The organism is Corynebacterium sp. CCUG 70398, assembly GCF_024454055.1.
GTDB classification, from domain to species: domain Bacteria; phylum Actinomycetota; class Actinomycetes; order Mycobacteriales; family Mycobacteriaceae; genus Corynebacterium; species Corynebacterium genitalium.
Map to the genome: position 1 here is coordinate 57672 of NZ_JAGPYZ010000006.1, position 57671 is coordinate 115342.

42 protein-coding genes and 1 tRNA gene (2 of these 43 cut by a window edge) are annotated in these 57671 nt (G+C 63.6%); 17 read left to right on the forward strand and 26 right to left on the reverse strand.

Annotated elements, in window-relative coordinates:
• A protein-coding gene (locus KBX07_RS07935; RefSeq protein WP_050748780.1) for a hypothetical protein crosses the window boundary here: on the reverse strand, nucleotides 1-477 show its start. It extends 840 nt beyond the left edge of the window; the window shows 477 of its 1317 coding nt (coding positions 1-477); it begins with the start codon at nucleotides 475-477; its stop codon lies off the left edge, out of view.
• A gap of 154 nt (nucleotides 478-631) precedes the next feature.
• Between KBX07_RS07935 and KBX07_RS07940 the strand changes: the two genes are divergently transcribed.
• Together KBX07_RS07940 and KBX07_RS07945 are read left to right on the forward strand one after the other, a co-directional pair.
• On the forward strand, nucleotides 632-1273 hold the full coding sequence (locus KBX07_RS07940) for a DUF1707 domain-containing protein (RefSeq protein ID WP_198002214.1): 642 nt from the start codon (nucleotides 632-634) through the stop codon (nucleotides 1271-1273).
• 32 nt (nucleotides 1274-1305) lie between these two features.
• Entirely contained in the window at nucleotides 1306-2574 is a 1269-nt protein-coding gene (locus KBX07_RS07945; RefSeq protein WP_255998793.1) for a pyridoxal phosphate-dependent aminotransferase, read from the forward strand.
• 60 nt (nucleotides 2575-2634) lie between these two features.
• Here KBX07_RS07945 and KBX07_RS07950 read toward each other — a convergent pair whose 3' ends face one another.
• The 4 genes from KBX07_RS07950 to dcd form a co-directional block, all read right to left on the reverse strand.
• Nucleotides 2635-6075 carry a hypothetical protein gene (locus KBX07_RS07950; RefSeq protein ID WP_005288172.1) on the reverse strand — a complete coding sequence of 1147 codons (3441 nt, stop codon included), beginning with the start codon at nucleotides 6073-6075 and terminating at the stop codon, nucleotides 2635-2637.
• 114 nt (nucleotides 6076-6189) lie between these two features.
• Nucleotides 6190-7527, reverse strand: coding sequence for a UDP-glucose/GDP-mannose dehydrogenase family protein (locus tag KBX07_RS07955; protein ID WP_040424122.1), 1338 nt, complete (start codon nucleotides 7525-7527; stop codon nucleotides 6190-6192).
• 89 nt (nucleotides 7528-7616) lie between these two features.
• The gene (locus KBX07_RS07960) at nucleotides 7617-8285 is read right to left on the reverse strand and encodes a hypothetical protein (protein WP_256023690.1); all 669 of its coding nucleotides are present in this window, start codon (nucleotides 8283-8285) and stop codon (nucleotides 7617-7619) included.
• A gap of 1004 nt (nucleotides 8286-9289) precedes the next feature.
• Nucleotides 9290-9853, reverse strand: coding sequence for a dCTP deaminase (gene dcd / locus KBX07_RS07965; protein WP_005288157.1), 564 nt, complete (start codon nucleotides 9851-9853; stop codon nucleotides 9290-9292).
• Nucleotides 9854-9952: 99 nt separating this feature from the next.
• Here dcd and KBX07_RS07970 point away from each other — a divergent pair.
• Together KBX07_RS07970 and KBX07_RS07975 are read left to right on the forward strand one after the other, a co-directional pair.
• Nucleotides 9953-10026: transfer RNA gene (locus tag KBX07_RS07970), tRNA-Gly, on the forward strand.
• A 210-nt stretch (nucleotides 10027-10236) separates the two neighbouring features.
• Entirely contained in the window at nucleotides 10237-10959 is a 723-nt protein-coding gene (locus tag KBX07_RS07975) for an alpha/beta fold hydrolase (protein WP_256023691.1), read from the forward strand.
• Nucleotides 10960-10984: 25 nt separating this feature from the next.
• Here the strand turns inward: KBX07_RS07975 and KBX07_RS07980 are convergent, their stop codons facing one another.
• Together KBX07_RS07980 and KBX07_RS07985 are read right to left on the reverse strand one after the other, a co-directional pair.
• Complete coding sequence (locus KBX07_RS07980; RefSeq protein ID WP_256023747.1) at nucleotides 10985-12604, reverse strand: VanW family protein; 1620 nt, start codon at nucleotides 12602-12604, stop codon at nucleotides 10985-10987.
• Between the two features lie 111 nt (nucleotides 12605-12715).
• Nucleotides 12716-13882 (reverse strand): glycoside hydrolase family 3 N-terminal domain-containing protein, encoded by a 1167-nt coding sequence (locus tag KBX07_RS07985; RefSeq protein WP_256019447.1) that lies wholly within the window; start codon nucleotides 13880-13882, stop codon nucleotides 12716-12718.
• A 273-nt stretch (nucleotides 13883-14155) separates the two neighbouring features.
• Between KBX07_RS07985 and KBX07_RS07990 the strand changes: the two genes are divergently transcribed.
• Entirely contained in the window at nucleotides 14156-14359 is a 204-nt protein-coding gene (locus KBX07_RS07990) for a DUF2613 domain-containing protein (RefSeq protein ID WP_005288147.1), read from the forward strand.
• Between the two features lie 8 nt (nucleotides 14360-14367).
• Nucleotides 14368-17460, forward strand: coding sequence for an alpha-(1->3)-arabinofuranosyltransferase family protein (locus tag KBX07_RS07995; protein ID WP_256023693.1), 3093 nt, complete (start codon nucleotides 14368-14370; stop codon nucleotides 17458-17460).
• A gap of 180 nt (nucleotides 17461-17640) precedes the next feature.
• Here the strand turns inward: KBX07_RS07995 and KBX07_RS08000 are convergent, their stop codons facing one another.
• The gene (locus KBX07_RS08000) at nucleotides 17641-18771 is read right to left on the reverse strand and encodes an acyltransferase (protein WP_256023694.1); all 1131 of its coding nucleotides are present in this window, start codon (nucleotides 18769-18771) and stop codon (nucleotides 17641-17643) included.
• Between KBX07_RS08000 and KBX07_RS08005 the strand changes: the two genes are divergently transcribed.
• Together KBX07_RS08005 and KBX07_RS08010 are read left to right on the forward strand one after the other, a co-directional pair.
• Complete coding sequence (locus KBX07_RS08005) at nucleotides 18770-19345, forward strand: DUF3068 domain-containing protein (RefSeq protein ID WP_256023695.1); 576 nt, start codon at nucleotides 18770-18772, stop codon at nucleotides 19343-19345. The two genes, KBX07_RS08000 and KBX07_RS08005, sit on opposite strands and share 2 nt — an antisense overlap.
• Nucleotides 19329-20903, forward strand: a complete 1575-nt coding sequence (locus KBX07_RS08010) for a hypothetical protein (protein WP_256023696.1) — start codon at nucleotides 19329-19331, stop codon at nucleotides 20901-20903. Before KBX07_RS08005 ends, KBX07_RS08010 begins: the two co-directional genes overlap by 17 nt.
• Before the next feature lie 153 nt (nucleotides 20904-21056).
• On the opposite strand, the gene KBX07_RS08015 is transcribed toward KBX07_RS08010, so the two are convergent.
• Nucleotides 21057-22142 (reverse strand): glycosyltransferase family 4 protein, encoded by a 1086-nt coding sequence (locus KBX07_RS08015; RefSeq protein ID WP_256023698.1) that lies wholly within the window; start codon nucleotides 22140-22142, stop codon nucleotides 21057-21059.
• Between the two features lie 34 nt (nucleotides 22143-22176).
• Between KBX07_RS08015 and KBX07_RS08020 the strand changes: the two genes are divergently transcribed.
• Nucleotides 22177-22947, forward strand: coding sequence for a class I SAM-dependent methyltransferase (locus tag KBX07_RS08020; protein WP_256023700.1), 771 nt, complete (start codon nucleotides 22177-22179; stop codon nucleotides 22945-22947).
• A gap of 306 nt (nucleotides 22948-23253) precedes the next feature.
• Here the strand turns inward: KBX07_RS08020 and KBX07_RS08025 are convergent, their stop codons facing one another.
• A complete protein-coding gene (locus KBX07_RS08025; RefSeq protein WP_256023701.1) occupies nucleotides 23254-25068 on the reverse strand; it encodes a phosphoenolpyruvate carboxykinase (GTP) in 1815 nt (604 codons plus the stop codon).
• A 189-nt stretch (nucleotides 25069-25257) separates the two neighbouring features.
• Between KBX07_RS08025 and trmB the strand changes: the two genes are divergently transcribed.
• From trmB to KBX07_RS08060, 7 genes are all read left to right on the forward strand, one after another.
• The gene (trmB, locus tag KBX07_RS08030; RefSeq protein WP_256003841.1) at nucleotides 25258-26034 is read left to right on the forward strand and encodes a tRNA (guanosine(46)-N7)-methyltransferase TrmB; all 777 of its coding nucleotides are present in this window, start codon (nucleotides 25258-25260) and stop codon (nucleotides 26032-26034) included.
• Nucleotides 26027-26698: an NYN domain-containing protein gene (locus tag KBX07_RS08035; RefSeq protein WP_005288123.1), complete on the forward strand. Its 672-nt coding sequence runs from the start codon at nucleotides 26027-26029 to the stop codon at nucleotides 26696-26698. Before trmB ends, KBX07_RS08035 begins: the two co-directional genes overlap by 8 nt.
• A gap of 8 nt (nucleotides 26699-26706) precedes the next feature.
• A complete protein-coding gene (locus KBX07_RS08040; RefSeq protein ID WP_256023703.1) occupies nucleotides 26707-28983 on the forward strand; it encodes an MMPL family transporter in 2277 nt (758 codons plus the stop codon).
• The gene (locus KBX07_RS08045; RefSeq protein WP_005288117.1) at nucleotides 28976-29998 is read left to right on the forward strand and encodes a YbhN family protein; all 1023 of its coding nucleotides are present in this window, start codon (nucleotides 28976-28978) and stop codon (nucleotides 29996-29998) included. Before KBX07_RS08040 ends, KBX07_RS08045 begins: the two co-directional genes overlap by 8 nt.
• A gap of 100 nt (nucleotides 29999-30098) precedes the next feature.
• Nucleotides 30099-31625, forward strand: a complete 1527-nt coding sequence (locus KBX07_RS08050; RefSeq protein WP_370687278.1) for an FAD-binding protein — start codon at nucleotides 30099-30101, stop codon at nucleotides 31623-31625.
• A gap of 9 nt (nucleotides 31626-31634) precedes the next feature.
• A complete protein-coding gene (locus KBX07_RS08055; RefSeq protein WP_005288113.1) occupies nucleotides 31635-32957 on the forward strand; it encodes a cyclopropane-fatty-acyl-phospholipid synthase family protein in 1323 nt (440 codons plus the stop codon).
• A 137-nt stretch (nucleotides 32958-33094) separates the two neighbouring features.
• Nucleotides 33095-33487, forward strand: coding sequence for a DUF3054 domain-containing protein (locus tag KBX07_RS08060; RefSeq protein ID WP_005288110.1), 393 nt, complete (start codon nucleotides 33095-33097; stop codon nucleotides 33485-33487).
• Nucleotides 33488-33909: 422 nt separating this feature from the next.
• Here the strand turns inward: KBX07_RS08060 and KBX07_RS08065 are convergent, their stop codons facing one another.
• The 12 genes from KBX07_RS08065 to KBX07_RS08120 all read right to left on the reverse strand — a co-directional run bounded on the left by KBX07_RS08065 (nucleotide 33910) and on the right by KBX07_RS08120 (nucleotide 52781).
• Complete coding sequence (locus tag KBX07_RS08065) at nucleotides 33910-35451, reverse strand: acyl-CoA carboxylase subunit beta (RefSeq protein WP_005288108.1); 1542 nt, start codon at nucleotides 35449-35451, stop codon at nucleotides 33910-33912.
• Complete coding sequence (pks13, locus tag KBX07_RS08070) at nucleotides 35438-40213, reverse strand: polyketide synthase Pks13 (protein WP_256023750.1); 4776 nt, start codon at nucleotides 40211-40213, stop codon at nucleotides 35438-35440. The genes KBX07_RS08065 and pks13 overlap by 14 nt, the downstream gene beginning before the upstream one ends.
• A 26-nt stretch (nucleotides 40214-40239) precedes the next feature.
• Nucleotides 40240-42060 (reverse strand): FadD32-like long-chain-fatty-acid--AMP ligase, encoded by a 1821-nt coding sequence (locus tag KBX07_RS08075; RefSeq protein WP_256023705.1) that lies wholly within the window; start codon nucleotides 42058-42060, stop codon nucleotides 40240-40242.
• 8 nt (nucleotides 42061-42068) lie between these two features.
• A complete protein-coding gene (locus KBX07_RS08080; RefSeq protein ID WP_005288096.1) occupies nucleotides 42069-42986 on the reverse strand; it encodes a cutinase family protein in 918 nt (305 codons plus the stop codon).
• The gene (locus tag KBX07_RS08085; protein WP_255995093.1) at nucleotides 42986-43456 is read right to left on the reverse strand and encodes a DUF732 domain-containing protein; all 471 of its coding nucleotides are present in this window, start codon (nucleotides 43454-43456) and stop codon (nucleotides 42986-42988) included. Before KBX07_RS08085 ends, KBX07_RS08080 begins: the two co-directional genes overlap by 1 nt.
• Nucleotides 43457-43459: 3 nt before the next feature.
• Nucleotides 43460-45394, reverse strand: a complete 1935-nt coding sequence (locus KBX07_RS08090) for an alpha/beta hydrolase-fold protein (protein ID WP_255995092.1) — start codon at nucleotides 45392-45394, stop codon at nucleotides 43460-43462.
• 223 nt (nucleotides 45395-45617) lie between these two features.
• Nucleotides 45618-46625 (reverse strand): alpha/beta hydrolase family protein, encoded by a 1008-nt coding sequence (locus KBX07_RS08095; protein ID WP_255998673.1) that lies wholly within the window; start codon nucleotides 46623-46625, stop codon nucleotides 45618-45620.
• A 71-nt stretch (nucleotides 46626-46696) separates the two neighbouring features.
• Nucleotides 46697-48511, reverse strand: coding sequence for a hypothetical protein (locus KBX07_RS08100; protein ID WP_256023706.1), 1815 nt, complete (start codon nucleotides 48509-48511; stop codon nucleotides 46697-46699).
• Nucleotides 48512-48538: 27 nt separating this feature from the next.
• Nucleotides 48539-49522 carry a decaprenyl-phosphate phosphoribosyltransferase gene (locus KBX07_RS08105; protein WP_005288080.1) on the reverse strand — a complete coding sequence of 328 codons (984 nt, stop codon included), beginning with the start codon at nucleotides 49520-49522 and terminating at the stop codon, nucleotides 48539-48541.
• Entirely contained in the window at nucleotides 49515-50039 is a 525-nt protein-coding gene (locus KBX07_RS08110) for a phosphatase PAP2 family protein (RefSeq protein WP_255995087.1), read from the reverse strand. Before KBX07_RS08110 ends, KBX07_RS08105 begins: the two co-directional genes overlap by 8 nt.
• The gene (locus tag KBX07_RS08115) at nucleotides 50029-51990 is read right to left on the reverse strand and encodes a glycosyltransferase (RefSeq protein ID WP_256023708.1); all 1962 of its coding nucleotides are present in this window, start codon (nucleotides 51988-51990) and stop codon (nucleotides 50029-50031) included. Before KBX07_RS08115 ends, KBX07_RS08110 begins: the two co-directional genes overlap by 11 nt.
• A 557-nt stretch (nucleotides 51991-52547) precedes the next feature.
• Entirely contained in the window at nucleotides 52548-52781 is a 234-nt protein-coding gene (locus tag KBX07_RS08120; RefSeq protein WP_256023709.1) for a three-helix bundle dimerization domain-containing protein, read from the reverse strand.
• A gap of 401 nt (nucleotides 52782-53182) precedes the next feature.
• Between KBX07_RS08120 and KBX07_RS08125 the strand changes: the two genes are divergently transcribed.
• Entirely contained in the window at nucleotides 53183-54337 is a 1155-nt protein-coding gene (locus tag KBX07_RS08125; RefSeq protein WP_256023711.1) for a glycosyltransferase family 87 protein, read from the forward strand.
• On the opposite strand, the gene KBX07_RS08130 is transcribed toward KBX07_RS08125, so the two are convergent.
• The 4 genes from KBX07_RS08130 to KBX07_RS08145 form a co-directional block, all read right to left on the reverse strand.
• Nucleotides 54273-55880 carry a sodium:proton antiporter gene (locus KBX07_RS08130; protein ID WP_256023712.1) on the reverse strand — a complete coding sequence of 536 codons (1608 nt, stop codon included), beginning with the start codon at nucleotides 55878-55880 and terminating at the stop codon, nucleotides 54273-54275. The genes KBX07_RS08125 and KBX07_RS08130 overlap by 65 nt on opposite strands.
• Before the next feature lie 53 nt (nucleotides 55881-55933).
• Nucleotides 55934-57154, reverse strand: coding sequence for an ATP-binding protein (locus KBX07_RS08135; RefSeq protein ID WP_256023714.1), 1221 nt, complete (start codon nucleotides 57152-57154; stop codon nucleotides 55934-55936).
• A gap of 101 nt (nucleotides 57155-57255) precedes the next feature.
• Nucleotides 57256-57417 carry a hypothetical protein gene (locus tag KBX07_RS08140; RefSeq protein WP_255995082.1) on the reverse strand — a complete coding sequence of 54 codons (162 nt, stop codon included), beginning with the start codon at nucleotides 57415-57417 and terminating at the stop codon, nucleotides 57256-57258.
• Between the two features lie 118 nt (nucleotides 57418-57535).
• Nucleotides 57536-57671, reverse strand: partial view of a TetR/AcrR family transcriptional regulator gene (locus KBX07_RS08145; RefSeq protein ID WP_255995081.1) — the 3' portion only. Its footprint extends 437 nt past the window's final position; the window shows 136 of its 573 coding nt (coding positions 438-573); its start codon lies beyond the right edge, outside the window; it ends in the stop codon at nucleotides 57536-57538.

The following is a 57671-nucleotide window of genomic DNA, read 5'->3' on the forward strand; positions in this document are numbered from 1 at the left end:
GTCATTCTCCGGGTGCTGGAAACCCGGCCCCGGAGCATAGGCCTGACCGTAGGAGTTCTGTCCGTAACCGTCCTGACCCGGTGTCTGCCCGTAGGCGCCGTAGCCGGAGCCAGACTGGTCGTAGCCCGAGCCGGACTGACCGTAGCCGTTCTGGCCAGACTGACCGTAGGTGGAGTCACCGTAGCCGGAGTTCGAGGTGGAACCGAACTGGTCGGAGCCGGACTGACCGTAAGCGCTGGAGCCACCCTGGCCATAGGAGCCCTCTCCGTAGGCGCTAGAGCCGCCCTGGCCATAGCTGCTCTGGCCATAGGAGCTGGAGCCGGACTGGCCGTAGCCTCCCTGCCCGTAGGAGGTGGAACCGGTCGAGTCAGCGGGGTTCTGGTTGTTGGAATTGCTGCTGTTGTTTCCGTAGCCGCCGCCGAAAGGATTGTTGTCCTGACCGCCGAACGGGTTATTTGGATCATTGGGGTTGGTCATAAGGGCTATCATATTGTGTTGGCGAAAATATGCGAGTTCAAGCGAAGCATTGTTCAGCCATTATTCAGATTGCATCAAGGGGGTAGACAGCGCTTAACGTGCCCCGTTGCATGAACACGCCGCCGCGAGATGAACCAGGTTTAAGATGGATGGCGTGAGTAATCAGCCGTACCCTAAGCCCCCGGCCCGCGACCTTCGCCTGTCTGACGCGGAGCGTGCGGACGCGTTGGCCCAGCTGACCTACGCGTACGGCGAGGGCCGCTTGGATCCGGAGGAGTACGACAAGCGGTGCGATGCCGCTACCCAGGCCGCCACCCACCGTGACCTGGAACCGCTGTTCCGGGACCTCCCCACGCAGCAGCAGTCTCAGGAGATAGAGGCATACCAGCAGTACCAGCCGGCGCACGGCCAGGAACTCGACGTCTATACCCGCCACGAGATTGCGACTGCCCGCAAGAGTGGCCAGAACATCCGCCTCGGCATGTTCGGCCTGGGCACGCTGCTGTCGCTCAGCGGCGGCATCGTGCTGGCGGAAACTGTCGCACCGTTATGGGCGATGATGCCAGTCTTCATTGTTCCGACGCTGTTCATCCTCCTCTACATCATGAAGGTCGGCCCGGATAGCTGGTACACCCCAAGTCCGGCACAGCTTGAGCGCAAGCGACTCAGGGATATGAGGACGGCCCGCCGGCTGGAGGAGGAACGTCGTAAAGCTTTGCGTGCAGCGCAGCGCGACCAGCTCACTGGCGACGTGATGGGCTACGCGCAAGACACGATTAACCGCTTCAAGCGGTGAAAACCGCGGCGAATTCTCAATAGAATGGCCCCATGAGCGACGACACCAATGAGAACCCCCAGCGCAAGCCTTTGAAGAAACACCGCCATTTTGATCAGGCGGACAAGCTCAAGAACGTGGCCTATGACCTGCGTGGACCGGTCGCGGCGACGGCGGAGGAAATGGAGCGCGACGGCCACAACATCCTCAAGCTGAACACGGGCAACCCCGGCATCTTCGGTTTCGATGCTCCCGATGTGATCATGCGCGACATCATCGCCAACTTGCCGCACTCGCAGGCGTACTCGACGTCGAAGGGCATTATTCCGGCGCGGCGAGCCGTCGTCACGCGCTACGAGGAGATCGACGGTTTCCCAGAATTCGATATTGACGACGTGTACTTGGGCAACGGGGTCAGCGAGCTGATCAACATGGTCACGCAGGCATTGCTTAACGACGGAGACGAGGTCCTCATCCCGTCTCCCGACTACCCGCTGTGGACAGCGGCGACGTCGTTAAGCGGCGGCACTCCCGTGCACTACATCTGCGACGAGGAAGACGACTGGAACCCCTCGCTCGAGGACATTCGCTCCAAGGTGAACGACCGCACCAAGGCGATCGTGGTGATCAACCCGAACAACCCCACGGGTGCTGTGTACTCGCGCGAGATCCTCGAGGGCATCGCGGATATCGCCCGCGAGCACGAGCTCATGGTGCTTGCCGACGAGATCTACGACCGCGTCCTGTACGACGGCGCCAAGCACATTTCCATGGCGGAGGTCGCCCCTGACCTGGTCACCTGCACCTTCAATGGCCTGTCGAAGGCGTACCGGGTGTGCGGTTACCGCGCCGGCTGGATGATGATTACCGGCCCGAAGCGCCGCGCCACCGGATTCGTCGAGGGCCTGGATCTGCTCGCCGGCACGCGCCTGTGCTCCAACGTGCCAGGCCAGCACGCGATCCAGGTCGCGCTCGGCGGCCGGCAGTCCATTTTCAGTCTCACCGGTGAAGGCGGCCGACTCAAGGAACAGCGCGACATCACCATCAAGAAGCTGCGGGAAATCCCCGGCGTCTCTGTCGTCGAACCGAAGGGTGCGCTCTACGCCTTCCCGAAGATCGACACCGAGATGTACCACATCTACGACGACGAACGCTTCATGCTCGACCTGCTCAAGAGCGAAAAGATCCTCATGGTCGGCGGCTCCGGCTTCAACTACCCCAAACCGGACCACTTCCGCGTGGTCACGCTGCCGTGGGCGTCCCAGCTGGAGAACGCCATAGAACGGCTGGGCAACTTCCTCAGCGACTACCACCAGCACTAAGGAGCGTGGGGGCTAGGGGGCACCGATAAGCGACAACGTTTATTGCCCGCCCCCTGACCTTTATTGGCGCGTGAGACTCTTCTTGATCTGCTCCGGGTACAAGGTGATCGTCGGCATACCCAGCAAACCAAGGCCCGCAGCCAGCAGACCGAACGGCAGCAACCACAGTAGAGCATCGCGCGAGTTCCCCGACGGTTTCGGCTCAGTCGGCTTGTTCGGCGTGCCCGTATTGCTCGGCTCTTCCGGCTCCTCCGTTTTCGGGTAGGAAGCCTGGATAGTGAACTTGTGCTCAGAACCGTCTTTACGCTTGTAGGCGAGTTCAGCCCGGGAGATCCTACCGCCGAAGTTCGGATTCGGGAAGAAAGTGATCTCACCCGTAGCGCTGTCAATAATCCAGCGACCCTGGCCCGGAACTTTCATTTCACGCATGTCCGGGGTGATCTCCGGCTGGAGGTCGACACCGCCAACACCGGTGAACTTCAGGGAGCCTGTTTCCATCTCCGGCACGTCCACCTGCACAGAGAACGGGTTGTCCGTCGGTGCAGTGACCTTGATAACGGAATCGCTGATCTCGAGGCTGTTGCCGTCCAAGGTCGTAGTGATCGGAGCCGGCGTCAGCGTGGTAGTGACGGGATCCGGAGTCGCCGTTGCCGGTTCAGGCGTGACCGTGACGGTGGGAGAAACACGCGGCGTCACAGTCACGGTGACCGGGTTCGGGGTCACCGTCACCGGCGGCACTGCCACAGTGACGGGCGTGCCGCTGACCGTCGTGACCACGTCCGGCACCGTCGCGGTGATGGCCTCCGGAGTGGCAGTGACCGCCGTCGGTTCACCCGTGACGTTCACCGTTGTGGTGATCGGGGCAGGCGTCACCGTGACCGGGCTGGGCGAAATGGTCTCCGTCATCGGCGCGGGGAACTGCGTAATCGTTGCCTGCGGCGGGGTCGTCGTGACCGTGACCTGGTACGTCGACTTCGACGTCACGGTCGTGGTGACGGTCTTTTCAACCGTTGTCGGAACACCGCCCACGGTGGTGGGGACCGCAGTAGTCACAGTGGTCGGAACTTCGGTGGTGACCGTCTCCGTCACCGGCGGCAACGTCGTCGTGTTCGTCGCCGTAGTCTGGCCCGTCACCGACACCTGGTAGGTGGTGGATTCCTTCGCGCCGGTCTTCGTCATTGCTTCCACAGTGACGGTACCGGGGGTTCCGCGGTAGTTGTCGGCAGGCTCGAACGTGACCACGCCGGTGGTCGGGACGATAGTGTAGGTGCCCTCGTTCCTCGTCAGAACGTTGTCCGCAGCATCCGCAAGCGAGTACGCGATAGTCCAGTCGCTCGGGAAGGACGGGAACATCTCCTTGCCCGACTTCGACTTCTGCGGCTGGTTTGCATCGCCAGTGCTTGTCGACGGCGACGTCTTCACAGCCTTGTACTCACCCAGCACCGTGCCCGGCTCCGAGCGCACACCCTCAGCGTTGGCCACGGTGTAATCGACCGGGTCCGGGGTGCCGTAGAAACCGTCGACAGGCGTGAACGTGAAAACGCCCTCACGGTCAACGGACCAGGCACCCTGGTTGGGGATAGTCTTCGTTTTGCCGCTGCTGTCCGCGTCAGCACCGTCGATCTGAACGGAGCCCGGGACCATACCCCTGCCGTACTTCGGAGCCGCAGTGAGCTTCTCCCCCACCTCGCCGGTGGCGGACACAGGCCGCAGGATCATGTTCGTCGTCGACACAATCGGCCGGTAGTGACCGTCCGCAGGGCGGGGCTGGCCATTCGCAGTCTTCAGATTCGTGATGCGCACGCCGACAGCCGGAGCAGCGCCCGTGAAGGACGGTTCCGGAGTGAATGTGACCTCACCGGTGTTCTTGTTGATGCTGTACCGGCCGACATTCGCAATCTGCAGCGAAGTATCTTGCGTGACCAGCTCACCATCAGGGGTGACCAGGCCGTACGTGAACTCGCCGTACCACGACCTCGGGTAACCCGGGAACATCTTCTGGGCGGTCAGGCCCCAGTCGCCCTTACCGTTGTCCGTGGACTTCTGAGCTTTGCCCTGCTCCTCGATCGTCGTCGCCAGCGTTCCGTCCTGCACGTCGTACCGCACGGAAAGGGTAGCCCTGCCCGCGGGAACACCGTGCTCGTTCTTCGCGGTGTACTGGATCGGCGTGGGGTTGCCCACGAAACCGAGCTCAGGGGTGAAGGTCACCGAGCCGTTGCGGTTGACCTTCCACGTGCCCTCGCCGTCGACCGTCAGCTCGCGCCCGGCGTCCTGACCAGTGGCATTGATCAAGGCCACTGAGGATTTATCGATCGCCGCCTGCCCGCTGGACTGCGCGAAATCAGGATTCAGCGTGACGTCGCGTCCGGCCAGTTCATTCGCTTCCGCGTTGTTCAGGCCGACCGTCGGCTTGACGACGTTCGGCGTGTAAAGGGTGGTGACCTCCGCATACGAAGCATTATTCGGGTTGATTGTGTGCGCCGGCCGAGTCTGCCCGTACGCCATGACGCGGCGGTTCTTCCCGATCGTATTCGTGGTCATGTTGCTGACGACGACGCGCACCGGTGCCGCCGACTTCTGCGTGATGTTCGCATCCTTGACCTCGGCATCCGAGAAGAAGATCGGGCTCGGCGTGAAGGAGACCTCACCAGTGTCCGGATTGATCGAGTACTTACCTTCGCTGGTGTTCAGCTCGGTGGTGACGTGGCCGAGGTAATTGGTGGCAGCGTCAGTCTTGTAGTCGAGAGCGCCGTCGACCTTGCCTGCGACTGCGTCCTGCCTATCCACCTGGAAGGCGTACTTCGGTGTGAACCCGGACCAGCCCATGCCGTCCTTCACACCGTTGAAGCCAGCAGATGCCTGGGCAGTCTGCGTGGCACCGAAGGCGCCCGTGGATGTCAGATCCGTCGTGCCTTTGCCCGGCAGGTCAACGGTGGCGTAGTGGTACTCCTTTTTGAGCTTCGATTTAAAGGGATCGATCTGGATCGGCAGCGGCGGGGCGTAACCGATGTACCCCGGAGCGGGAGTCCAGTTGACGGAGAACACTTCATTGAATTCGGAGGTGTATGACCACTCGCCCAGCGGAGTTGCAAGCCTGTTGGAACCCTTGAACGGCACCGGGCGATCGAGACCAGAGAAGACGTTCTTGTAGTCCGTCTTATCTTGCTTGCTCCAGATGGTCAGCGGTACTGAGCTACCCCAGTTGCCGTACTTGCCTGTCTTAGCCTTTTCCTTCGAAATTGCATCGAGGCTTAAAAACATTCCGCTGAACTGATTTTCATTCTTTACCGCACCCCACGGCACGTTTTGCGGAGCTTGGTCGTTGTAATGCTGGCCGTTTACGGTCTGGGGTTCCGCCGAAGCAGCAGGAAGCGCGCCCCAATCGGGGGCAACTACCCGGACAGTGGACAATCCAATAATGGCGACCGTGGCGGCACTGACGGCGCGCTTGGTAACGGAAATGCGCAGGCCAGAGGGCTGCACAGAGCTAAGGGGGGTCATTGGGAGGATTCGCCTAACGTTTCTGTACTGATTAACCAACGAAAGACTACCTGCAACACAGAATGTTGTAAACAATCCTGAATAAAAATGCTTCCCCCCTCGAACGGACCTCCGTTAGAGGGTGCGGCCGAGCGCCCAGAGCTGCCAGCCTACGGCCTGCCAGGCGTCGACGGGGAGGACGTTGCGCCCGTCGATAAGCCGCTTTTCCGCAACGAGCTCACCGGCGTGAGCTGGGTCGAGCTCCTTGAAGTCCTGCCATTCGGTGGCGAGGATGACCAGCTCAGCGCCGGTGAGGGCATCATCAAGCGACGCGGCGTAATCGAGCGTCGGGAAGACCTTGCGCGCGTTGTCCATGGCCTGCGGGTCGTAGACGCGCACGGCGGCACCGGAGAGATTGAGCTGGCCGGCGACGGCAAGGGCCGGCGAGTCGCGGACATCGTCGGAGTTCGGCTTGAACGCCGCGCCGAGGACCGTGATCCGCTTGCCGATCAGTGAGCCGAGAATCTCCCGCGACAGATCGATCACGCGCTCGCGGCGGCGCATATTGATCGCGTCGACCTCGCGCAGGAACGTCAGTGCCTGATCGGCGCCGACCTCCCCGGCGCGAGCCATGAAGGCGCGAATGTCCTTCGGCAGGCAGCCGCCGCCGAAGCCCAGGCCGGCACCGAGGAACTTACGGCCAATGCGGTCGTCGTGACCAATGGCGTCGGCAAGCTGCGTGACATCCGCGCCGACATTCTCGCAGACCTCTGACACGGCGTTGATGAAGCTGATCTTCGTGGCCAGGAACGCGTTCGCTGAGACTTTCACCAGCTCAGCGGTCTGCAGATCCGTGACGATGAACGGGGTGTCGTTGTTCAGCGGCTCCGCGTACACCTCGCGGGCGACAGCTTCTGCCGTCGATGTTCCTTCGTTTTGGGTGTTCACACCCAAAACGATGCGGTCCGGGGTGATCGTGTCCTGCACGGCGTAGCCCTCACGGAGGAACTCCGGGTTCCACGCGATCTCCACGCTGGCGCCCTTGCCCGCCTGCTCGGCGAGCCTGTCCGCACGCTCCTGCAGTGCCGCCGCCGTGCCGACGGGAACGGTCGACTTGCCCAGGATCACGTGGTCACCCTCAAGGTGCGGCACGAGACTATCGACGGCAGCCTCCACATAGGTCGTATCCGCCGCATAGGACCCGCGCTGCTGCGGAGTGCCCACTCCGATGAAGTGGACGTTGGCGAACTGAGCGGCTTCTTCGTAGTCCGTGGTAAAGCTCAGACGCCCATTGGAAATGTTGCGCTCCAGCACCTCCGGAAGCCCCGGCTCGAAGAACGGCACCCTGCCATTCTTCAGAGCGTCGATCTTCGCCTGGTCAACATCAATCCCCAGCACCTCGTGCCCCAGCTCCGCCATGCAGGCGGCGTGAGTTGCTCCGAGGTAACCAGTGCCAATAACAGTCATGCGCATGGGGGCCATTATGCCCACTCAGCACGCATGTAAAAGGCTTTCACGGTTAAGCCTTGTCTAATAAGTAATGAACAAAGCGACCCAGAGGCTTAGTTGACGCTTTCGTCCTCGTTCTCGTACGAGCGCGGCTCCTGACGCTGTGCCGGCTCAATGCCGTCGTTCCAGGATGCGTTCTCGTTGTAGCCCTCCGCCTTATCGACGGTACGGACAGCCGGGTTCGTACCGTCCTCGTTCACCGTGTCCGGGTGGGTGAAGTCCTTCTCTTCGCCGTTGTCGCGGGTCTCGCTGTTGTTGTCGCGGCGGCGCTCCTGGCACTGCTGGCACGCGCAGTCGCCGTGGTCCGGAACACCACCCTCATTGCGGTGCGCGCCCTCATTGCGGTGCGCGCCCTGCTCACCGGCGTGGCCATGGCAGTGGCACTCACCGGGAGGGCAGTCGCAGGTCTTGTGGTGGCCGCAAGTGCAGCCTTCACCGTGGTTACCGCAGGTGCAGCCCTGGCCATCCGCGTGAACGTCCTTCACGCCCAGGTCAACCGGCTCGGACTTGACCACGCGGCCGTCGTCAAGCGTGCGCTCGTCGCGCAGGTGCGTGTCCACGCTGCCGTCGCGCCGCACACCGTGCTCCTCAGTGGAGGTGTCACGTGCAGAGTCGTGCAGGTCCTCGTTGCGGCGATCAGTGTCGGCGTAGCTACGGTCCGGTGCGTTATCTGTGTTGTCAATGTCACCGGTGCGGTTCTCGGAATCGAATGGGCTGGTCATGATGTCACTCCTAAATGTTGGTTCATCCGGTTTCCCCTAGCGAAAATGTTTTTCGTTGGTGAAAACCTCTTGAAAACCACGGTAGTGACAGATTGACCTCCGCGCTGTGACGGAGGCCCGCTGTGACCAAATTGTGAGGTTATGCGAACCCCTAGGCGCCAAACATCAAACAAGCGGCCCCAGAAGAGACCGCTTGTTTGAAATCCTATACGGGTGATTCCCGCGCTGTACTGTGGATTATAACGGTTGATCGGGCGGCACTGCAGGGGGGGGGAGGTTGAAGAAACGCATAGCGGATGACGTAATAAGCCGGATCCCGGCACCCAGGTTCGCAACCTATTTGGCAGAGACCGACTCTGGGCAAGGACCAAACCCCTACACAGCCTTGGATCTCTACTTATGGAACATCGAAGCGGCGGCTGCAGTTACCAGCACGACATCGATTGTGGAAGTAGCCCTACGCGACTGCATCGACCAGCAGCTGAGGATATGGAACCAGGAAAAAATCGGCACCAAGGATTGGATTACAAAGCCAGCGGTTCCGTTATCGCACATCGTCAGGAGCACTCCACCACGCTCATGGCGCCCTACTACCAAGCGGCCCCTGTATAAATACTGGTGGGAAACCAAAGCACGTGAAAGGCGCACTAAAGATAACCCCAACCACGATGACCTAGTCGCGGCTCTATCATTCGGCACCTGGTTGCAGCTCATCCCGAAACCGCCCTCCTTAAACGGCCAGCGTTCGGGCCCTCGCGTCGACCTTTGGGAGGACGCTCTCAGCCAAGGCTTCAAAGCGTCGGCTTACCAGGCCTACACATGGGCTGAAACCTTGAGGCAAGCACGAAACCGGGCCTCGCACCTTGAACCGCTCCTCAATCTGCAGCAGCTGCGTCACTGGCACCGAGTTTCAAGCCGGCTTCTCAATAGCCTTTGGCCCGAGGCACACGTGCTAGTTAGCGGCCCAGCCCGTATACCTCGGGTAATCCAGCGCTATCCCTTGGTTACCGGAAGTTGAGGTACGCCTTCGACGGCGTCGGCCCCCGCTGGCCTTGGTACTTCGACCCGAGCTTCGACGAACCGTAAGGGGTTTCGGCTGCGGACGACATCTTGAACAGCGCGAGCTGCCCCACCTTCATGCCCGGCCACAATGTGATCGGCAGGTTGGCCACATTCGACAGTTCCAAGGTGATGTGGCCGGAAAAACCCGGATCAATGAAGCCTGCGGTGGAGTGGGTAAGCAGGCCCAGCCGGCCCAGGGAGCTCTTGCCTTCGAGGCGGCCGGCGAGGTCGTCGGGAAGCGAGAAGGTCTCCAGCGTCGCCGCGAGCACGAACTCGCCCGGGTGCAGCACGAACGGCTCGCCCTCTTCCACCTCGACCATGGTGGTCAGATCCGGCATCTCCTGTTTCGGGTCGATGTGCGTGTACCTCGAGTTGTTGAACACGCGGAACAGGTTGTCCATGCGCACGTCGATACTGCTGGGCTGGATGTTCGCCTCATCGAAGGGGTCGATACCCAGGCGGCCGTCGCTGATGGCTGTCGTGATGTCGCGATCTGAAAGAAGCACGGCTTCATTCTAGATGCGGGCGTTTTTCGTGGGGCACGGTGGCGGTGCTACGATTGAGCCTGCTTCACATCAGGCACCATTTAACCTGGTAGAAAGCATGCCGGCGTAGTTTAGTGGTAGAACATCAGCTTCCCAAGCTGAGAGTGCGAGTTCGATTCTCGTCGCCGGCTCCACTCTCGGCCCAGGCACACGCCTGGGCCTTTCGTCGTTTTGGCGCCCGCCGCCGCACCGCGGCCGGAATACTACTGGCAAACATTAGCGCTTTTGCATGTTTCTGACCAGCACGAATCTACGAGCAGTATTCCAGAAAAAGCCGAGCAGTATTCCGGCACCACCGAGCCGGGGTCCACCCTCCCTCCACGTGCGGTATTTAAACTAGGGGCGTGCTCTTCAACGACCCCAGCTTCGACGCCCAGCACGCGACACCTGTCCTCTACGTGCACGGCATCAACAGCCGCACCATTGCTTTTCGACGAAACGCCCGCCTCATCTCCTCCCACGGCCACTGGGTCTGGGGGTACGACTACGGCAGGATGCTCATCCCCGGTCTCGCCGGGACTGGGCGGATCGAGGACATGGTCGACGAGCTGGGCGAGAACGTCGACCACGTACTGAGTGAAACCGGAGCATCGAAGGTGAATGTAGTGGCCCACTCCCAGGGCGGGCTGCTGACCAAACTGTTCATCGCTGCCGGCGGGGCCGAACGAGTCGAGCGCGTCGTGGCCATGGGCGCCAACTTCCACGGCACCGACCTGCGCGGATACGCCGCGCGCATCAACCCCATCACGGGCCGCAACCCGAAGTTCTGGGAACGCATGGCCAGCCCCAGCGCAGTACAGCAACTCGCGGGCTCGGAATGGTCGCACGAACTCGCCACTGTGCCCGATACCAATCCGCGCGTGATGTATACCTCGCTGTACTCCCGGCGCGACCACGTGGTCACGCCTGTGGAGACCTCCATCCTCACGCCTATCGACGGCGCCGACGTGGTCAACCTGGAAATCCCCGGCGCCCCGCTGCACCCGCTGATGCCGCGCGACCACGAAACGGCCGAGCTGACCTTGTGGGGCTTAGAGCGCGCGCCGGGCGAGACTTCACCCCGTTAAGCCTGCGGTTAGCCCGTTTACCGGGCTAACCGCAGCGCACGATCGGCTGCGGGTCGTAGACGGTCGTCGTGGTCTCGTTGGAGATTTCCTTGCCGGACAGGTCGCGGACGATGCGGGTGTCGGACGTCGTGAAGCCTGGTGCTCCGCCCGAGGGGATGCAGCCCTCGCCGGACAGCGACTGCGTCGACGGGTCGGTGTGCGCCCAGCGGCCGCCGTTGATGGATTCGACCTCGCGAGACTTCACACCCATCATCTTCACCGTGATCTCGCCGCCGCCGAAGTGCGTGACAATCTTCACCGGGTGCGGGGTGTCATTCTTGAACACCAGGTCAATTGCGCCCTCGTACACAGTGGCTTCGCGGCCGGCCGGGTAGCGGGAAATGTAGTAAGAGTGCGGCGTGTGGGCCACATCCGTCATGCCGGCGAAGTAGCTCGCGTTGTACAACGTGGTGGCGAACTGGGAAATACCGCCGCCGACAGCCCGCCCGGCGCGGCCATCGATGATGATGCCGGACTCGACATAACCCTGCGCCCTGCCGCGCGGGCCGGTGAAACCGTTCAAGGAGAACTCTTCACCCGGGCTGACCACCGCGCCATTGACTTGCTCGGCGACGATCTTAATATTGTGGCCCGACGCCGACTCGTAACCGCCGGTGGTGAATGAGCCGACCTCCTCGTTGAAGGTCGCCTTCTCCGCGTCCTCCGTCTTGAAGGTGGCCGGGACAGCGTGGTACTTGGCCTCCCACTCGCGCGGTTGATCACCGATCACGCGCTTGTCAAAGTCCTTCATGGTCTCGTCCCACTTGATCTCGTTGCCGTCCTTGGACGGAGTGACCTCGCCGGAGGCGCTGATCGTGGCGTTTTCCATCTTGGTCACAGTGTCCTTGAGCTGCTCGCCGAAGATCTCCTGTGCTTTGGCGCCGTGGACCTCAGGGATGATCTTCTTCGCCTCGGGGTCGTTGCGGAACGTGACCACTTCACCCATCCGGTCTTTCTCGATCACCGCGTTGGTGTCCTGCTCCCCCTTCAGCGTCAGCGGGCCTTTCAGGGCTTTGTCGGCGGGGCCGTCGACGATCTGCTTGATCACATCGTCGTTAATCGCAGGCTGCGTCACCTGCGGCTCGACCTCGACACCGTCCGGGTTGAGCCACGTTAGCGACATCGCACGTTCGAGCTCTTCCCGGTTGACGTCCTGGCCATCCTTCGGGTCGGTCACCTTGACTTCGCCGCCCTCGAGGGCCACCGCACCGTCCTCCGGTTTCACGGTCAGATCGCCAGCCACGCGCTCAGCGGAACCGACCAGCTTGTCGTGGTCGATCGTGGAGACAATGTCCACCTCTTTATTGCGGAAAAACCCAGCCAGGCGGGAGACCGGGTTGAGGGACTCCACGCCGGCGTCATCCACCGTGCGCTGCCAGTCACCGCTCAGCCCCGCCTGTTCGGGGACGAACTCGGTGCTCTGCTCACCGGCGACAGCTTTAACAGGCTGGGAACTGACGCCGCCAAGCTCGTCTTCGAGTTTGCTGACGGCCGCAGCCGGCTCCATGCCGCCGATCTCCACACCGCCGACAGTCGTGCCGCGCGGGACATGCCCCCGGTTGAACGCCACGTCTGCCAGGTACAGACCCAACAGCAGCACGAGCATGCCGACGAGGAATCCGGCCACAATCCGGCCGGTCCGCGAACCGCTACGTTGCCCGTTTCCAGCTGCGTTTATAGAACTCACCCACATAAGGTTAGTGGACTGCCGAGCAACTCACAGGTTGGCATCAATAAATTGCTGCTGGACACGCGCAGCAGCAGCGTTGATCCGCTCCTCCGGAATCTCGCCGCGCTCGACCGCACCGACCGTCGCATCGATCGCCGGACCCAGATCGCTTCCCGACGACCACAGCGCCTGATCCGCCCCAGCCGCAATCGCGCGGCGCACCGCCTCCGGTGTGGGCATGAGATCCGTGATGGCGCGCATGCCGGAAAGATCATCGGTCACCGCGACACCCGCAAAAGGCTTCCCACCTGGATAGTTGCCCTCCCGGAGCATGCGGTACGCAGCCGGGTTCAACGACGACGGCGTGTTCGGTTCACCAACCCCCGGGACCACCATGTGCCCCACCATGACAGACCCCGTAGGAAACTGCGGCAACACCGTCCCGTACGGGACCAGGTCTGAGGCGTTCAGCTCCTCGATCGGCGGCGTGACCGCCAAAGTGAGGTGGGTGTCGCCTGAGGCACGGCCGTGGCCGGGGAAATGCTTGAAGGTCGGGGTGACTCCGGCGTCGACAAGCCCCTGCGAAAAAAGGGTCGCGACTTCTGACACACGCTCCGGTGTCTGACCGAACGCGCGGTCGCCGACGATGTCCAGGTCCGTGACGTCCAAGTCCAGCAGCGGCGCGTAATCGACATTGATGCCGTGCTTGCGCAGCGTGACCCCGATGTCGTAACCGGTGCCGCGGATGACTTCCGGCGGTTGATTGGCCAAGTCGCGCGGCGCGGGGAAGGAACCGAGCACGTCCGAGTGGCGCTGCACCCGGCCGCCCTCAAAGTCGATGGCCACCGTGAAAGGGCGGTCGAACTCCTCGCGCAGCGCATTGATGTTGCGGCCCGGCTCCGTGAGCAGCTTCGGGTCGGCCCAGCTGGGAATGATCAGACCGCCAGCTCCCTGCTCTAGCGCGGCGCGGGCCTGGTCATAATCCGCCGCACCGACCACCATCAGCGAGGCCACCCGCATGCGCAGGTCCTCCGGCACGCGCTTCTCAGCCTCGGTTTTCTCCGGAACAGGTGTCACGGTGACCACGTTCGTTTCCGTTGCGGTGACCTGGACTTGCTCGGACTGAGCCTCCTCGTTGCTGGGCTGACCTCCCGGAACGCATGCGGCGCACGTCAACGCGACAGCTGCGATGGCCGCTGCTGGTCGTACGTGCACAGGTCGCTCCTTGGGTTGGTCCGGACGGGGCCGGTTGATTGCCGAGACAATCTTAGCCCCTGACCCTTGGAGACAAAACTGCGGAAAACTTTACATGCGAACCCGCTTATTGGTCCGTCCATGCAGGTCAAAAAGTGGGGCCTTTCCATCAAACGGCGGCGGACGTCAACTTTTCCGCAGCGGGCCTGCACAGACACCTGCCGGACCCCAGAGAAGACCCCAGCCGCACTTGCACAACGGCTCTGGCCTCGCACACCTGCCGTGGTAGGGTCTATGACCATGACGAACCGATTCGCTTCCTGGCCCCGCCGCTCCATCGGCCCGGTTTTGGCCAGCACTGTCACTGGCGTTGTGCTGGGGATTGTGGGCGTGATCGGCATCGCTAGCTTCTCCGGCCAGAACCAGGTCCCGGCGGGCAATGCCGTTCCCGCTGACCAGGCAGTCCTCGGCGGGCCGGAGTACGGGTCCCGACAGTAGAGGGCGCCATGCGCACGCTGCGCATTCCCCGCCGCGGTACCAGCGGCACTGCCGGCCCCCACGCTAGCCGCACCAGCCCACATCCCCTCGCCGAAATCAGCCCTGACGCCCGCACGCACATCATTGGCTGGATCGTCCTGGCTCTCATTTCTTTCCTCCAACCCCCAGGCCGCACCGCCGCCGACACGAAGTTCGACTTGTCGGCGGACCCGGCCGGTTTCCTCTCCCAGGCCACACAGGCCTACACCGACACGTTCACACTGGGCCAGATCCAGAACCAGGCCTACGGTTACCTCTTCCCCCACGGCTTATTCTTCCTGCTCACGGAACCCTTGCCGGATTGGGTGGCGCAGCGGTTGTGGTGGACGGTTGTCATGGGGGTCGCGTTTTCGGGGATGTACCGGTTGAGCGAGTCGTCGATAAGCGCGGCGCTGTACGCACTGAGCCCACGGATTCTGACCACCTTGACCGCGATCTCGTCGGAGGCGTGGCCCGTTGCGCTGGTGCCGTGGACGCTGGTGCCGCTGATGCAGCGCAAGCCGAACGTCGCGGCGGCGGTCATCCCCGTCGCGCTGATGGGCGCGGTGAACGCGACCGCGACGATGATGGCGTGTTTGCCCGCGTTCGTGCTGCTCATCTGGCTGCGCGCGTGGCCTGCGCTGGCGAAATGGCTCGTCGGTGTCGCGGCGGTCAGTGCGTGGTGGATCGGGCCGCTGCTGGTGCTCGGCCGTTATTCGCCGCCGTTCACGGACTTCATCGAGTCCTCCTTCGTGACCACGCGCTGGCTCAACCTCGCCGAATTGCTGCGCGGCACAACGTCGTGGTCACCGTTCGTGGACACCGAGCGCGTCGCGGGGCATCTGCTGGTCACCGAGCCGGTGTTTGTGCTGGCCACGCTCGCGATCGCCGCGCTGGGCATTGCCGGTCTCGCGCTCGAAGGCCGCGGCTACCCCATCGTGTTGCTGTGCCTCGGTGTTGCACTCATGGGCACGCATGCCAGCATCTGGCTTTCGCTTCTCGACGCCCCCCTCGCCCCCTTCCGCAACCTGCACAAACTCGATCCACTGGTCAGGCTGCCCATCTGCCTCGGCGTGGGGTACGCGGTAGCGCGGATGAAACCACGCGGGCCGGGGGTTGTGGCCGTCGTGCTCGTTGCCGTGATTGCGGTTGCGCCGGCGTGGACGCTGCGGCTGCTGCCGGAAGGCACGTGGACGGAGGTCTCCGAGGACTGGCAGGCCGCCGCTGCATTCCTCAATGAGGAGGCAGCCGGAACCCGCACTCTCGTCGTGCCGGCGACATCCTTCGCGCGGCAGACCTGGGGCTGGACGCGTGATGAGCCGATCCAGGCCCTCACCGATGTCCCCTTCGCCGTCCGCGATGCCATCCCGCTTGTGGACCCCGAGGCCATCCGCGGCCTCGACGGCCAGGTCGCCGCGCTCGACCCCGAGGCGCTGCGTTCGATCGGTGTTGGAGCCGTCGTGGTGCGCGGGGATCTCGCTGCCGACCCCGAGCTGCCTGAGCTCGCTGAAGGCTTCGGAAAGCCCAAGGTCTTCGGTGACCTCTCGGTCTACCTGTTCGACCGCGAGCGCGGCATGATGATCGGCGCTGACCCCGCGACGGTCGCCGGCGGGGGCGAGGTCCTGCCGCTGCTCGACCGCGAATTCGGCTACTCCCCGCGCACCCTCACCGCCTCGCCTGCCGATGCCGACATCATCACCGACACCCCCGCCCTGGTGAAACGCAACTACGGCACGCTCAAGGGTCCAACAACGGCGCACCTGCCTTACGGCTCCATCGAGGACGACATCTGGGAGGGCGGCGACGTGCACAACCGTCTCCCCGACTACCCCTCTGAGGGTCGTCTTGTGGGGGTGAGTGAGGAGGGGATTGGTCGGGCGTCGTCAAGCGCCGCGGACGTCGACGCATTCGGCGGCGCGAAACCATCCAAGTCCTTGAACAGCGCGTTCGACGGCATTGAGGACACCGCGTGGCACCCCGCGCCGGGCGACCGCGACCCGTGGATCGAGGCCGTCGCCGACGGTGAGCCCGGCGCGTTCACGATCACCGCGACCGACGACACGACCGTGCACTGGTCCGGCACGCTTGACAGCGGCACCGTCGAGCTGCGCGCCGACGAGCCTGAAACGGTCGATATCAAGGGCGACTCGGTCACCATCGAGCTCACCGAACCCGTCGGTATCAGCGAACTCGAGTTCGGCGTGCGCCGCATCGTCACTGTCGACGGCATCGCCGACACCTACTTCTTCCAGCGACTTTTCCCCGCAACCGAGCTTCTGCACCGCTCCTTCGAGACAGAGGCAGGCACATTCGAGCTGTCCACCCGCGCGCTTATCGACGGCACACCCCGCCCCCCAGGCCCCGTCACCCTCAGCGCTGGCCGCCACACCATTGTGACCAAATCCGAGACCGTGGCCTTGACGCGCGCGGGTGCTGAATCCGGCGCTGCTGCTTCGCCGTGGGAGCCCTTCGACGGCACCGTCACTGCTTCCGGTCCTGCTTCCGATCGGGATCGGATCATCATGACCGCCCGCGCCTACAACTCCGGGCTGCGCGGTTTCATCGGCGACGTCCCCCTCGAGCCGACGCGCATCGATTCCGGCATGCAAGCTTTCACCGTCCCCGCCGGCCTGGCCGGCGAGTTCAGCATGTCCTTCGCCGGGTCTCGATTCTTCTATTTCAGCCTTGTTTTCGGCGGCGCGCTCAGCCTGCTCGCCGTGGCCGCCTGCCTGTGCATCGACTCGCGCCGGCCGCGCTCGGCCGCGGCACCTTTCGCGGCTAATGTTGCCGCCGCCCCCGCCGCGTGGGCCTCCCAGGTAGTGACCGCGCTGGCCACGCTCGCCGCGACCACCCTTGTCGGTGGCTGGCACGGGGCCGGCGCGTGGCTGGTCACGCTGCTCATCCGCCGCTTCACCTTGATTCCCGGGTGGGCGCTCGCAGCCGGCGCGGTCGGCTTCATAGGGCTGTGGCTCGCCCGCGCTCCGTGGCCTGCGGCTAACTACGCCGGTGACTCGGTGCTGGTGACGATCGCCGGGTGCGTCGCCATCGCCGGCCTTGCCGGCGAGTGGTGGCGGCGGCGGTAGTCTGCAAAACCCCAGGGACTCCGCAATGCGGAGTGGCCGCAGACCCCGCAAACGAGCACCCACCCAATCCCCAGAATACTGCTCGGCCTTTTCCGGAATACTGCTCACATAAACGCGCTGGTCAAAAGCATGCGTTCAGGCGCATATGGGTGAGCAGTATTCTTCGGGGCTCTGGGGTTGCTACTGCCGGCGGCCGCGCCCAGTCCGCCTGCCCCGCCTGCCCTGACCCGCCGCAGTTGTCGGCGGGCGGCCGAGGATGAGGCGCATGGCGGGGGCTTCGACAAGCACGTAGCTGATGTACGCCACGGCCACAGACACGACAACGGTGAATGCCAGCACTGTGGCGAAGTCCAGGAGACTGCCGCTGAACAAGTCCACCCCAAGCACTGGAAACGCCATCTCCAGCACGGCGACGTGCCAGAGGAAGATCCCGTAAGACCACTTCCCCAGCGCGCCCATCACGGGCCCGGCTAAGAACGGCGGCTTGGAGTGCCGGCCGGCCCCGGTCGACGGCGCCAGCGCGAACGGCACGACGAACAGGGCGGCGAAGACCGTCCCCAGAATGATGCGCACGTTGAACTCGGCCGGCGTCGGGTGCTGCAGACCGGGCGGGCCTACATGCCCGGCGACCCACGCGACCACGAGGGCCACAACCGGAAAGATCCAGCGGAAGCCGGTGAATCGGGTCAGGGGCGGTGCCGCGGATAAGCGCTCGAACTCCGCGCACAGCAGCCCGACCGCAAACCATGGTGCGTAGGAGGGGGGCCAGATTTGGAGGTTGACGGGGGCGTCGATAAGCGTGATCAACCACGGCCAACTCAAACCGAACACGACGACCGCGAGCAGCAGGATCCCGCGGGCGCGGGGCCCCAGCACGAGGTAGAGCGGCAAGACCAGGTAAAACGCCACTTCAACGCAGAGGCTCCACAGCTGAGTGAGTCCCGGAACAAGCCCCTCGGGCACGTAGATCTGCAGCATGAACACCTGCGCCACCGCCTGCAACGGCGACAACCCGGTCAGGGAGGGCAGCGCCGCCATGACGATGCAGACGCACGCAAGGTAACCGGGCGCGATGCGGGCGAAGCGCCGTCGATAATAGCCTCGCCGCCGAGGACCACGCGCGAGCAGGAACGCGGACAGCGCGAAGAACACAGCGACGAAATAATCGAAACGCTCCAGCAACCGTGACCCCAACCCGGTCTGAAACGAAACGTGCGTGACCACAATCCCGAGGGCGGCGACCGCGCGCAGGCCCTCGAGCTCCGGCAGCTTGCTAGTGTTCGTAATACCGAAATTGTAGAGGAGTCCCATGAAACGTCTGTGGTGGTGCTTGGCGGTGTTCGTCATCGCGCTCGCGCTGGGCAACTTCGTGGCGCCGCCGGTGATCGGCGCGATGAAGCTGATCGACAACGGGACCTACATGCTGAGCTGGGACGATGGTTCGACAGAGACGTTCGAGGTGTCCGGCCCGCGCAAGTCCGCGCGCATCACCGGCGACGGCATCGACGCGGAAATCTCGCGCGACTCCGGCGAAACCAACCGCGGTCAGGTCATTTTCTTCCCGTGGGAACCCGACCGCCGCAGCTACGACATTTACGACGGCACGCGCGTCGACTACGTCGGCCCCGGCACCGTCGACGGCATGCGCACGCTGCGCTTCAGCGGCGATGGGCGCACGTACGAAATTGAGCGTCGCACGGGCACGCTTATCGACGCCACCAACGGCCCCGCCCGCCTCTCCCCCGATACCCGCAATGAGAAGGTGGCCGAAGCGCAATCCAAGGTGAGGGTGCTGTGGTGGCTGCAGCTGCTAGCCGTGGTCGCCCGGCTCGTGGCGCTGGCGGCGGCTGTGACCGGGGCGGTGTTCCTTGTCCGGCGGAGATAACGGTGCACGCTTCCCCGTCGCGCGGGTACTGCTCGTCGCCTGGGGTGTGTTCCTCGTCGGGTCGCTGACCTGGCCTTTCCTGCTCGTTTTCGGCGGGGGTTCCTTGGCCCTGCGCGACATGATGGTGCTGCCGCGGCCCTACCTGACCCACGCGTCGCTGGGGTTTGGAGACCTGCCGGGGCGCAACGCGCCGCAGGATGCTGTCCTTGCGGTGCTGGGGGCGGTCGTGCCGGCGACATGGTTCGTGGCGCTGTTCATGGTGGCTGCGGCTGGTGCGGCGGCGTGGGTTGGCGCGCGTTCGGGCCGCGGCTTGTGGTCCTCGGCCGCTGCTATGACGATCGCTGTGTGGAACCCCTTCGTCGTGGAGCGTCTTCTGCAGGGCCAATGGTCGCTCGCTGCGGCGGCCTGGCTGCTGCCAGCCGTGGCGTTGTGTCGAGGGCCGGGGCAGATTCTGGCGATGTGGGGTGCCTCACTTACCCCGACCGGCGGATTGTTCGCGCTGCTCGCGGGGGTCGCTGTGAACCGGCGATGGCATGTAGCTGTCGCCGGTGTGGTGGGCTGCCTGCCATGGGTGGTGCCGAGCGTGCTGAGCCTCGGATCCGGGACAACCACCGCGACCGCTGCCTCCGCAACCGCCTTCGCACCCCGTGCAGAGACCTACGCCGGCACCCTCGGTTCCCTCATGGGGCTCGGTGGCATCTGGAACGGTGACGCGGCCCCCGCTTCCCGGCAGGTCGGGTTTGCGCTGGTAGGAGTTCTGTTGTTCGCGCTGCTCTGCGTGGCCGCGCGACGGGTGCCGCGCCCGCTTCTCATCCTGGCCGGCATTGGATTCGCTGTCCCTCTGGTGTCGTGGCTGCTCCCCGGCGCAATGGGGTGGCTCGTGTCTACGATTCCGGGCGGCGGACTTCTTCGCGATGCCCAAAAGTTCACTGCCCTCGCCCTCCCCGCTTTCGTCGTGGCGGCGGCCTCGCTGCGTGTGGTCGACCTGCGCCTTCCCGCCGTCGCTCTTGTGCTCGCCCTGCTCCAGGTCCCTGACGCCCCGCGGGCGGTGGCGCTCCTCGCGCCAGTAGAGGTCGCCGTTCCCGAGATTGATCACCGTGGCCGGGACGTCTTCTTTGTCGACCGGCCAACACTCCTGACGAGGTCCGACGGCATCCCGGTCATCGACCCCGCCACGAAGGCTATGAACGTGGTCGAATCGGGATCCCTCGTCGTCGACGGCACCGAAACCGACACCCCCTCCCCCCGCTGGCGCGCCGCAAACGAGATCTTCGCAGGTGCAGAGGCCGGCGAGTACGACCCCGCCACGGCCCGCTACTACTCCGACCCCGAAGTCGGCCTGGTCGTTCGCCCCGACGCGAACGGGTTCACTGTCGAAGACGCCGGTCTTCCGGCCCGCAAACGCAATGGGCTTGGTCTCGGCTTGCTGGCGCTCTGGTTCGCAGTACCGCTCCTCGACCTCGCCGCCCGCGGCACTTCTCGCCGGGATGCTTTTGCTCGGCGCAGGCGACTGCCCGAGGCAGATTCACGCCACTCAACCCCCGGAATAGATTTTTAGTATCGCCTTCTGACGTCTCGGGTGAAATCCCACCTGGGAAAACGCCGCAGGCGAAGCCTAGAAGGCGATACTAAAAATGTATCGGCCGGCTCAAACCCTCTCAAGCCCCAGTCCACCCCAGCCGATCACATCCGACAGCAGCCGCTCGCCGCTCTACCGCCCCCGGGCACCGCCCCCAACGAACCCCTCCAGCAGCGCAGCGAACTTCCGGCCGGTCTCCTGCCAGGAGAACTGCGCTGCGAAGGTACGAGCAGCCGAACCCAGCGCTTCCCGCCGATCCGAATCGGCCAGCAGGCCACGCACCACCGTGTGAAACTCCTGCTCAGTGGACACGAGCACACCGGTCTCGCCGTCCACAATGGAATCGCACAGGCCACCGGCGGAGCGGTACCCGACGGTGGGCACGCCGTGCTGGGCGGCCTCGGTCACGGCGAGCCCCCACCCTTCCTTGCGCGACGGCATCAGGTGCAGCGATGCCCGGGCGAGGACGGCGTGCTTGTAGGTGTCGTTGACGTGGCCGTGGAAGACGACGCGGTCGCCAAGTTCGGCGGCGTAAGCTCGCAGCTCGTCTTCCCACCAGCCGGAGCCGATGATGTCGAGGGTCACCCCGTCGATCCACCGCACAGCATCGATGGCCTGCTCGATCCGCTTGTGGGGCACCAGACGCGACAGCACCACTACCCGCAAACCTGAACCACCAAGAACGGGCAGGTCAGCGGGAACGGGGTCGACACCGTTCTCGATGATCGCAATGTCCTCCCGGCGCACCCCCAACGACACGAGATCTGCCCGCGACGCCTCCGACACCGTCACGTACCGCGCACCCCGGTACACCCGCGGCGCCAAACGTGACTCCAGGAACCACCCCAGTCGCCCAATCACAGGCCCGGCCACCGGCCACTGCTCCTCGTGGCAGTGGTGCGTGAGCAGGACGACCGGCCGACGGGTGAATAGCCGCGCGAAGAAGGGGATCCCGTTTTGCGTATCCACAATCACGTCAGGCCGCTGCCGCCAGATCGCGAGCGGGGCCAGCAGGTAAACGGAGTATTTGCCGCCGAGGCGCTGGAAGAGGATGCCGTCGCGAAGCGACCGTCGTGAAGCGTCTGTGTGCGACGCCGTGCGATACACCACCTCGTGCCCCTGTTCAGCCAGGTAGGCGCCGACGCGTTCGAGGTAGCGTTCGCTGCCGCCGCCCTGGGGGTGGGTGGTGTCGCGCCAGCAGAGGAGGAGGATCTTCATTCCCGTCCACCTTACCGTGGCTAGAGTGGCGGGAATGAAGGCACCGCGCACACGCAGACTGGCCACGCTTCGGCGCTCTTTCGGGCTGTTGCGGTCATTTCGCCACGAGCAGTCGCGCCCCGACATCTTTTACGGGGGGCTTGCGCGCGACACCCGCCTGCTTATCGACGCCCTCTCCCACGACCTCACCAACCGCCCCCTCCACGGCCAATCCGTGCTGGATGTCGGCGGCGGCCCCGGTTACTTCGCCACCGAGTTCGAGCAGGCCGGCGCGTGGTATGTCGGCCTTGAGCCGAGCGTGTCCGAGATGTCGGCGGCCGGGCTGTCCGGCTACGGCGCCGTACGTGGCGACGGCACCGCCCTCCCCTTCCACGATGGGGTCTTCGACATCGTGTACTCGTCCAACGTTGTCGAGCACATCCCCGACCCGGACGCGATGTGCGACGAAATGCTGCGCGTGACCAAGCCGGGCGGGCTGACCATCATCAGTTACACGGTGTGGCTGGGCCCCTTCGGCGGCCACGAAACGGGCCTGTGGCAGCACTACGTCGGCGGGGAGTTCGCCCGCCGCCGCTACGAGCGCATGCACGGCCACCCCCCGAAGAACGTCTGGGGCACTTCGCTTTTCGACGTCCCCACCACCTGGGGCCTCACCTGGTCCCATCAGAAAACCCAGGCCGGCGTCGCCGACCTACTACTCGCGTTTCCCCGCTACCACCCGAGCTGGGCCTGGTGGGTGACAAAGGTGCCCGGCCTGCGCGAGTTCGCAGTCTCCAACCTCGTTGTGGTTCTCCGGCCGCGGTAGCCTGGCGCGTCCGGTGCACGGCCCCCGCCGCGCGAGCCCCCGCTGCAAAAGATGACAAACTCGATTTCGATTTACTCACCGAAATCGCCCTGACCTGCACGGATGTTTCTAGGCAGGATTGGTGTTTGTCAACGTGTGCAGGACTCGCCCCCGAGAACGCGGAAAAGTTGACAATCCTGACCCCGCCCAAAAGACGGAAACCGCTGTGACCAGCGGTTTCAGTTCTAGAGCGAAATCGAGTTTGTCAACTTTTCCGCAGTGGCCGATCATTCCGGGCCTAAATCAGGCCCGGGCTCGCGCCGATCCCTAGATCTTGGACTTGGACTTCTCCAGCTCGTCGAAGATCTCCTGCGGGACGCGGTCACCCAGGGTCTTGAGGTATTCCTCGCCCTCGGCGAATTCGGTCTCGAAGTCGGACGGGGTGACGGCGAGGGCCTCGCGGACGTCCTCGATGTCGGTGTCGAGGCCGGTGAGGTCGAGGTCCTCGGCACGGGCAACCAGGCCGGCGGGGGTCTCGTCGGCGTCGACGCGGCCTTCGATACGGTCGACAACCCACTTCAGGACGCGGGAGTTCTCGCCGAAGCCCGGCCAGAGGAAGCGGCCGTCGTCACCGCGGCGGAACCAGTTGACCAGGAAGATCGACGGCATGCGGTCGCCGCCCTCGGCGCCGCGGTCGATCCAGTTCTGCATGTAGTCGCCGACGTTGTAGCCGATGAACGGCAGCATCGCGAACGGGTCGTGGCGCAGGGAGCCGACCTTGGCCTCCAGGGACGCGGCGGTCTGGCCGGAGGCCAGCAGCGCGCCGATCTGCGTGCCGTGGTTCCAGTCGCGGGCCTGGGTGACCAGCGGGACGGTGTCCGGGCGGCGACCACCGAAGAGGATCGCGTCGACCTTCACGCCCTCCCAGTCGTCGAACTCCGGGGCAGCGGCCGGGCACTGGGAGATCGGCACGCAGTAGCGGGAGTTCGGGTGGGCGGCCGGGGTGGTGGACTCCGGGGTCCAGTCGTTACCTTGCCAGTCGATGGCGTGGGCCGGAGCCTCGCCGTCCATGCCCTCCCACCAGACGTCGCCGTCGTCGGTCAGGGCGACGTTGGTGAACAGGGTGTTGCCCGGCTCCATGCTGCGCATGGCGATCGGGTTGGACTCGTAGTTGGTGCCCGGGGCGACACCGAAGAAGCCGTTTTCGGGGTTGACGGCGTAGAGGCCGTCGTCGCGAAGCTTGAGCCATGCGATGTCGTCGCCCACGACCTGCGCGGACCAGCCCTCGATGGTCGGGGTGATCATAGCCAGGTTGGTCTTGCCGCACGCGGACGGGAATGCCGCGGTGATGTGGTAGTTCTTGCCCTCCGGGTCGGTGAGCTTGAGGATGAGCATGTGCTCAGCCATCCAGCCCTCTTCACGTGCCATGACGGACGCGATGCGCAGGGCGTAGCACTTCTTCGCCAGGATGGCGTTGCCGCCGTAGCCGGAACCGTAGGACCAGATCTCCTTGGTCTCCGGGAACTGGGAGATGTACTTGGTGTCGTTGCACGGCCATGCGACGTCTTCCTCGCCCGGCTCGAGCGGGGCGCCGACGGAGTGCAGGCAGTGGACGAAGTCGCCGTCCGGGCCGATCTTGTCCAGGGCTTCCTGGCCCATGCGGGTCATGATGCGCATGGACATGACCACGTACTCGGAGTCGGTCAGCTGCACGCCCAGCTTCGGGTCCGGATCGGAGATCGGGCCCATGCAGAACGGCACGACGTACATGGTGCGGCCCTTCATGGAGCCGCGGAAGTGCTCGGTCATCTCGGCCTTGAGCTCGTCCGGAGCGACCCAGTTGTTGGTCGGGCCGGCGCCATCTTCGGTCGGGGTGGAGATGAAGGTGCGGGATTCCACGCGCGCCACGTCGGACGGGTGGGAGCGGGCGAGGAAGCTGTTCGGGCGCTTCTCTTCGTTGAGCTTGATCAGGGTGCCCTTTTCCACGAGCTCAGCGGCGAGGCGGTCCCACTCTTCCCGGGAGCCGTCCGCGAAAACCACGTTGTCCGGCTGGAACAGGTCTACTGCCTCGTTGATCCACGCAATCAGCTGCTCGTTCTCGGTGGGGGCCTGACCCTCAAGGCCCTTCACTGCGGTAGCCATGTACTCTCCTCACACTCGGCGGTTACTGTTCTCGGTGTTACAAAATGAACTTTTTGTTAACCCCAGCGTATCCGACGATCGTAGGATTGCGCTGGCAGTTGCGAACCTCGCATTTAAGCGCGTTGTTGGCACAGATTACACACCCCCGAAATAAGGTGGCGCCTAAATTTCGGGCTTTCACCAGCCATAGTGGACAATGTCAGCGTGACTGAATCTATTGGTGAACTTCCGCACGGCCGCCCTCCGCAGACTGAATTTGATACGGGGCTGGATTACCCGCGCCTCGGGTCGGTGACGTTCCGCCGAGGCACGCTCACTGAGAATCAGCAAGCGCTTTTCGACGAATGGTGGCCGCGGCTCGGCGTTGTTCTCGAAAACACCGAAGACGAGCAGCACATCAATTACGACGAGTGGTTCGGCCGCGCTGGGCACCCGACGGTGGTGGAGATTGGGTCGGGGACGGGGACGTCGACAAGCGCGATGGCGCCGCTGGAAGCGGACACGAACGTGATCGCCGTCGAATTGTATAAGCCGGGGTTGGCGAAGCTGCTGGGGTCGGTGGTGCGCGGCGGGATTGAGAATATACGCATGGTGCGCGGCGATGGCGTGGAGGTGCTGGCGCGGATGATCGCGCCGGAGTCGCTCGACGGCGTGCGCATTTTCTTCCCGGATCCGTGGCCGAAGGCGCGCCACCACAAGCGGCGCATTATTCAGTCGGGGACGCTCAATCTCATTGCCACACGGCTCAAGCCGGGCGGTGTGCTGCACGTCGCGACCGATCATGCGGACTACGCAGAATGGATTGATGAGCTGGTCAATGTAGAGCCAATGCTCGAATACAAGGGGTGGCCGTGGGAGAATGCACCCATATTGACGAACCGTCAAGTAATTACGAAGTTCGAAGGCAAAGGCCTGGATAAAGAACACGTTATTCGCGAATACCTCTGGGAAAAGAAAAATGAATGACCTTCACAACATGACCCACCCCTACGCGCCCGGCGCAGAGGCGGGTCCGGACAGCCTGCTGCTGGTGTGGGACGCCCCCAACCTGGACATGGGCCTGGGTGCGATTCTGGGCGGGCGGCCCACGTCCTCGCACCGCCCGCGTTTCGACGCAATCGGCCGCTGGCTGGTCCACCAAGCCGAAGATCTTTCTGCCCGCACGGGCCGGCGCATCGAGCCGGAAGCCACCGTGTTCACCAACGTCTCCCCCGGCTCGGCCGACGTGGTCCGCCCGTGGGTCGAGGCGCTGCGCAATGTCGGTTTCGCGGTCTTTGCCAAGCCGAAGGCTGACGACGACTCCGACGTCGACGGCGAAATGATCGAGCACATCGAGCGCCGCCGCGCAGAAGGAGTACTGCAAGGCGTGGTCGTTGCGTCCGCCGACGGCCAGAACTTCCACGAGCTTCTCGACGAGCTTTCCGCCGACGGCCTGCCCGCCACCGTCCTAGGTTTCCACGAACACGCCAGCTGGGCAGTCACCTCCCCTGCCATCACGTTCGTAGACTTAGAGGACATTCCTGGCGTGTTCCGCGAGCCGTTGCCGCGCGTCAACCTTGACCAGCTGCCGGAGGACGGCGCCTGGCTGCAGCCTTTCCGCCCGCTTTCCGCTCTGCTCAACAAAGGTTAGGAGGCTTCTTGTTCTACACGTGGGGCCGCATCGCCTACCGGCACCGGAGGATCATCCCTGTCGTAGTCATCGCCATCATCCTGCTCATGCAGGTGTTGTGGGGCTCGAAGCTGGGCGACCGCCTGTCGCAGGAGGGGTGGGAGGACCCGCACGCGGACTCCACCACCGCGGCTGTGATCGAGGAAGAGACCTTCGGCCGCGATAACGCCGGCGATGTGATCCTGCTGGTCACGGCAGAGCAAGGCGTGGCCTCCCCGGCCGTGTTCGACTCCGCCAAGACGCAGATTGACGCGCTGAAGAACCGCCCGGAAGTCGACCACATGGCCAGCTACTTCGACGCGAAGAACCCGCAGCTGGCTAACGCGACCGGCACGAAGGCCTTCACCGCAATCGGCCTGGCCGGCGACGGTGAGCAAACCTTGAAGGACTACCGCGCGCTCGAGGAGCAGCTCGAAGCGATCGAGGTCCCCGGCGCGACCGTCCAGGTCGCCGGCGCCACCGCTGTAGCCGATGCCCTTGACCAAGGCATGGCCGACGACATCGCCCGGGCCGAGCGCATCGGCCTCATCTTCGTGGCCGTCATCCTGCTGTTCGTTTTCGGCGGTGTCGTGGCGGCCGGCATGCCGCTGGTGGTGGGCATCTTGTCCATCATCGGCTCGATGTCGATCTTGTCTATTCTGGCGCAGTTCCAACAGGTGAATGTCTTCTCCCAGTCCGTCATCACCCTGCTGGGCTTGGGCCTGGCCATCGACTACGGCCTGTTCATGGTCTCGCGCTTCCGCGAGGAGCTCGACCGGCGCGGCAACACGCCTGCCGATATAGAAGATGCCGTCGCGGAGACAACCACCACGGCGGGCAAGACTGTGTTTTTCTCGGCGCTCATGGTGGGCGTGGCTCTATCCGGCTTGCTCATGTTCCCGCAGGCCTTCCTCAAATCGGTCGCGTACGGCGCGATCTGCGCGGTGGTGCTCGCCGCCGTGATTTCGGTGACGGTGTTGCCGGCGCTGTTCGGGATGCTGGGACGCGGCATCGATAAGTGGTCGGTCCGCCGCGCATCCCGCACGGCCCGCAGGCTTGAAGACACCATCTGGTACAAGATCCCCGCCTGGGCAATGCGCCACTCTAAGGCTGTCATCGTTGCCGTCACGGGCGGATTGCTGCTGCTCACCCTCCCGATCGTGGGCATCACCTTCGGCGGCATCAACGAGAGCTACCTCCCGCCCAGCAACGAGGTCCGCCAGGCCCAGGACGAATTCAACGAGGAATTCCCCGCCTTCCGCACCGACCCCGTCAAGCTGGTGGTCACGGGTGCGTCGAACGAGCAGCTTGTCAACGTCGTCATGCAAACCCGCGGTGTCACCGGCCTGGCGTCCCCACTCGCACCGTCCAAGCCGACGCAGGACGGCACGACGGTCCTGTCGGGCACGCTGGCGGACCGCAACGGCGGCCAAGACGTCGTCGATCAGCTGCGTGACATCGAAGCGCCGGAAGGCGTGGACCTCTACGTCTCCGGCACGCCGGCGATGGAGGTCGAGTCCATCGAGGCACTCCTGAACCGCCTGCCGTGGATGGCGCTGTACATGGTCGCGGCCACGTTCCTGCTCATGGCGGTGCTGTTCGGCTCGATGATTCTGCCGATCAAGGCCGTGATCATGAACGTCCTGGGCATTGGCGCGACCCTGGGCTTCCTCACCCTCGTCTTCGTCGACGGCGTCGGCTCGGGCCTGCTCGGATTCACGCCCGGGCCGCTGATGAGCCCGGTGCTCGTCCTCATCATCGCGATTCTGTACGGGTTGTCCACCGACTACGAGGTGTTCCTGGTGTCGCGGATGGTGGAGGCGCGGCACAAGGGGGCGTCGACAAGCGATGCCGTGAAATATGGAACTGCGCACACAGGCTCCATCATTACCGCCGCGGCGCTGATCATGATTGTTGTGGCTGCGGCGTTCGCGCTGAGCGAGATCGTGATGATGAAGTACATCTCCTACGGCATGATCATTTCGCTGGCGCTCGACGCGACGCTGATCCGCTTGCTGCTTGTGCCTGCGGTGATGCACGAGCTGCGCGAGGACAACTGGTGGGCGCCGCGCTGGGTGAAGAAGGTCTACGAGTCCTTCGGCGAGGGTTCAGATCCCACCCCGACCGCGCACACGCACCCGTACACGGGTGACATTCCCGTCAGCGGAACCGTCGCCGCGAACCGTCACGTGCGCTCCGGTGTCACCGTCGACCAGGACGCGGACCTCATCCCCTTCGACGAGCTGATGCGGCGGTTGAATGGATAAGCGGTGGATCGGATGGATTGCGCCAGTCGTCGTGCTGGCGGTCCTTCTGTTCGCCTTCCGCAACGAGCTGGACTTCCTCGGCGACGCGTTCACCGCGCTGCGCCACGCCAACCCCGCCCCCATCTGCGCGGCGGTGGTCACCTCGTTGCTCGCGATCGTGGCCATGGCCGCCGTCATGCGCATTTTGCTTATCGACGATGGCGTCCGCTCCACCCTCCCCAACTGCACCGCCATCACCCTGGCCAGCAACGCCTGGTCCACCTCCATTCCCGGCGGGCCCGCACTGTCCGCATGGCTGACCTACCGGGTGCATAGGTCCTGGGGAGCTTCGACCGGACGGTGCGGATGGTTCTTCGTCATCTCCGGGGCACTGTCCACCGTGTGGATGGTGGTCATCGGCATCGCCGCCGTGATCTTCCTCGGCGCGCGATTGTCGGTGTGGGCGCTTGTCGGCTCGCTCGTGGTGGCGCTAGTGGCCATTGGTCTGGTGTTCTGGGCGGCGTTCAACCCGGGTGTGCTGACCCGGTGGGCGCGGGTCCTTCCGCCGACTGTTGAATTGCGGGTTCTGACCGTGATCAACCAGCTCTCCGCGATCCGCATGACGGTGCCCGAGTTCGTCGCCGCCACGACGTTCTCTCTGCTCAACCAGCTTTTCGACGTAGCCACCCTCTACTTCTCCGTCTGGGCCGTCACCGCCGCCAGCGGTTTGTCCGCCCCCGGTTTCACCACCGGCCCGGATGAGACCACGATCCAAGGCGTCGCCCTGGCGTTCATCATGACCAAGCTCGCCGGCGCCGCCCAGATCACCCCCGGCGGCGTGGGCACGGTCGAACCCGTCGCCACGGCGTCACTGGTCGCTTCCGGCCTGACCCTCGTCCATGCCACCGCAGCGACGCTGGTCTACCGGATCATTTCCTTCGCCTTCATCACGCTTATCGGCTGGGTAATTTACCTGCTGGTCTATGCCGGAAAAGGCTTCATGCTCGGCAGGCCGCAGGCGAACGGGCCCGATTGAGGCGTCGCGGTACTCCCGCTCCCGTCGTGAGCACCCTGTGGTTCCCAAGCCCCTCGTGCTTGCTGCGCACGACGTAAGGAAAGGGTCTACAGTGGCAACTATGAGTGCTACTCCGGGCTTGCTCAATCTAGCGGGGGTAATCACAAATGCCGCCGCAAACATAGCGACGAGAATTGCCGGCGCCCCACGCATGGACGGACGGCGCGTTCAGCCGGTGGGGTGGAATGCGCATCAAGGAAGCGTCGATACGCTCACGAGCAGCTTCGATGCCGTGCCCGGCGGGCAGCGTGTGCGCTTAGCCAAGCGCACGTCGAATCTCTTTCGTTCGCGCGCTGGCGGCGGGACCGGTCTCGACGTCAGCGGCCTCGGGGGTGTCATCGAGGTTGACCCCGTCGCAAAAACTGCCGATGTGCAAGGAATGTGCACCTACGAGGACCTCGTCGACGCAACACTGCCGTTCGGGCTGGCACCGCTTGTCGTGCCGCAGTTGAAGACCATTACCCTCGGGGGCGCGGTGTCTGGAATGGGCGTGGAATCAACTAGTTTCCGCAACGGTCTGCCGCACGAGTCCGTCCTGGAAATGGACGTCATCACCGGGACCGGAGAGCTCCTCACGTGCTCGCGCGAACGCAACGTCGAATTGTTCCGTGCCTTCCCGAATTCCTACGGGTCTCTCGGTTACGCCGTGCGGCTGAAGATCGAACTGGAGGAGGTTGCCCCGTTCATTGAGCTAAAGCATGTTCGCTACAGCGACCTAGACACGTTCCAGGCGGCGCTGGCGCAGCTGGCCACGTCGGGGGAGTGGGGAGGCCGCGACCTGCACGGTCTCGATGCCGTTGCTTTCTCCCCCGAAGAGCAGTACCTGGTACTGGCGTTTCAGGTTGACACCGCTGCCGGCACCTCCGATTACACCCGGCAAGGGATCTACTACCGCTCGATCCAACACCCGGAAGGCACGAAACACGACTACCTGACCATCCGCGATTACATCTGGCGTTGGGACACCGACTGGTTCTGGTGCTCCCGAGCATTCGGTGCCCAACATCCGCAGGTACGCGCGGTGTGGCCGCGGGAGCTACGGCGCAGCTCCTTCTACTGGAAACTGGTGGGCGCGGACAAGAAACACGACCTCGAATACCGGTTCCTGAAGAAGCCGAAAGGTCTGCCCCGCACTGAACGAGTAGTCCAAGACATCGAGGTCACAGATGACCACGTCGCCGAGTTCCTCTCCTGGTTCTTCAGCGCCAGCGATATCGAACCGGTGTGGCTATGCCCGATCCGCCTCCGCGCAGGCGTGGAGGAACTCTCCGGGGTCGGATTCAGCGAATCCGAACCGTGGCCGCTGTACCCGCTCAAACCGGGAACCACATGGGTCAACGTCGGGTTCTGGTCAGGCGTGCCCGCCGACCACGTGTCTGACAAACAGGAACCGGGTGCCTTTAACAAGATCATTGAAGCGAAAGTCACAGAGCTGGGCGGGCACAAATCACTGTATTCGGAGGCGTTCTACAGCCGCTCCCAGTTCAAGAACCTCTATGGCGGTGATCTGCCGGAGCAGATGAAGCAGCGCTACGACCCAGAGCTGAGGTTCCCGGGCCTGTACGAAAAGACAATTGACAACGCATAGGAGGACACCATGATCACTGACAATCTGCACAGCTCTTTCACCCCCATGACCGTCGCAGAGATCGTGGACACCCTCTTCCCCACCGGCAACCCCTTCCGCTGGGAAGCTTTCGACGGATCGGCCACCGGCCCCGAAAACGCCGATCACACTGTGTGCGTGAGCAGCCCCGAGGGGTTGTCCTATATTGCCACCGCCCCGGGCGACTTAGGTCTAGCACGGGCGTGGGTGACCGGTGGACTCACCGTCGAAGGCGAGCACCTCGCGCACCCCTACGGCATTTTCGATGACCTGCGCACCCTGTACGACACTTTCGAGCGCCCCGATGTCGCCACCGGCCTGCGCATCGCACGCTCGCTGCGCTCCATGGGTGCGATTCAGATTCAGCCAATCCCCGAAGCTGAGCAGGCGTCATGGCTCGAGCGCCGCGTGCGCCAAGGGTTATCCCGCCACTCGAAAGAACGCGACGCGGATGTTATCTCCTCCCACTACGACGTCGGCAACGAGTTCTACGAACTCTTCCTCGGCGATTCCATGGCCTACACTTGCGCCTACTATCCGACGCCTGATGCGAGCCTGGATGATGCGCAGGAGAACAAATTCCGCCTCGTGTTTGAAAAACTGCACCTCTCACCGGGCGACCGCCACCTCGACATCGGCTGCGGCTGGGGTAGCATGGTGCGCTATGCTGCCCGCCGCGGCGTGAAATCACTCGGAGTAACCCTGTCCAAAGAACAGGCCGAGTGGGCACAGGCCACGATTGAGGAGGAGGGCCTCGCCGACCTCGCGGAGGTCCGCTACCTCGACTACCGCGACGTCGACGAGACCGATTTCGACGCGATCTCATCGATCGGCCTGCTCGAGCACATCGGCGTGGACAATTACCCCTCCTACTTCGAGTTCCTTTCAGGCAAGCTTCGAGACGGTGGCGTCCTAGTCAACCACTGCATCACCTACCCCGACAACCACAAGACAAAGAGCGGCGAGTTCATGGACCGCTACATCTTCCCCGACGGTGAGCTCACTGGCTCCGGCACCGTGGTCAAGAACATGCAGGATCACGGATTCGAGGTCTTCCACGAAGAGAACATCCGCCTCGACTACATGCGCACCCTCCGCGATTGGTGCGAGAACCTCAAGGCCAACTGGGATCAGGCCGTCGAGCTCGTCGGGGAAAACACCGCCAAACTCTGGGGAATGTACATGGCCGGTTCTGAATGGGGCTTCGAACATGATGTCGTCGAGCTGCACCAAATCGTGGGCATCAAACTAGCCCACGACGGCTCACGCGCCGGCACACCCGAACGCCGCTGGTGGAACGACTCCGTCTTTTAACCCGCCCGCCGCATCAGGCAAGCAGCCTAGCTCCCCCCACATGTTTCGAACCGTTTGCATCGAGCAACACTGTTCAGGCCCATATTTGCCAGGCACGCAAACCGAATGCATGCTTTCAGGGGGCTAGAGTCGAGAACATGAAGATCACTAAGCCGACCGCCGTCGCCCTGGATTTCCTCGCTATCGCCATCTTCGCTCTGCTCGCCCGGTTGGCCCACCAGTCAGACGACATGCCGTTCAACTTTGCCGGCTGGGCCTCCACTGTGTGGCCTTTCGCTATCGGAGTCGCCCTAGGCTGGGTCATCGTGGAGTTTGGCCTGCGCACAACCGAACCGTCCGCAGACACTGGGACTACCAAAGCCACCGGCCACGGCCCTTTGATCTGGTTGGTCACCGTCGTCACCGGACTGGCTATCTGGGGTATCCGGAACCAGGCACTGCCGCACTGGTCTTTCGTCATCGTGGCGTGCGTGATGTCGGCGCTACTGATGTTGGGGTGGCGCGGCATCTCTGGCGTGCTCGCCCGATAGTAAGAGCGAACTAGTCGGCGACCTACGGAGAGTCACCGACTTTTCTTTTACATCCAATCTGCCTCGGATCTGACGCTGAATCGAGGCACAACAACGGCCCACGAACCCTATCCGTCATCCCCCCCAGTGACCTCACCGCTTTCGACAAAGGGAAACCCCGCCGGTCAACGCCTTGCTGCGAACCGACGGGGATATGGGAAACAGGCGGGGATTTACAACCCGATGTCGAACTTGCCCTGCTGGACGTTGCGGACAATCCAGTTCAAGTAGTTGGCAATTTCAGCGACGATGTCGATTGCGCTGCTCAGCATGGAAAAACCTCCTGAAAGAGTTTGGGTAAAAGCATTACTCAATCTGTATCTCCGAGCGTGACCAAAACGTTACAGTTTCGGCGAAAAAGGGAAAAGACGCAGCGCAGCGATCTACAGCGGCCGGATTGCGTGCTTCTTCGGCAGGTCGTTTTCGTACTTGGTGGACAGCTGGCGCAGGGCGCGGCGCAACGTCAGACGGGTCTCAGACGGCTGGATCATCGCGTCGAGGTAACCACGCTCGGTCGCGACGTACGGGGAGGTCATGTTCTCCTCGTAGAAGTCCATGAAGACCTTCTTCATGTAAGCACGCTGGTTCTCGTCGTCAATCGCGGCGAGCTGCTTGCCTTGAATCATCACGGCCGCAGCGGCCGAGCCCATGACGGCGATCTGCGCAGTCGGCCACGCGAAGTTCAAGTCACCCGTGAGGTTCTTCGACCCCATCACGGCATACGCACCGCCGTAGGCCTTGCGGACGATCAGGGAGATCTTCGGCACGGTCGCCTCCACAACGGAGAACGCGAGCTTCGCGCCACGGTGGATCAAGCCGACCTTCTCCTGATCCACACCGGGCAGGTAGCCAGGAGTGTCCACGACGAAGACGAGCGGGATGTTGTAAGCGTCGCAGGTCTGGATGAACCGAGCACCCTTGTCAGCGGCATCGGCATCAATGCAGCCGGCGAAGTGCATCGGGTTGTTGGCTACGAAGCCGACAGGCCTGCCGTCGATACGCCCAATGGCGCAGATCAAGTTGGGGGCGTAGTTCTCTTGGATCTCCAGGATCTCTTCGTCGTCACCAAGCTGGACCAGCAGGTCCATCATGTCGTAGCCGGCGTTGGTGTCGTCGGGCATGAAGTCGTCGAGTGCGGAGTCGTCAAGGTCCTCGTCCGCTGGGGCCCAGACAACGGGCGGCTCGTCGAACGTGCTTGTCGGCAGGTGGCCAAGCAAGTCGCGGACGAACTCGAAAGCCTCATCCTCGCTGGTCACCGTCACGGTGACGTTACCGTTCTGCTCCTGCTGGACGGCACCGCCGAGCTCAGCAGAGGAAATCGCCTCGCCCGTGACCTCCTTGATCACAGCCGGGCCGGTGACGTACATCTCGGCCTGGCCCTCAACGGCGACAATGAAGTCCGTGGTCACCGGCGCATAGACAGCACCGCCGGCGGACTTACCCAGCATGATGGAGATCTGCGGCGAGCGGCCCGACAGCGGCAGCTGGCGCCGCGCGATCTCGGAGTACATCGCCAGCGACGTCACTGCATCCTGAATGCGCGCGCCGCCCGAGTCCTGGATACCAATGACTGGGCAACCGATCTTGATGGCGAACTCCATGACGTCGACAACCTTGCGGCCGAACGTCACGCCGACCGACCCGCCGTAGACAGTCTTGTCGTGGGCGTAAATGGCCACCGGTCGGCCGTCGATCCGCCCGTACCCCGTCACAACGCCGTCAGAATAGACCGCGTCCTTATCGCCGGGGGTGCGGGCCAGGGCGCCGGTTTCCACGAAGGACCCGTCGTCCAGAAGCGCCTGGATGCGCTGGCGCGGGGTGGTTTGGCCAGCGTCATCACGCTTCTTGCGCGCACGCTCGGAGCCGGGGTCCTGCGCACGCTCGAGGCGTTCGCGCAGTTCAGCGAGTTTTTCAGCGGTTGTCATCTATCCACTCCTGCATATGCTTGCCGACGATCCCCACCGCCGGCTCATCCACCACCGCCAAGTGATCACCCGGCAGCTGAACGATGGTCAAGTCGTCCACGATAGCGGCCCAGCCACCATCCGGATCAATCTCCGCGTAGGCCGGCTCCAGCATGATCGCGCCCTCATGCATGCCCTCAGAACGGAACAGCAGGACGGGAACGTCGACATCCTTCCAGCGCTGCATGTCCACCTTCGCAAGAATCTGGTTGTCCACGAAGGAGGCACGCTGATGCTCAAGCACACCCGCCGCCAGGCCGTGCTGGGAGGCGTCGGTCGAGGCCAAGAACTCGCCGAGCATGTTCAACAGCGCATCCTCACCAGCGGTGTCGAGCAGCTCGTACGGCACCTCGAAGTCCAGCCCGTAGGTGTCCTTCGCGAACTCCGCGTAGCGGTCCCAGCGGGCACGCACATTCTCCGGCGTGTCCGGCGTCGGGTTCGACGGCTGGGTGGTGTCCAACAGGGAGATGAACTTTACCTGCACGTCCGCTTCGCCGCGTCGTTTCAGCTCGTCGAGCTGAAACGCGATCTCGTACGCCAGCGCGCCACCGAAGGACCAGCCGCTGAGCACAATCGGCAGGCCTGCAGACAACTCACGGATGTCCTCGATGTAGGCGGCAGCGCGCTCCTCGAGCGAGCCTTCGAGTCGTTCCAGCCCGTAGACCGGCACGTTGTCCGCTAAACGACGCGTCAACGGCTGGTACACCGCATTCGACCCACCAGCCGGGTGGAAGACGAAGACGGAGGGGGTAGTGTCGTCGGTACGCTCGCGCAACACGCGGACGTTGCCCTCGACGGGGGTCTCCAAGCCCTCGCGGACGATATTGGCCAACGGCTCGAGAGTCTCAGCTTCCTTGACCTGCTCGGCGGTGACCTCGATGCCGGAACGATCACTCAGGTGAGTGGCGATATCTGCCGCCTGCTCGTCCGTGATCGGATCCAACTCACTGGTCACACCCGCGGCAGCCGCGCCGGCGTACTTGGCCCACGCGCCGAAGACCATGCGCTCGGACGCGTCACGCGGGGCCACGCCGACACCCTTCGCCTTCGCGGCGGCCTGGCCCGGATCGCGGTTCGGGTCATTCTCCGCCATTGGCTGCGGTTCTTCGGGGCGGCCTTCGACCGCGTCTTCGACCATCGTGATCACGTCGGCAACGGAGGCGTCGCGAAGCGCCTGAAGCTGCAGCGGCGGGATCTGAAAGTCATTCTCCACGCGGTTCTTGATGCGCATGCCCATCAGCGAATCAAGGCCCAGGTCAATGAGCGGGAGCTCGACCGGGAGATCGTCGACGTCGTAACCCATGGACTCGGAGACGATAGAGCGCAAGCGCTGCTCAACCGTCTCGGTGGCCGGGTCCCAGCGCACGGCGTCGATCTCGGAATCAGCCTTCGCACCGGCGATCATCTTCTCGCGGGCGGCGGCCATCTCGGGGGCCTCCGGGGCGTTGGTCACGCCCGGCAGGCTCGTCTCCGCGAGGTTGAGCGTGGACGCGAATCCTTCCGCGACCAGCACTGCCCCGTTGTAGACATGCACGGTGAGACCACCGAGAGAACGGCGGACCATTGTGGTCAGCTCGCCCGAAGCCGGTAGCGGCGCGCGCTCCTCTGCAGCAACGACGCGGGCCTCCGGGTCCACGTCAGCTGCGGCGATCTCCACCAACTGCATCGAGGAGAAGATCTGGTCGGCTGGGGTGGCGTAGGCGTAGGTGGCGTCGGGAAGCGACACGCGCGCACCCAGCGGACCGGAACCGGAACTGGACGGCCGTGCGTCAGTCCACAGCTCGTTGCGGTGGAACGGGGTGTGCGGAAGGTCTGCGCGCGGACCTTCGCCCGCAAGCGCGGCGAAATCGACCGGCATGCCGTTCACGTAGAGCTTCGCGGCGAGGTCCAGCAGCGTCGCAACCTCGTTCTCCTTGCGCTTGAGCGAGAACAGCAGCTGCGCGTCGGGCTTGCCCACGGAGAACGCCGTGTTCATCATGCCCATGATCGCCACCGGGTTCGGGGAAATCTCCACCAGCGTCGTGTGGCCGGCGGCGAACGCGGCCTCGGTGGCGTCCTGGAACATGACCGGCTGGCGCGTCATGCGGATCCAGTAATCGACATCGTGAATCGTCTCGCCCGCGTGGTGCGTGCCATCGACGGAGCCGAAGTGCGTGATGCGCAGCGGACGCGGCTGGGTGCCGGCGATCTCCGCGGCGAGCTCACCCAGGATCGGGTCGAGCATGCTCGTGTGGCCCGCACCGCGCACCTGCAGCTTGCGGGCGAACTTCGACTCTTCCTCCAGCGCTGCGACCAGGTAGTCGACGGCCTTTCCGGGGCCACCGACCGTCGTCATGCCCGGCCCTGCGTACACAGCAGGCTCCACGCCCTGAGCTTCCGGGTGCTTATCGACGAATTCCGTCAACTGCTCCCGGCTCAACTCCACCACCGCCATGGCACCCTCACCGTCCGTGCCGGCAACCTGCTGCTCGCCTTCACCCATGAGGCGGGCGCGGGCGCAGGCAATGACGATGGCGTCCTCGGCGGACAGACCGCCAGCGGCGTATGCCGCGGCCATCTCACCCATGGACATGCCCATCGTGGCGGCCGGGGTGATGCCGTAGCTGGCTAGCAGATCCGTCAGCGCGATCTGGATGGCGGTGATGGTGACCTGGCCGGTCTCTGTGTCATAGGTCTGCTCATCGTCCATGATGAGGTCCACCATGGACCAGCCGGATTCAAAGCCGACGACCTTGTCCAGCTCCTCGATGCGCTGGCGGAAGAAGACCGAGTGCTCCATAAGCGGCTTAGCCATCTTGCGGTGCTGCGAACCGAAACCGGAGTACACGAACACGGGGCCGCTAGTCTGCGGGGCATCCGCAGAGGCAATGCCCGGCGCGTTCTTGCCTTCAGCGACAGCACCTAGCCGCTTGACTGCTTCCTCGACGGAGCTCGCTGTCACCACTGCGCGGGAGCGGCCGTGGTTGCGCCCACCCAGCGTGCGCTGAACAGCGCGCAGATCCGTTTTCGAACTCAGCGTCTCGGCGATCGTCGCAGCCATGTCGCGGCGGCGCGACGGCAATAACCCGGAGACAGGGAGCAGGACCAGGTTGGGATTCTCCGGGTCGACCAAGCCGCCCTCGGCCGGGGCCTCGGAAGAGTCTGCCGACGTCGGGTAGTCAGCCGGGTCGAAGTCCGTGACCACGACGTGCGCGTTCGTACCGCCGAAGCCGAAGCCGGACACACCGGCAACGCGGCGGCCGGAATACTGCGGCCACTCGCGGGGGTCCTCAACGACCTCGATGCGCGTGGCGTCGAAGTCGATGTACTGGTTGCCCTCGGTGAAGTTTGCGCTCGGCGGAACAGTGTCATGGGTGAGGGCCTCGAGCACCTTGATCATCGCCACCACACCGGCGGCGGATTCAGTGTGGCCGATGCTGGACTTGGCGGAGCCAAGCAGAATCGGCTCCGCGAGCGGGCGGTTCGCGCCCAGCACCTCGCCCAGAGCGGACGCCTCGATCGGGTCGCCGAGCGCCGTACCCGTGCCGTGGGCTTCAACAAGGTCGACGGTGCCCGGATCGACACCAGCGTCGGTATACGCGCGCAACAGTACGTCCACCTGCGCCTCCGGGTTAGGGGCTGTCAGGCCGTTGGAGTGGCCGTCCGAGTTGGTGGCGGAGCCCTTGATCACGGCGAGGATCTCATCACCGTCGGCGATCGCGTCCTCGACGCGCTTGAGCACGATGAAGCCGGCTGCCTCAGCGCGGACGAAACCATCGGCGTCGTCGGAGAACGCGGCGATGCGGCCGGACGGGCTGATCACGCCGAGCTCAGCGAACGCGGTGGAGATGAACGGGGAGGCGAGAATGTTCACGCCGCCGGCCAGGGCGAGGTTCGTGTCCCCGTCGCGCAGCGCGCGCACAGCGTGGTGCACTGCCACAAGTGACGATGAGCAAGCCGTGTCCACATTCATGGACGGGCCGCGGAAATCGAACGCGTAGGAAATGCGGTTCGGGATGATGGAGCTGGCCGTGCCGGTGAGCGCGTACGGGTGCGCTGCTGCCGGATCAGAGGACACGAGCATGCCGTAGTCGTTCGAAGACGAGCCGACAAAGACACCGACGGGCGTACCGCGCAGCTCATTGGCTGGCTGGTGAGCATCCTCGAGAGCCTCCCACGCCAGCTCCAGCATGATGCGCTGCTGCGGATCCATGTTGGTCGCCTCCAGCGGCGACAGCCCGAAGAACTCGTTGTCGAAGCTGCGGATGTCATCCAGGTAGCCGCCCTGGACGTTCTGTTCGCGCATCTTCGCGCTCATCACCGGGTCCGCGGAGTACTCAGACCAGCGGCCCGCCGGCAGGTCGCCGGTCACGCACTGGCCCGCAACCAACAGGTCCCAAAACTTATCCACGTCCGCCGCACCGGGGAACCGCCCCGCGCGGCCGATGATGGCGACATCTCCAGAACCGGTCCCGGCACGGCGGGTGACCGGCGCGGATGTCGTCGACAAGCGTGCTTTCGGCGCGAGCAAACCTCGCGCCAACGCTTCCACCGTCGGGTACTGGTACGCGATGGTGGGGTCGAGCTTGGTGTCCAGGAGCCGCTCGAGCTCGCCGGAGAGGATGACCGCGTCGCGCGAGGACAACCCCAGGTTCTCCAGGGGCAGGGTCGGGTCGACGTCCTCAGCTCCCGTCGCGCCAGCAATCCACTGCTGCAGCCACGCTACGAGTTCACTCTCCGTCATGGGCACCTTTCTGTTGTCGGACACGTCTACTTATCGTCGGCCGCGAGGAATTTGTTGCGGTTCACCTGTCGCGCAATCTTTCCAGAGCTAGACCGGGTGATGTCATTCGGTGCGTAGAAGCGGATGACCTCGGGGCTAATGCCGTGGGTGTGGGAGATCGCGCCGCGGATCGCGTCCTCGGCAATCGGGTCGGCAGCAGCGTCGGCGCCCTCGGCACGCTCGACGAGCACGACGAGCTTTTCGACGTCCTCACCCGGCACCGCGAACGCCGCCACCGAATCCGCACGGACGTGGTCGGAAGCTTCCATGACGGTCGCCTCGATGTCCTGCGGGTAGTGGTTGCGGCCGGCGATGACGATGAGGTCCTTCACGCGGCCGGTGATGTAGAGGTGGCCCTTGTAGAAAGTAACCAGGTCACCGGTGGCCAGCCAGCCCTCGGACGGCGCGTCCTCGGCGACGGTGGAACCTTCTGCCAAGCGCTCGCCAAGGGTGTTGCCGAAGGTCTGCTGGGTTTCTTCCTCGCGGCCTTCGTAACCTACGGCCACATTGTCGCCGTGGATCCACAGCTCGCCGACGGTGCCTTCTGGAACCTCATTACGGGTCGACGGGTCCACGACCGCGTAGTGCATGTCCGGCACCGGCTGGCCGTTGGAGGCGAACGGAATGCCGTTCTCGGCCTCGACGGCGGTGCCTTCACCGATCTTCTCACGATCGAAGAGCACGAAGTGCGGGCGCTCCTCCGTCTGCGGGGTGGAGACGATGAGTGTCGCCTCTGCCAGACCGTAGGACGGGCGCAGCACCTTCGGGTCCAGGTTGGACGGCGTGAACGCCTCGACGAATGTCTCCACGGCCGCCTTGGTCACGGGCTCAGAGCCGACGATGATGCCGTCGACATTGGAGAAGTCGTAGTCGCCCGGGTTCTCCGGCGCTGCGTAGCGGGCGGCCAGGTCGAGGGCGAAGTTCGGCACGACGGTGTAGGTGAACTGCTCCTCGTCGCCCTCACGGTAGGTGAGCTGATCAGTCCACCGCTTCGGTTGCTGAATGAAGTCTTTCGGGCCCATGAGCTCGAACTCGATGCCCATGATTGCCACGAAGATGGTGAGGATGATGCCCATGTCGTGGTGCAGCGGAAGCCACGTCGACAAGCGCAGCGGCATCTTCAGCTCCACTGCGTCATAGATCTGCAGGACGTTGGTGAGGATCGCGCGGTTGGTCAGCACCACACCGGCCGGCAGACGCGTCGAACCGGAGGTGTACTGGAGGAACGCGACCTGGTCGACCGGGTCGATGTCTTCGGGTTCGTCCGGGGTGACCCAGGACTCGGCCAGGGAATCCGGCAGAGAGTCCACCACCATGATGCGGGGGCGCTGCGGCTTCGGTGTCTCCGCGAAGAACTCGCGCACGGCCTTCGCGCCGAGGTTGTTGGTTAGCACGGTCTTCGCGCCGCAATCCGCCAGCACAGCGGTGAGCTGCTCGCCGTGGCCCGGCTCATTCGGGTCATACAGCGGCACCGGCACCTGGCCGGCGTAGACGGCACCCATGAAACCGAAGAGGTACTCCGGCGAGTTGTTCGCCATGATGGCCACACGGTCGCCGGGCTGGCCGGTCTGCTGCAAGCGCGCACCGACAGCCTTGATGCGGGTGATCACATCCTCACGGGTGTAATCGACGGCCACACCTTCGCGGTCTTCCGAGTAGTCCCAGTAGCGCAGCTGGTGCAGGTCGCCCGTGCCCATTTCTGCGCTGCCTTGGTAGAGCATCTCGCACAACTGGAACAGGGACAGTTCCGGCGGCAAGTCGATCTTGTCGTCGTCGTAGAACTGGTAGAGCAGTTGCTCGAGGTCCATGGCTCTCCTTACATATTGTCAATACTCTCGCGAATCCACTCTACGGTCCATTGACTGGTCGTGGTGCCGGGAATCACATCTGGGTTGGACGCATACATCGCGTGCACGCCGTTAGCTTCGGCGAGTTCGCGGGCGCGTCCCAGCGCATCGCCCACATTCGGCGGTGCGTCGCAGATCGAATCATCTGGCGCGCAAATCTCAATCGCCCGGTCATTAACGGCACCGAAACCGCCGTCGCGCACCCCACGCATTGTCGCGCCCGGCACGACTGCCTGGACCACGGAGTTGAGCGGGTGCAGCGCGATCTCCGCGCCGATGCCGTTCAGCGGTACGCCGGGGTTGATGCCCACCGCGTTTTCGCGGCGGCCGTCGGCAATCATCACCGCGCCGCGCAACCGCTCCGGCGGGATGACGCCGCGGTGGTTGCCGATGTCGCTGGCAATATCGCCGACAATCACCGCGCCCTGGGAGAACCCGGCGAGAATGAACTGCGTCGACGGGCACGTATCCGCCACGAACTTCAGCTCCGCATTGAGCCGCTCGGTGCCCTCATTGCGCGAGTCGTCGTAGCTCATCTCCTTGCGCGACTGGATCGACTTGAACTGCGCGGTGTACGGCAGCGTCCACACACGCACGTGGTTGATGTCGTATTGTTCCTGCAGCGGCTTCGAGATCGAGAGCATGAAGCTCATCGGGTTCGCCGTCGGGTTGAACGGGTCATCGCTTTTCGACGACTCCCACGTGCCCGGTGCCGAAATCACCTCCACCGCAGGACACCAACCAGGCTCCTCGGCCGACGGCGGCGCGGGATCCTTACCCGGTTCAAGGGGGCCCTCACCGGGTCCAAACCATTGCGCAGCCCCCACCGCAATGACGGCGAGGACTGCGATGACGGCAATCACCGTCAATACGTTGCGTGCTTTCATTAGCTGCAAATGTGGTCGTTGGCGGAGGCGTCGATAAGCTCTGCGACCTTATCGGCGTCGAGCTTCGTCTGTTCCTGCTCGACCAGCTGACCTGCGACAGCATCACGCGTGATCATGCTGCCGTCGCAGATGGTGCGAGCAGTGGAGACGAGCTGTTCTTCATTGCCGTCGACATTGACGCCGCCTTCGCGCAGCGCCTCGAGGTACGCCTCCTCCTCGGCCGGGCGCATCGGCTCGTCCGCGGGCGCCTCGACCTCGCTGGCCGCACCCTCATTGCCCAGTGCCGGATCAGCTTCGTCCGACTTTTCCGAGGTGGAGGTCTCGGTCTGCGTCTCTGTGGTTGCTTCCGTTGCGGTTGTGGACGGTGCTGACTGAGTCGCAGTGACGTCGTCGCTGTCCACAGTCGTGCCGCCGCACGCGGCGAGTGTGAGCCCTGCCGCGGCGAGGACGGCCGGTAGGAGTTTCTTCATGGTTTACTTCCGTTCGCGCACCTTGCCGAAGACCTGCTCGACCGTGCCATTCTCAAAGGTGATGGTCAGTCCACCGGTGGGGATCTTCTTCATGTCGGAGGTGGGCCAGCCCAACTCACCCTGCTCCCAGCCCTTCTTGCCCCAGTGGTCGAAGATTTCGCCGTAGTAGATCACGTGGGCGCCGGTCTTCGGGGACCAGTAGATGTTGCCCTTCTCGAATTCCTGGAAGAAGCCGCCGTTGATCTTGCGCTCATTCGACTTCGGGAAGCCCAGGTCGGAGCGGGCAGCACCCATCTCGCCGTACTTCGCGCCGATAGCGCCGAAGACCTGGTAGTGGCCCTTGTTGTCCGGATTGCGGGTCAGGTAGCCCTTCTCGAACTTCTGCACGTACCCGCCGCCGACAGCCTGTGCCTCCTCGACCGGGTAGCCGAGGTGGCCGCGCTCGTAGCCGGACTTGCCCCACTCGGCGAACATGTCGCCCGGGATCGCCTGCGCGCCAGTCTGCGGGGTCCAGTAGATGGAGCCGCGTTCGAAGTGGACGAAGCGGCCCTTGCCGTCCGGCGTCTTCAGCTCGCCAGTCTTCGGGAAGCCGAGCCAACCTGCCGGGCCCGACAGTGCGTTGTACTTAGCCAGGATCGAGCCGAAGAGCACTTGCGCGCCGGTCTCCGGGGACCAGAACGCGGAACCGTTGCGGAACTCCTGAGCCTTGCCCTTGCCGCCGGCGACGTCGTATTCGTTGTTCACGCAGGAACCCACCGCTCCGTTCTTCGTCGCTTCAGCGATGGCGCCGACCGCGTTGCACTCCGCGCCGCGGTCGCCCTCAGGGACGTTCAGCGCGTTCGCCATGAACGGCCATGCCTGTGTCATCTCGTACTGCCAGTACTCCCAGGAGTGGACACCGGACGGGCGGTAGCGGGTAATGATCGGCACGTTCGCCTTCTTCGCGTAACGCTCGAAGGTCTGGGTAGACATGCGCGAGATGACCTCCAGGCCCACGCCCGCTGGGACAGCCGGGCCCTTTGCCACCGAGTCCGGCTGGCCGTAGTCATCCTGGCCAGAACCTGCGGAGACGTAGACGGTCTTGCCGCGCAGGTTCTCAATGCCCAGCTTCGGGTCGTGGTCGATCCAGTCCTGGGAACCGATCGGGCCCCACATGGCCTCAGAGTTGTAGCCGCCGGCATCCATCTGCGAGGCCTTGATGGCCGTCGGCATACCGGTCGTGGTGGTGTCCAGGTAACCGGAGAAGGAGCCGACGAAGTTGAACAGGTGCGGGTTACGCTCCGCCAGGTTCATCGCGGCGGTACCGCCCATGGACAGGCCGACGACAGCGCGGGAGCCGTTGGAGCGGAACTCGTTGTCCAACACCGGGACGAGCTCCTTGGTCAGGAACGTCTCCCACTTGTAGTGCTTGCCGTTGTCCGCCTTCTGCCAGTCGGAGTAGAAGGAGGACTCGCCGCCCACCGGCAGGACCACGTTGACGTTCTTGTCGGCGTAGAACTGCTCGATGTTCGTTTCAATGGTCCAGCCGGACTCATCCTCGCGTGCACGCAGGCCATCGAGTGCCCACACCTCCGGGAACTTCGCCTGGGGGTTGGAGTGCCAGTCGCGGGCGAGCAGGATCTGCACCTGAATCGGCTTATCCGGCATCGCGGCGGACTTGATGTACACGGCCACGCGGCGCTGGGTGAGCCACTCGATGCGGTCCACGGACACCCCCTCCGGCAGGCCTTCAACCTGCGGGTTGTTGTCCACCTCAATGGGGGTGCGCGGCGGCGGGTCGGACGGACGGATGCCGTCGGAGATGCCGCGGCCCGACGACATGGCGGACGACAGGTCGGAGCCGTTCTGTGCTTCGGCAGGAACGACGGCGATTCCGGCAGCGATGACGGTTGGTGCAGCGATGGCCGCCAGGAGCTGGCCCTTAGAAAGCTTGCGCATGTGGTTGAACCCTTAAATCTCGGATGACGAAATGACCGGTTCAGCTCACCACCCCAGGAGTTTCCCCTCTCCCAGGCCGGGCCTCGGTTTCTGTGGCAAAGTTTAAGTTTAACTTGAGACTTTAGGTCAGTGACACGCCGGGTGCCCACGACCTAATCGTGATGCTACAACAAAGCCCCTGGGCGAGGATCTTCCCAGGGGCCATGTTGTGCCGGTGCCGTGATTACCAGGCGTTCATGTGGTTCAGCACACGACCCTTGGTCTTGTACAGCTGGCTACCGAACTGGTCCCAGTTGTGCAGACCGTTCGGCGGGTAATCCGAGGTGACGTTCAGGCCCTCGGCTCGAGCCTTCGCTTCCCACACGCGGGTGGTCACCATCGCACCGAACTCCAGGCCAGCGCCAGCCAGCTTCTGGTCGTTCGGGTACTTCGCGTCCTGCGGTCCCGGGATGCCCGGTCCGGCGGAGATGTAGATGTCCTTGCCGCGCAGACCGTTCATGTTCAAGAACGGGTCGTTGGCGAAGCGCTCCGGGTTGACCATGGAGCCGTGCATAGCGTTGAGGTTGTACCCGCCAGCGTCGAGCAGCGCCACGCGCAGCATGGTCTGCATGCCCGGCAGCGTCGTGGTCAGGTAGCCAGAGAAGGACAGGACCTGGCGGAACTGCTGCGGGTTCTTCGCCGCAAGGTTCATCGCCGCGGTACCACCCATGGACAGGCCGATGACGGAGTTGTTCGTCGGGGAGACACCGAAGTGGCGCTGCAGGTAGCCCGGCAGCTCACGCGTCAGGAAGGTCTCCCACTTGTAGGGCTTGCCGCCCCCGTACTTCGGGTCGTACTGCCAATCAGCGTAGAAGGAGCCCTCGCCGCCGATCGGCATGACCAGCGTGATGTTGGCGTTCTCGTAGACAGCCGCAGCGTTGACGTCGTGCACCCAAGCGTTCGTCTGCTCGGTGGCGCGCAGGCCGTCGAGCAGGTACAGGCCAGCGTTGCCGCCGCGGGCAGCCGGGCGGATCTGCACCGGGATGTTACGGCCCATGGCCGGGGAGTACACGTCGCAGCGCTGCACCCAGTACTTCACCGGGTCCCACGTGCAGTGGCCGGTTGCGTCGGGGCGCAGCCAACCGCGCGGGTTCGCGTCAGCCTCGGGGGTGGCAACGAGCAGCATCATCGCGGCAGCGAATGCCGTGACAAGCGCCACCACAGCGCGGCGCACGGAGAGAGTCGCGTTCATCGGTTCACCAATCACTAGAAAAAATCAGGATGACTCAATTGAGTTCATCGTTCATCGTGATCGATATGTTATCAACCGGTTACTTTCTGTTCCAGCCGTGCCGTTGGCCAGAAGATCCGCGGCCCCTGCAAACCCACGTCCTCACCTGCGGCGATGCGGTCCAGAGTTTCCTGATCCAGGTACATCTTCGGGTCATCGTTCACTTCCAGATTGCGTCCCTTTCTTAAGGAATACGCCATATTCTTCAAAAAACGCTTTGGACTCATCGGTTCGCGCGACGTCGCCAGCAATTCATTGAGCTCAGGCGTGCGCAGCGCAGCTCGTGCCTGCATCACCGTTTGCTTATCGACGTAATCCGGCATCCCTTCGTCCCCCACAGCCGAATCCGCCAACTGCCAGTGAAGAGGCAGGTTCTTGTCATGTCCGATGCGCCCGTCCAGGTCGCGCGGCTGGCGGGCACCCAGCGGGGTGGCCAAACCGACCGAGTCGAGCACACGCACATCGAGCGGGGCGTTGGCTGACGTCATGCCCAGGTTGATCAGGTACGCCGTAGTCGGGATGTCCTGCAGGTCAGTGTCCGCCGTCGTGCGGGCGCGCGGCACCCACGTGTAGTGGCGGGGGTTGTCGTCGAAGCGGATGATGGTCAGCGCACCGGAGTTTTGCCGCCGCGCCTCTTCCAGGCCTTCGGGCCAGCCGTTGAGCAAGTCCGCGACGAGAAAGTCCTCCGCATACCGCGGCGGATCACCGGATTCCCGCATCATTACGGCCGTCCAGAATTCGCGCTCATCCACGACGACGAGGTTTTCCGGACTCTCCACGAAGACGTCGAAGCCGAGGTCGTGGCCGCGGTAGACCACAATGCCCGCCCAAATCACCAGGGCACCCAACCCGATTCCACTGACCAAGGTGGCAGGCACCGCCATGACGGGCAGCAGCAACGCGAACAGGGGTAGCAACACCATGCGCCCGTGCATGAAGTCGCCGCCGACGCGCATGACGTACAGCATGTGTAGCAGCCCGCACACGAGAACAAGCCCGACTACGACGACCTCGCGTGACTGCAACCGCAGACTGAACCACACGCCGAGTGCCACCGCACCGATCAGCGGCAGCCACAGCGCATACGGCTGCACTGTGTCCCATACGTACGCAGCACCACTGCCCCACGCTGAGTCCGACGCTGATTTGGCCACCGCGGTATGCGGAGTGAGCAGACCGTAATAGCCCATGCGGAAGATCTGGTACGCAGCGGGCACCGGAAGGGCTGCCGCGAGAATGCCGCCAATGCGCCGCCAATCCCGCCAGGAGAAGAACAACAGCACCAGTCCGGTCAATCCGCCGTAGAGCGCGAGCTCCGGCCTGACCAACCACGACAGTCCTGCCCAGAAGGCCAGCCAGTACACCACACGGGTGTCAGGCTGTTTCGCCCATCCAACGAGCAGCGCCCACCACACGCCGATCCACGCCAGGGACAACCCCCACTCCAAACCGGAGGTGGCAAAGTCTCGGGCCGGGGGCAACGCCAGGTAGATAATGATGCCGAACGGCAGCACTGTGTGCCCCCACAATCGGCCCGATGCCCACGTCGCACTCGCAGCGGCGGTCACGGTGAAGATGAGGGCCAACCACATCGAGACGTCTTCGAGCCGCACGCCAGGGATCCAGCCGAAGGCGGCGATGAGGTACTGCCACAGTGTTGACGTGTTGGCCTCCACGCGTTCCCCGACGTTGAACACCGGTCCGTTGCCCGCCAGGATGTTGCGGACTGTGCGCAGGACGATCAGCCCGTCGTCGCTCATCCAGCGGCGGGTCCATCCGCCCCAGAATGCGAAAACGCCCGCTATCGCTGCGGAGATGAGCAGGGAGAGGCGGGCGCGATCATGCATGGCAGTGATCTTATCCTGCGGGTGGGGCTACGAGAACGCAGGCACGATATAGACCGCCATGGCGATTGTCAGGATCCACAGCACCCCCAGCGCCTGGAGGACGCGGTCCTCCAGCACGATCTCATCAGGTGCACCGCCGTTGCCGCTGTCCACTTCCGCGGCGTAGCGCAGGATCGCGATGATGAACGGCACCATCGAGATCTGGTACCACAGGCCCTGCTCCGGCGGGACACCGTTGGAAAGAGTGAAGCCCCACAGGGCGTAGGACATGACCACCGCAGTGGCGGACAGCGTCCACACAAAGCGCAGGTACGTCTGGGTGTAGCCCTGCAGAGACTTGCGGATCTTGGCTCCCGTCTGCTCCGCAAGCAGAAGCTCCGCGTAGCGCTTACCGGACGCCATGAACAGCGAACCGAAGGCGGCGACCAGCAGGAACCACTGCGACAGGTCGATGCCAGCAGCCACACCTCCGGCCATGGCACGCAGCATGAATCCGGAGGACACCAGCGCGATGTCGATCACCGGGATGTGCTTCCATCCGAAGCAGTAGCCGAGCTGCAGCGCAATGTACACGCCGACCACAGCTGCCAGCGCAATGCCGTCGGTGGCCAGGAAGGACAGGCCAACGGCCAGCGCAATGAGCACGACTGACATGCCGTACGCGAGGCCGATCGGCAGCATGCCCGAGGCGATCGGGCGGTAGCGCTTCGTGGGGTGCTCGCGGTCAGACTCGACATCGCGGGCGTCGTTGACCAAGTAGATGGAGGATGCCGCGAAGCAGAACGTGATGAAGGCCAGCAGAATGTCGATGGCCGTCCGCGAGGTGAAAGAGTCCAGCCCCGCCGCCAGCGGCGCCGCCACGACCAGGACGTTCTTGACCCACTGCTTTGGACGCAGACCTTTGATCATCGCGTCCGGGAGGTTCTTCGGCGGATTCTTCTTCCGGTTGTAGTCCACGCCCTCGGTGTGGGGCTCGGACTTCAGGAACGGCTCATCAACTGGCTCAGTCACGGGTGTTCCTCTCAATGTTGATCGCGGCGCGGGCCACCCCGGTACCCAGCAAGGCACCCACCAGGGTGTCCGTGGGGTAATGCACCCCCAGAACCATGCGGGAGGCCATCATAACGGGAATTCCGGCATACGGAAGGTTTGAGCCTGTGATGTCTGCCAAGTGCACCATCGCAGCGCTTGTCGACGTCGTATGCGACGACGGGAAGCTCAACTTCGACGGCGTACCCACACCGATTTTGACCCGCGGATCGTGCGGACGTCGGCGGCGCACAATGCGCTTGAGGATGACCGAGGTGGCGTGCGCGGTGAACGCGCCGGCCCCCATCGCGATCCACTGGCGGGACTTCTCGTGGTCCGCCACGGCACCGACGGCTGCGACGCTCATCCAGCCCAAAGCGTGCTCGCCGAACAAGCTCAACCCGCGGGCGACCGGAAGGACACCGGGGGCGTCGTAAAGCGCGTTTTGAAGCTCGCGGAGGATGTCTACTTCCGTCGAGTTCAACGAGTTATTGCTCATCGAAGATCTTCTTCCAGTTCTCATGGCTGGTCAGGTCAGGTTTCGCCGCGCGGTAGGCGCGGGTCAGCTCCGGCCAACGCTCATCAATCTCCTCACGGAGCTCGCGTTGCTGGTCAACGAGATCGTCCGCGAGCTTCTTATCGCGCTTGCGGAAGGCCACACCAGTGCCACCCGCGGTAGACACAGTGGCCGAGTCCACGCGGGACAGCGTGTACCAGCGGGCCTCCTCGGCCGTGAGGTTGAGCTGCGGGGCTTCCCAATGCGCGCGATCCTCCGGCTTGCGCATGTGCAGCAGGCTCTTGACCGCCCACGGAATCTTCTTCACCTTGGCCAGGCGGCCGCCGATCTTGTTCGTCGGCACACCCGGCGCACCCGTCGGCCCCGGCAGATCCGATGCGGACTCAATGACCTGCGCGTCAGAGTAGTCCTTGCGGATCGACTGGATGTGCGGCAGCGAGGACTCGAGAATCTCGAAGAGCTGGTCCGGGCCCTTGAGGAAGTCCTTCATCGCCTCGTTCTGGATCGCAATGGTCGAGTACTCCATGCACATGTAGTGCTTGAACGTGGACTTCGCCATGGACTTGAGCACCCCATCCGGCTCACCCTCGTGGTACAACGCGGCGACGATCAGGCGGTTGCGCAGGTGGAAGTACGCCTGCCAGTCGATCGCGTCATCCTTGTCAGCCCACGCCATGTGCCAGATGGCGGCGCCGGGCCAGGTGACCGTGGGAAAGCCTGCGCGGCCAGCGCGCAGCGAGTACTCCGTGTCATCCCACTTGATGAACAGCGGTAGCGGCAAGCCCATCTGCTCAGCCACTACGCGGGGGAACAGGCACATCCACCAGCCGTTGAATTCGACATCGATACGCCTGTGCAGCGGCCGTGACGTCGTCTTCCGCGGGTCGAGGTCCTCTTCCTCCGTGCCGACGTACCCCAGCGGGTACTTCGCAAAGTCGTGGTCGTACACGGCGTGCTCCGCCGCACCCCACATGAAGTCCCCGCGATTGACGCGCTCGCCGGAGGTGCGCAGCTGGCTGCGGTCCTGCAGGTTGAGCATCTGACCGCCGACGAGAATCGGGCTCTTCGCGTACCGCGCCGCCTGCACCGCGCGCAGGATCGAATCCGGCTCAATCGCAATGTCGTCGTCCATGTACAGGATGAACGGCGCGTCAGTCTGGTTGAGCGCCTCATACATAATGCGCGAGTAGCCGCCCGATCCACCAAGGTTGCCCTGCGGGAAGATCTTCAACCGGCCCTGCAGGTTCTGTTCCGCTTGGGCGAAGTCCGGCTCATCCGCCGGGTGCTGGTTGCCCTGGTCCGGCATGAGCACATCCGTGATCGCGCCGAGCACCAGCGGATCCTCCGCCAGCGCGTGCAGTGCATTGACGGCGTCGCGGGGGCGGTTGAACGTCGGGATGCCCACCGCCACCTTCTTCTCGGAGGGGGCGATGGTGGTGCCGTCGGGAAGCGTCTGCTCCTGCGGTTCGCACGGCGCACACCAACCCGCGTTGCTTATCGACGCCTCCGACTCCGCGTTCACGTCAAACCACAACCATCCGCCATCTTCAAAGTTGGCGAGCTTCAGCGGAATCTCAACGCGCTCGTCCTGCGCCTCAACATTGACCACCGAGATGCGCGTGCCATCGTGCTTGGAGCGGTACACGGAAATTGTCGCCGCGCCCTCCACATCCATAGCCAAGACGACCTCGCTGAGCTGCGACCAGCGGCGCCAATAGCTCGCCGGGAACGCATTGAAGTACGTCTGGAACGAGACCTCTGCCCCCTCCGGCACAGCGACCCTGCTGCGATCCGGCCAGCTCACACGCTGCGTGTTGTGATCCGACTCGATCAGGTAGAGCATCCGCACATCATGCGGCTCACCCTTCCGCGGCAACAGGATGCGCTGCAGCACATCCACAGCTTTGACGGATTTATCCTCGGGGTTTTCCACGGGACTCGCTTTCGTCTAGTTCACTAGTCGGCTTATCGACACCAGCGTAATCGTTCTGCCCGGTCGACTCCTCCCTTGGCGCGCGGTTGGCTGGGGGATTCCGTAAGGAATCTCAGGTTGAGGTGAGCTTGGCGCATAGCCGGTTCCTCAAACCCCAGAGGCGCCGCAGCGTGGACTTCCTCCGCAAAACCCCAGGGACTCCGCAATGCGGAGTGCAATCCGTCAGGCCCCGGAATACTGCTCGACCACATAAACCAAACCGCACGTTTTTGACCTGCATGTTTACTTGAGCAGTATTCCGGAAAACAGCGAGCAGTATTCTGGCCCCACTTGGCGTCACCGGACCCCGCAAAACCCAAGGGAGTTCGCAGCGCAGACTGGTCATGAGGATCCAGCGGGGGCCGCGTAGGGGCCAGGAACGCCCCCCACCCAGTGCGGTCCACCCTGAACAGGTAAGACACCTTTCAGGAAATGGAGCCTACCCCCGCCTAGAAATGCCGAATAGCCCCGCCGAAGCGGGGCCATTCGGGTGCTAACTCTTCGTTAGCTAGAGGGGGTTATGCGGCAAGCGCGGCGTCCGCGTACATAGCGGCGTCGAGGGTGCCGTCAGCGATTTTGGTGAGCTCCGCGATAGCGGCGCGCTCTGCGCGAACCGGGATCCACTTGGTCACCGTTGCACGGTCCATGTGCTCAGCCAGTGCCATTGCGAAGACTGCGTCGATGATGTCGGCGTCGACGGCACCGCCGAAGCGGGCGTGCAGGTCCTGGGAAATGTTCTTGATTGCGATCATGGCATCCTCCTTTCAAGTTTTTGCGATTGCCATGAAGTTGAATGTGTTCTGCCCGTGGAGGGGGACCTCCTCGGGCGAGGTTCAAAGTGAACTTCTCGTTCCCTCTGCGTTAACCTGCCGTTAACTTTAGCAGATAGTTGGTCGGAGTCAAGCTTTGGTTCATATCAACCTATTCTTACGCCGTTTACCAGCATAAAAGGCGCGACACGCCGACGCGCATTGTTGCCCCATCAACCTTGTTCACCATGGGTTAACTTTGACGCGACCCAACAATCCAGTTTGTTAACCTGGCATTCGCATTTCAGGTCCCCGGCCCGGCGCAGTTGCCGTGTTAGTCTCCTTTTGTGTCGACAACGACCAGAAACCGCCTGGCCATAGCCCTGGAAGGCCCTCGTTGGGCCGTGCTTCTGTATGCAACCATGCTGTTCGCGCTCCTCCATGCGGCCGTGACCGTCCCTTTCCAAAATCCCGGCACTGACTTCACGCCGGTGTGGACTGAGGCGCGCAAGTATCTTGCTGGGCAGACGGTGTTCGACTCGGACTACACGATCGACATGCCGCACTACCTGTACACGCCCGCCGGGACGGTTGTGATCGCCCCGATCGGCGTCTTCAGCGATGAGTCCACTGGCCGGTTAGTCATGCTGGCCCTTGGCGCACTGTGCATCATCGCGGCGCTGGCGTTAGCAACGTGGTTGGTAGCCAAACGCCACTTCCATTACGTCTTCCCACTCATAGTGACGGTCGTGTTCTTCACCCCGGAACCGGTTCGCGCGACGTTGTCCCTGACAAACATCAATGGGTTCTTGCTACTGCTCATGGTGGTGTTCGTCTGGTGCTCGTTGCGCCTGCGCGGGGCCAACTGGAAAGAGCATTTCACCCGTCCGGAAGCGTACGTGGCGGGCATCGTCGCAGGCCTTGCGATCTCTGTGAAACCGCAGTTCGGCGTGCTCATGATCATCTCGGTTCTGCTGTTCCAAGCAGCGGTGGTCGTTGTCGCCGCGGTCACCTGCGCGGTCCTGTTCGCTATTGGCTGGTTCACCATTGCGCAGCCAGAGCTGTTCTTCACCAACCTGGTGCCTTATCTCTCGGAGCCCCGCCCCCGCTTCAACGGCTCCGTCGCTGGCCTGGGCATCATGTTCGGCTGGCCGGAGTGGGTAGTCACGCTGCTGACACTGTTAGTTGTTGCGGCCACGCTCGCAGCCGTCGTAAAGCTCTGGCGCTGGCGAGATGTCGACGAGGTCATGTGGGCCTTCATCACGCTTGGTGTCTGCTTCGCTGGCGGCTTCATGGCCAGCGGCTTACTGCAGACCTACTACGCGATTTGGCTATTGCCGATGGTTCTCACCGTGGTCAGACCGCAATCCCCCATGCATTGGCCGGCGATGTGGCTGCTCATGTTGGTCATCTTCGCCAATCCGACGTGGCCATTCGACAGCCTGATCCTGCACTCGCTGCCGCCGCTGATGTTTCTGGCGCTCCCCTTCGTCGTCACGGCGTGGGCTTTTGCCACGCGACCATTTGCCCCGGAGATGCCAGAGCGTCACGCTCGCTAGCGATCACCAACCGGTCAATCTCGTCGAGCACTGCGTCGACGTCGGCGGGGTTGTAGCGCCGTTCGCCGCGTGCTTTCTGCAGCTCTTCAGTCGCGGCTTGAAGGGCAATGCGTTGCAATTCAGCTGCGGCTTTCCGCGCGCGGGCAAATGCTTGACGACGTTCCTTCGCCCCCTCCGGATCCACGTGCCGCCTCTCCGCGAACTCTCCCAACCATATCTGGACCATCTCGTAAGACTCGGGCGCGAGATCAGGGCCGTGCTCTTGGATTGCTCGTCGGGCGGCCGTGTAGGCGCGTTTGTTGAGCTCGGCGTTGACCCGGTCACCGTGCGCATCGGGACCATTCTCGAGGTCCATTTGGCGCACCAGCCACGGTAGGAGCAAACCAGGGATGACCATGGTGAAGGTCAGCACGCTCAGCGCGATGACAGAGAGCTCGTGGTGGTACTTGGTCGTGCCAGCGGGGACGGACAGCACGAGCGCCAAGGTGACCAGGCCGCGCATGCCAGCCCACGTCATGAGCAGCACTTCCTGCATGCGCAACGGTGCCACATCGGTTCGGTTCATCCGCTTCTTGAACTGGTACAGCACCCACATGCAGGCGAAACGCACAGCGAAGGCAACGATGGAGAGAACGAGTCCGATGCCGACGGCTTGCCACACCATCGTTCCAGCGTCGTCAATCGCGTCGCGCACGCTCATCCCAATGAGGCCGAACGCAAGCCCGGTGAACAGCAGCTCAATGGTTTCCCAAAAAGCGTTGCCGGAGAGGCGATCTTCGGCGGTGAACGACGCGCGGGAGCTCATTTCCACGGCTGCGATCACGATGGCGATGACACCCGAGGCGTGGATTTCCTCTGCCGCGATGAAGATCGCGAACGGCAAGACCCACGTGAACGCTCTGCGGATCAGGGAATCGTGGACCGTGTTGACGAACAGTGCCGCCAAACGGCCGGCGATCAGGCCAACGACCACAGCCACGACAGCAGAGTAGAGGAACTTGAGCGCGCCTTCACTGAAGTCCACATCCCCACCAGCGACGAGCGCGGTGAGCGCGACATTGAACGCGACGATGGAGGCAGCGTCATTGAACAGGCCCTCAGTTTCCAACGTGCCGGTGATGCGTTTGGGGATGCCCGCCGAACCCGCCACCGCGTCGACAGCCACCGGGTCCGGAGGGGCGATCGCCGCAGCCAGCACCATTGCCGCAGCGAGGCCGATGCCCGGCATGAGCCACATCGCCGTGGCCGTCAATGCCGCGATGGTGAGAAAGACCAACATCACCGACATCACAAGCACCACATGCACTTGTGCGCGGATCATGCCCCAGCTCGTTCGGCGAGCAAGCGACCAGAGCAGCGGTGGAATGAAGATCGGCAAAATGAGATCTGTATCCAGGCTCACCGTCTGAATACCTGGAATGAACAGCACCGGCGCAACAACGATGGTCAACAGTGCAGACCACGGCAGCCCGGTGCGCTCACCGATCGCGGCGACGAGGGCAGTGGCAAGAAGGAGACCGATGATGGCAAGAAGGATGGTCACGCGCTCATGGTAGCGGAGGGGTGGGACATTCCTCTCAACCTCGATGAAGGTGCCTAAGGACCCAGAGCACCGATCGGCACTACCGCTACTCCGTCCTTTCGTCGAAGAGCCCGGCCCCCCGAGGTAATAATCACCAGGGCTGGTTCTTCCACCAAGTGGTCCGCAAATCGCTTCAACGAATCGGCGGCTTGCTCGATGACCTCCGGGCTGTAACCCAACTTGACCTCCACGAGCACATCCCTACCTCGAACGTTGGCGATGGCATCGACTTCACGTTTGGTGTTCAACCTGGCGTGGTAGACCTCACGACCTGTGAACGCTCGCAGTTCGTGAACGACTAAAGACTCAAAAAGTTGGCCGAAGTATGCCCTGTCACGAAGAAGATGCTCGGGCCCGCGATCTAAGGCGGCCATTGCGAATGACGGGTCCGCCAGATGCCGCTTCGGCGCTTTTCGCAGCGTTGCTTTGGAACGGAGATGCGTGAACCAAGCGGGCTGATCTACAGCAACGAAAATGCTCGCCAGCGCGTCCAGATACTCTCGCGTCGTCTCGCGGGAAGATGCAGCATCGGTCGCAATCGTCTGCAACTCCAACTCTGTCCCAATCCCGCGCGCCAACGAGCGGATAACCCTCTTGACCCGCTGGGGATCCCTGTTCGTTCCGTCGACGGTGCGGATGTCTACTTCTCCGACCGTGGTGACGTAATCCCTCACGTTTTCCAGCGCTTCATCCAGTCGCAGACCCACGTTGTACGGCAGACCTCCGCGGCACACCCGTTCCGCCAACTGTTGCAGGGTGAGCGTCGGTTGGACGAAAGGAATTGAATCACCGGTTGCGACAGCTTCCAAAGAGACGGATCCGTCGGACTCTCCGGATTCGAAAAGTGTCATCGTCGACATATTCAACCGCGCAAAACGCCCAGCCCCTGAGTGGCGGGTCGCACTAGCACCAGGATCCGTCGACCCAGTGAAGATGAACTGGCCCTTGGCCTGACGGTCGTCGATAGCGTGACGGGCGAAATCCCATAAGCGCGGCTCGATCTGCCACTCATCGATGAGACGCGGCGTTTCGCCCTCGAGAAGCAGACGAGGATCGGTTTCCATTGCCAAGAGCACCGCTGGGTCCGTCTCAACGTTGAGCGAGCTCATTGCTTGGCGCTTGGCAGTTTCAGTCTTTCCGCAGCCCTTAGGCCCCTGGATCAAAACCCCTCCTTGACGGCGGAGAGCCCGCTCCAACTCACCGTCAGCCAGACGGGGAAGATAATTGCCGCTCATGAGCACCATCGTAGCAGGTAGATTGGATCACTTGGCATTCTGAAACGGTTTCACTTGGCATTTCGAAACGGTTTCACTTGGCATTTCGAAATTTTGGACAGTTACACCTCGTCGAAGAACTCGACATTTGTGCCGTCGATGACCTTCGACGGCACACCGATCTTCCCCTGCTCAGTAATCTCTTCGTACCCCGCCAGGGTGTCGCGGTATCCGAGGAAGGTCTTGAAGATTGCGGATGTCGGTGATGTCGAGGAGAGCGGCATCCCCGAACTGAGCCGGGTCGGCGTTGAACTGCTCGATGACGCTGGCGCAATGAGGGCACTGGTGGTGGACGAAAATTTCAGTCTGCGGTTCCATGCACCCGACGATAGTTAAAGAGCTCTAGACGCCGAGGATCAAGCGCAGACCTTCGCGGAGGTCGCCGACAACACGATCCGCCTCCGCTTCGTCAGCCCCCAGGTTGTCAATCGTCAAGCCGTTCACCATCGCGGTAATGAGCCGTGCTTTGCGCTCGGCG

What these genes read in the sequence shown, in the direction of transcription:
- KBX07_RS07945 (WP_255998793.1), top strand. Translation starts at nt 1,306, where the DNA reads ATGAGCGACGACACCAATGAGAACCCCCAGCGCAAGCCTTTGAAGAAA.
- KBX07_RS07950 (WP_005288172.1), bottom strand. Translation starts at nt 6,075, where the DNA reads ATGACCCCCCTTAGCTCTGTGCAGCCCTCTGGCCTGCGCATTTCCGTT.
- KBX07_RS07955 (WP_040424122.1), bottom strand. Translation starts at nt 7,527, where the DNA reads ATGCGCATGACTGTTATTGGCACTGGTTACCTCGGAGCAACTCACGCC.
- KBX07_RS07960 (WP_256023690.1), bottom strand. Translation starts at nt 8,285, where the DNA reads ATGACCAGCCCATTCGATTCCGAGAACCGCACCGGTGACATTGACAAC.
- KBX07_RS07980 (WP_256023747.1), bottom strand. Translation starts at nt 12,604, where the DNA reads ATGCTCGTGCTGCTGTTGGGTCTGTACCTGGCAGACGTGGCGTTCAAC.
- KBX07_RS07990 (WP_005288147.1), top strand. Translation starts at nt 14,156, where the DNA reads ATGACCATGACGAACCGATTCGCTTCCTGGCCCCGCCGCTCCATCGGC.
- KBX07_RS07995 (WP_256023693.1), top strand. Translation starts at nt 14,368, where the DNA reads ATGCGCACGCTGCGCATTCCCCGCCGCGGTACCAGCGGCACTGCCGGC.
- KBX07_RS08005 (WP_256023695.1), top strand. Translation starts at nt 18,770, where the DNA reads ATGAAACGTCTGTGGTGGTGCTTGGCGGTGTTCGTCATCGCGCTCGCG.
- KBX07_RS08000 (WP_256023694.1), bottom strand. Translation starts at nt 18,771, where the DNA reads ATGGGACTCCTCTACAATTTCGGTATTACGAACACTAGCAAGCTGCCG.
- KBX07_RS08015 (WP_256023698.1), bottom strand. Translation starts at nt 22,142, where the DNA reads ATGAAGATCCTCCTCCTCTGCTGGCGCGACACCACCCACCCCCAGGGC.
- KBX07_RS08020 (WP_256023700.1), top strand. Translation starts at nt 22,177, where the DNA reads ATGAAGGCACCGCGCACACGCAGACTGGCCACGCTTCGGCGCTCTTTC.
- KBX07_RS08025 (WP_256023701.1), bottom strand. Translation starts at nt 25,068, where the DNA reads ATGGCTACCGCAGTGAAGGGCCTTGAGGGTCAGGCCCCCACCGAGAAC.
- KBX07_RS08035 (WP_005288123.1), top strand. Translation starts at nt 26,027, where the DNA reads ATGAATGACCTTCACAACATGACCCACCCCTACGCGCCCGGCGCAGAG.
- KBX07_RS08045 (WP_005288117.1), top strand. Translation starts at nt 28,976, where the DNA reads ATGGATAAGCGGTGGATCGGATGGATTGCGCCAGTCGTCGTGCTGGCG.
- KBX07_RS08050 (WP_370687278.1), top strand. Translation starts at nt 30,099, where the DNA reads ATGAGTGCTACTCCGGGCTTGCTCAATCTAGCGGGGGTAATCACAAAT.
- KBX07_RS08055 (WP_005288113.1), top strand. Translation starts at nt 31,635, where the DNA reads ATGATCACTGACAATCTGCACAGCTCTTTCACCCCCATGACCGTCGCA.
- KBX07_RS08060 (WP_005288110.1), top strand. Translation starts at nt 33,095, where the DNA reads ATGAAGATCACTAAGCCGACCGCCGTCGCCCTGGATTTCCTCGCTATC.
- KBX07_RS08065 (WP_005288108.1), bottom strand. Translation starts at nt 35,451, where the DNA reads ATGACAACCGCTGAAAAACTCGCTGAACTGCGCGAACGCCTCGAGCGT.
- pks13 (WP_256023750.1), bottom strand. Translation starts at nt 40,213, where the DNA reads ATGACGGAGAGTGAACTCGTAGCGTGGCTGCAGCAGTGGATTGCTGGC.
- KBX07_RS08075 (WP_256023705.1), bottom strand. Translation starts at nt 42,060, where the DNA reads ATGGACCTCGAGCAACTGCTCTACCAGTTCTACGACGACGACAAGATC.
- KBX07_RS08080 (WP_005288096.1), bottom strand. Translation starts at nt 42,986, where the DNA reads ATGAAAGCACGCAACGTATTGACGGTGATTGCCGTCATCGCAGTCCTC.
- KBX07_RS08085 (WP_255995093.1), bottom strand. Translation starts at nt 43,456, where the DNA reads ATGAAGAAACTCCTACCGGCCGTCCTCGCCGCGGCAGGGCTCACACTC.
- KBX07_RS08090 (WP_255995092.1), bottom strand. Translation starts at nt 45,394, where the DNA reads ATGCGCAAGCTTTCTAAGGGCCAGCTCCTGGCGGCCATCGCTGCACCA.
- KBX07_RS08095 (WP_255998673.1), bottom strand. Translation starts at nt 46,625, where the DNA reads ATGAACGCGACTCTCTCCGTGCGCCGCGCTGTGGTGGCGCTTGTCACG.
- KBX07_RS08100 (WP_256023706.1), bottom strand. Translation starts at nt 48,511, where the DNA reads ATGCATGATCGCGCCCGCCTCTCCCTGCTCATCTCCGCAGCGATAGCG.
- KBX07_RS08110 (WP_255995087.1), bottom strand. Translation starts at nt 50,039, where the DNA reads ATGAGCAATAACTCGTTGAACTCGACGGAAGTAGACATCCTCCGCGAG.
- KBX07_RS08120 (WP_256023709.1), bottom strand. Translation starts at nt 52,781, where the DNA reads ATGATCGCAATCAAGAACATTTCCCAGGACCTGCACGCCCGCTTCGGC.
- KBX07_RS08135 (WP_256023714.1), bottom strand. Translation starts at nt 57,154, where the DNA reads ATGAGCGGCAATTATCTTCCCCGTCTGGCTGACGGTGAGTTGGAGCGG.
- KBX07_RS08140 (WP_255995082.1), bottom strand. Translation starts at nt 57,417, where the DNA reads ATGCCGCTCTCCTCGACATCACCGACATCCGCAATCTTCAAGACCTTC.